The organism is Roseivivax sp. CAU 1761 (genome assembly GCF_054482755.1).
In genome coordinates, this window is the sequence record NZ_JBTLRM010000030.1 from 1 (window position 1) to 47,078 (window position 47,078).

Sequence of the window (47,078 nt, forward strand, 5' to 3'; positions counted from 1 at the left end):
CCAGATCGAGGGTCGGATCGGGCCAGGACGCCGCCAGCACCAATTCGTCCTCCATGACCTTCTCGGCGGTCAAGCCAGGGCGCAGTTGCGGCGTATACATGAGCCCGGCCTGCATGCTGCCCTCGATCAGGAAGCGCATCAGCCGTTCGGGCATCCCGAGTTCGAGCCGCAGGCTGAGCTCGGGCATGTTGGCCCGAAGCCCGTCGACCCAGCGGAACCCGAGTCGAGGCCACAGCGAGAACTGGGCACCGATCGTCATGCTCTTCTGGAAGCCCTCGGGGATGCCGACCTGTTGACGCGCCTCTTCCCAGACTTTTAGGAGCGAAAGCGCGTATTTCTCGAACTCGCGTCCGGCATGGGTCAGTTCCGCGCCCGCCTTGGACCGTTCGAAGAGCCGCTTGCCGAGCGCCTGTTCGAGGCGTTGGATGCGCAGCGAAACTGCCGATTGCGTGACGTAGAGGCGGTCGGACGCGGACACGAAGGAGCCGGTTGCGGCAACTTCAAGGAAGGTCTTCACCAAGGTCGTGTCCATGCCACAGGTATAAGCGATACTCGTGACAGGACCGAATCTTATTCGTTTTTCGCATGTGTCCACGTTGGCTACCCTTCTCGGACGCCGGGATGCAACGCGCAGACATATCGATCGCGCCGCATCCTCACAGCACAGTGGCCATCGCGCCGTTCGAACCGAGGAGATTCGAATGATCATTTCGCGGAAAGCTCTGACCACCCTCTGCGCCACCGCTGTTGTGGCACTGACCGCCTGCACCGCCGAGAAGGCCGTGGACAACACCGTCGATGCCTCGCTGTTCGCAACCCGCACCGTGGTTAAGGGCGCAGTGGGCGCGGGCAAGCTCGTCGCGAAAGGCACCAATGCCGCGGTGCGCGGCGCCTCCGACGAAGACTGACCGAGGGCTCGTTTGACGTTCCCCCGATCTTGGGGATGGCGACAGGCCTCGGCTTGATCTTGATCAAGGTGTTGGCGTCGCCGTCCACTTTAGGCTGACCCGAGCCAAGAAGGGACCGAACGCCATGAAGTTATCATTCGCCGTGATCGCGCTGCTCATCGCGGCCGGATGCGTTCGCGAGGGGCCGACAGCCGGCCGCATGCTTTACGCGGAGCACTGCGCCGCCTGCCATGGACCGCGCGCCAAAGGCGATGGGCATGCTGCGTCGGGATTGGCTACTTTGCCGCCTGACCTGACGCGCATCGCTGAACGCCGCAACGGAGTCTGGCCGATGCTCGAAGTCATGAGCATCGTCGACGGCTATGCGAAACGCACCAACCCACGCGAGGACATGCCGGTCATCCGCGCGTTCCGGGAAGGAAGGCTTGTCAAATTCGAAACCGGAAACGGCCAGGCCTCGCGCGCTCCAGAAAACCTTCTTGCAGTGGTGCGATATCTGGAGACCATCCAGTCGCCTGAGCCGACCAGTTACGTGCCATGAGACGCTTGAAAGCGACCAGCACCAAAGCCTACTCACCAGCAGTCCTGAAGCAGCAAACGCTATGGCGACGCCAAATTCGGGGTGGTGTCCCACCGCTTGGTGTAGGAGGCCGCGCGCGGAGCCCCCGGCGTAGCGCAGCGCGCGGCCGGGTGTGACGCTGGCGGCCATCGTCGATCTTCGTGAAGGTTTGGGTTGCGAGACCTTGAACCGATACGGAGATGACGATGACCGACGACAGAATGGCGCTGATCGAGTTGGTTGAGAAGCAGGCGGATGGCGACCTCGTCCGCGCGATGCTGGCCTTCGCCGCTGAGCGGATTATGGAAGCAGAGGTCGAAGAGCGAACCGGTGCCGCCAAGGGCGTCCGAACGCCCCTGCGCGAGGTCCAGCGCAACGGCTACCGCGACCGCGACTGGGACACCCGGGCTGGACGGATCGCGCTAGAGATCCCGAAGCTGAGGAAGGGTAGCTATCTTCCCAGCTTCCTGGAGCCGCGCCGCACGGCCGAGAAGGCGCTCGTGGCGGTGATCCAGGAGGCTTACGTCCACGGCGTCTCTACCCGCTCCGTGGACGACCTGGTGAAGGCGATGGGCGCGGGCGGCATGTCGAAGAGCCAGGTCAGCCGCCTCTGCGTCGAGATCGATGAGCGGGTGAATGCCTTCCTCTCTCGACCGCTCGAAGGAGCCTGGCCCTACCTCTGGCTCGATGCGACCTACGTGAAGGTGCGTGAGGGCGGACGGATCGTCAGGTGTGCCGTGATAATCGCCGTGGCGGTCAACGAGGACGGCAAGCGCGAGGTTCTCGGTGTCGCCACCGGGCCCTCCGAGGCGGAGACGTTCTGGACGGACTTCCTCCGGTCTCTCGCCGACCGGGGCCTGCGCGGCGTGAAGCTGGTTGTGGCTGACGATCACAAGGGCCTGCGGGCCGCTGCGCGGCGGGTGTTCAACGCCACGCACCAGCGCTGTCGCGTTCACTGGATGAGGAACGCGCTTGCCCATGCCCCGACTAAGCAACGCACGGCTGTGGCGGCAATGCTGAAGACGATCTTCGCCCAGGAAAACAGGGCGGATGCCGAAGCCCAGTGGGAGGTAGTTGCGAACGCGCTGCGCGAGAAACAGGCACGGCTCGGCACCCTCATGGACGCCTCGCGCGATGACGTCCTCGCCTACATGGATTTTCCCCGGGAGCATTGGACCCAGATCGCGTCGACGAACCCACTTGAGCGGGTGAACCGCGAGATCAAGCGCAGGTCCGACGTCATTGGCATCTTCCCCAACGACGAGGCCATCGTCCGGCTCGTCGGCGCGCTGATGCTCGAGACCAATGACGAATGGACGGTCGCGCGCCGCTACATAAGCCTTGAAACGCTCGCGCGTGTCACCGACACTGCCACCGTCAGGTTGTCCGCCGTGGCGACCTGATCAGCCTTGGACCTCTCCGAAGGTCGGCGCTCTTACACCATCTCCCGGGGCACTACCGGCGCGAGGCTGCACGCTGGTGCGAATGACCGCTTCAGGGAGCCGGAAATCACGAAAGCAATCCGGTCGAACGGCGGCTAAGGGCCGGCCGCTACCGACCGGCCCGACTCCTCAGAGCTCCATCGCTTCCGCAATGGCGGGCGCGTCTTCGAACTCGGTGCCAAGGTAGGGCACTGTGCTATCCGTCTTCGTATGGCCGAGCAGGGTGGTGTCAGAGAAATGCGAACCAGTCCCCGCCTAGGTAAGGAGCTCTGCGCTTACCCCGCGCACAGTCCGCGCCACTCGGCGAGAGCGGCGGCGCGGTTCAGCTTGAAGTTGGCGCGGGATGAGAGGCTGCGCTCTGAGTTGCAATGGTTCGAGATGGAGGCATGAACGGCTGCGAACATCTGAAGGCTTCGCATTCGCCTGAACCGAAGCATCGCGCGCTCGCGTCGTCGGAACGGCAAATGGGAGTTCTCTGCACGATTGTTCGCCCGGCGGCCAGTCTCATGGCGGGCGCCGGCCCCCATTGTTTTTGAGCGCCGCGCCGTAGGATCTCAGCTTGTCAGTCACGATTGCCGCCGGTTTGCCATGCCGACGCATCGCTCGCCTGAGGAAGTGCAACGCGGCCTTCCTGTCACGGCGCCTGGTCACGTAGCTTTCCAGGACCTCGCCCTCGTGATCCACAGCCCGCCAAAGATAATGCAGCTCGCCGATTATCTTCACGAACATCTCGTCAAGGTGCCACCGCCATCGGCTCGACCGCATACCGGCAACCCGGCGTTTCCGGATCTCGGCCGCGAATACCGGACCAAAACGGCGCCACCAGTAGCGGACGGTTTCGTGGCTCACATCGATGCCGCGCTCGTGCAGCAGGACCTCGACATTCCGAAGCGACAGCTGGAACCGCACGTATCGCTTAACCGCCAACCGGATGATCTCTGGCTGATCTTGAAGTACTTGAATGGGTCGCGTTTGGGCATCCCGCCAAGCTAGATGACCGCCCTGCCCCGGCTACAGCAAAGTTTTTCTGTCAGCGCCTCCGCAACGCTTCGCAGCGACAGCGGGAAGCGGATGTGAAGCGTGACCGCGAGGCGGATGATCTCGGGGGACGTCTTGATGTAGCGGAATGGGCGGCGTTTGGTCATCCCGCGGCGCGAGGTGCCCGCCGTGCCCCGGCTTAAGCGGAGTTTTCTGACTGCGCCCTCGCGAAGCATTAAGAGCGAGAGATGCAGAACTGGCCGCCATCGCTAATGCCGCCGCTGCGGGCGGGATGGCGCCGTGCACGGCGAGCGTCAGGGCCAGCGCGTTGTAGAGCACCGCGAAGACGAGGTTCTGGTGGAAGATGCGCCGGGTCCGCTCCGCGATGTCGCGCGCCGTGAGGATCGATGTGAGGCCTCCCCCGACTGCCACGATGTCGGCGCAATGGACCGCCGGGGGCGCGGCGTCGCTGCCGGTGATCGCGACGTCGGCGGCCGCCAGCGCGGGGCAATCGTTGACGCCGTCGCCGACGAAGCCGACGGGGCCGACGGATCGGGTCACGAGATCGACCTTGTCCTCCGGACTCATCCCGGAATGGACATCGGCGGGGTCGAAGCCTAGCGCCTCGGCGGTGGCGAGGGCAGCTGCGCGGTTGTCGCCGGTCGCCATGAGGACGCGGATGCCCTGGGTCCTGAGCGCGTCCAGAGTCGAACGCGCATCGGCGCGCGGGGCGTCCTCGAACAGGATGGTACCCACATGCCGCCCGTTCCACGCAACCTCCACCCTCGGGCCGGCCCAAACCGGCGGGTTCGCGGCCAGGGCCACTCCGTGCCGCGCCAGGAAGCCGAGGTTGCCCACCAGAATTTGCCCATACCGAAGCTGCGCCGAGACGCCGTCGGGGGCGCGGGCATGCGCCCAGGCCTCGGGAAGAGCACCTTTTGGTGCAACGCGCCGGAGCGCCTCCGCCAAGGGGTGGCGAAGATCGCCCTCGGCCGCTGCCGCCCAAGCCAGCACGTCGGTGTCCGCCACGCCCTCCCGCGCCACCACCCGGCGCACGGCGGGTTGGCCTGCCGTCAGCGTCCCGGTCTTGTCGAAGACCAGCGTCCGTAGGCGCGCCAGCTCGACGGTCGCGTCCTGGCGGCGCATGTGAATGCCGTCCTTGGCCGCCGCCGATTGCCCGGCGAGATGGCTCAGGGGGGCGGCCAGGGAGAGGGCGCAGGGGCATGCGACGACGAGGACCGACAAGGCCCGGAAAAGGGCGTCCTCGCCGTCGCCGCCCGACCAGATCACCGCGCCGAAGGTCGCGAGCGCAACCGCCACGGCGCCGGGCGCCAGTTGGCCGGCCAACCTCTCCGAGAGCCGCGCAGATTCCTGCCGGTTGTGACGCATGACATCGATGCTGGCGCCGATAAGGTCGATGCGCCGAGCCCCGACCTCCCGGGTGACCCTGACATCCACCAGGCCGAGCAGGTTCACGAAGCCGGCCTCGACCCGTTCGCCCTCCTGCAGGGGGCGGGGCATCGCCTCGCCGGTCAGGATCGCCGTGTCGAAGAGACTTCTTCCTTGGCAAAGGATCCCGTCGAGGCTGCAGCGCTCGCCCGCCGGCACCCGGACCACGTCGCCTTCCCGGACCTCCTCAGCGGCGACCTCGCAGGCAGTGCCCCCTGCTTCGAGGATGAGGGCGGTTTCCGGCAATTGCGCCTTCATCTGCGCGATGGAGTGCAGGGTGCGGCGCAGCATCCGCATCTCCACCACCCGCGCGAGCAGCAGGAACGTGATCAGCATCACGGCAGTGTCGAACCAGACTTCCGCATGCCCCAGGCCCAGCGAGGCGACCGAGGCGATGACCGAGCCGGCAACCCCCAGGGCAACCAGCGTATCCATTCCGGGCGCGGCGGCCCGGAGGGTCCTGTAGCCCGCCAGGAAGATCGGCAGGCCCGAGACCGTCAGGACCGGCAGAGAGGCCGCGCCGGACGCGATCCCGAAAGCGCGCTCGACCCCGAAGCCCAGATCCGGCGAGAGGTAGACCACGAGCGCAAAGGCCATGGTCCAGGCGCCGAAGACCGTCGCGACAGCAAGGCGGATCGCGAAGCGGCGGGTTTCGGCGTCGATGGCCGCGATCAGGTCCTGCTCGCTGGCCTTCTGCCGGATACCGAAGCCAAGCCGCGAGACGCGCGCGGCGAGTTCCTCGAGATCCGTTCCCGGCCGCCAGACCACCGCCGCGGAAGCCGTCGCGAACGAGACCCGCGCCCGCCGCACTCCCGGAACCGAATGCAGGGTCTTCTCCACCGCCCGGGCGCAGCTTGGGCAGTAGAGACCGTCGAGAGAGAACACCGCGCGGTCGAGCCCGGCATAGAGAGAAACGTCGAGCCCGGGGCCAGGCGCCGTCACTTCTCCTCGGCCTCCGGCACCGCCTTGGCGGGTTCCGGCACCACGATGCCCGTGGCGCCCGCCTGGCCCCGGGGGTCCCGATCGACGCCGGTGCCGAGCAGCCATCCGTCGATCTCCACGCCGTAATAGTCCGGGTCATCGGCGTGGAACTCCGCCTTCGCCTCCGCCACCGACATCTTGCCCTTCTGCCGCGGATCGGGGGGACGTTTCTGGCTGTTGATCCAGGCCGCCACATCCCATGCCTCCTGCGCGGTCAGGGAAAACGGTTTTCCGAGCGGCATGTTGGCATAGATGAAGCCCGCCGCCGTGTTCACCCGGTGCATCCCCGCGCCCCAATTGTAGGCCCCGGGGCCCCAGAGCGGCGGGAAGACGTAACGCCCGTTCCGGTCCTTGCGGCCCTCGCCGTTGTCGCCGTGGCAAATGCTGCAATTCTCCTCGAACACCACCCGTCCCCGGTCGCGGTCATAGCCGTCCTCCGGCTCGTCCGGCGTAGGGTAGCTCTGACCCGGCAGGACGACGCCGTTCGGGGCGCCGGTCGACAGCCAGAAGAAGTAGCTCTGGAGGTCGGAATAGACCTGGTGTCCCCAGGGAGGCGGTCCGCCGGACGGGGAGTTCGGGGCGTTCATGGAGTAGGTGAAACAGCCGTTGATCCGCATCTCCATGTCGTTGATCTTGTCGTTCTTGCCGCGATGCTTGGGATAGAGCACGGCGGCCGCCCACATCGGCGCGGCATTCGGCTTGCGGCCGGCATCGAGGTGACAATTGGCACAGGCAAGGTCGTTGCCGACAAACTCGGCGGCGTTGGTGGCCGGGTTCAGGAAGATCTCCCGCCCGCGCCTGACAGCTTCACCGAACGGCCCGTCGGGGATGTCGGCGGGATCGGGCGGAGCGAAGTAGCCGTCCGGACCGACCGGGATCCTGGGCATCTCGAGCCCGTTCGTCCGGACCGCCAAATCCTCCCTGTCGGCCTCGAAATTGCGCCGCGCCTCCCCTGCCCCGGTCTCCGCCGCGGCGATGGCGCTGGGACCTTCGTAGATGCCGAGCACCCTGCTCAGGACCTCGGCGCGGTAGAGCAGCGTTCCGAAGAGCGACAGGACCAGCGCCCCAAGCCCGGCATACCCGACATTTCGGGCCGTCATCAGGGATTGCCGGTTCTTGTCAGCCATCGCTTTCCCTCCCCGTCAGCGTGAGCGGCTTGCCGTCAACGGGTTGCGGCGGCGGCAGGCTTGCGAGGTAATCCGCCACCGCAGCGATTTCCTCGTCCGACAGCAGATCCGCCACCGCCTTCATTAGGCCTATGGGCGAATTGCGGCGCGCCCCCGATTTCCAGCTCTGGATCTGCGCGGCGAGATAGGCGGCGTGCTGTCCCGCAATGGCCGGGAACGCCGCACCCGCGCCCCACCCCGAAGGCCCGTGGCAGGAGAAACACGCGGGAAGTCCCACCTGCCAGGCGCCTTCCTGCGCGAGCTCGCGTCCGCGCTGAAGGTCACCGGCCAGATCGGGGGATGACGAGGGCCGCGCCCATTGCCGCTCGTAGAACGCCGCGACGCCGAGGATCTGCTCGGGGCTGAGTTGCCGGGAGACGTATGCCATGTTCGCGTTCTGCCGCAGGCCCTGACGAAAGTCGTACAATTGCTTGGCGATATAGCCAGCCTGGAGCCCCGCAAGCCGGGGGGCCAGCCCGGTGCCCTCGCCCTCCGCCCCGTGGCAGCTGGCGCAGGACCAGACGGTCTCCTCCCCGTCCTCGCCAGACACCAGGTCCGCGATACCTGCGAGATCCGCCGCCGCGGCCTGGTCCTGGTAATGATCGGCCGCGCGGGTGAGCGGAGGACCCTGTGGCTCCCCCGTCTCGTGGGCCTGGGCCTGGGCCTGGGCCGCGATCGACCCCGTCAGAACCGCCAAGGAAAGCGCACGAACGGTCCTCATCTCGTTTCCTCCGGGCGCTGGTCCGCATCCTCGCCCGCGGCGGCGGCGAAGAGCGTGTCGATCTCGGCCCCGCCGGCGAGGGGGGAGACGGCGTCGCCAATCGCCGCGGCGCGAATGCCCCTCACCCGCTCCGGGGTGATGTCGCCGGCCGCGTTCCCCCAGGCCGAGCGGGCATAGGTCAGGATGGCGGCGATCTCTTCATCGGACAAGGTGGCGGCAAAGCTTGGCATCCGGCCGTCATAGACCTCTCCCCGCACCTCGATCGGGCCGGAAATGCCGCGCAGCACGATCGTCACCGGAACCTCCGGCTCGGCCACGACGTAGCGCGATCCGGCAAGGGGCGGGATCGCGCCGCGCACGCCCGAGCCGTTGGCCTGGTGACAGGTGGCGCAGTAATCCCCGAACAGGTCGTTCCCCGCCAGCCCGGCTCTCTCCCGGGTCTCCGTTTGGCCGGTTGCATCGTCCTGCGGCGCCGCGCCGCTGCCCTCCCGCGCCGCCACGTCCCGGTCGCCAGGCGCGGCCTGGCGTTCTCCGACATTGCGCGCCAGCAGCTGGAGGGTGGCGGAATCGGCCCAGCGCGAATCCTGGTACAGCGTGAGGCCTCCCCAGCCCAGCACCGCGATGATGAAGGCGAGGAATGGCCAGGGAAAGCGGCGGGACGGCTCGTAGGGCGTAAATTCGGGATCGTTCACATCGGCGCGGGTGCTGAACCGCCGCTTCGAGAACCGGGTCATGGCTCCGCCATCGCTTCCGCCTGATCGGCATAGCCGTTGTCGCGCAGGCGCTGATGCGCGGCGGGGTATGTCCGGTCGAGCGATTGCAGATAGGCCACCAGATCGAGCGCCTCCTGCCGAGCCACCACGACCCCTGATGCGGGTCGGGCCTCGTGCGGCAAGCTCACCGCCACATCCTCCGGCCCCGCCTCCTGCTTGATCTCGAACAGGAAGGGAAAGGACGGCATGTTGGAGGCGGGCTCGATCAGCCGAGGCTGGTAAAGATGCGTGAGGTGCCACGACCGGCTCGGCAGGCGGGCCCCGACATTCAGCAGATCGGGTCCGGTGCGCATCGTCCCCAGGAGATGCGGCGTGTCGTAGACATAATCGGCGGCGGTCGGTGGGCGGCCCCAGCCGCGCTGCACGTCGGGCGCCTGTTCGGGGGTGCGGGGCTGCTGCGAATGGCAATAGACGCATCCCAGGCTAACATAGATCTCGCGGCCCCGCGCCTCTTCCGCGCTGTAGGGCGACAGCCCCGCGGGGGCGTCCGCGGCGCGGATCTCCTCCGCCGGCAACAGCACGAGAAAGACCGTCGCAAAGGCCAGCATGGCAGCGGCAAGCAGCAGCAGGGGCAGGAGGCGATTCATCATCGGACGTCACCTCCGCCACCCGCCGGGGCGGCCGCGTCCGGGGCGGGTGCCCGCTCGCGGGCCGCCGAATATCCGGCCAGCATCAGAGCAAAGTTCAGCGCGAACACGAAATGGCCCAGGGTCATCATGCCGCCGCCAACCGACCGGGCCACCAGATAGGGCTTGGTGACGATCACGCTTTCCATGAAGGGCCGCGAGGCGTCGAGCATCGCCGAGCCCTGCAACCATCCCCCGATGGTCAGCGCGACGAAGTAGATGGTGAAGCCGAGCACGACGAGCCAGAAATGCAGGACGATCAGCCGGTGGCTGGGCCAGACCCGACCGACCAGCCGGGGTATGACGTAGTACATGCCCCCGAACAGGATCAGGGAGGAGAACGCGTAGACCCCGTGATGCGCGTGGCCGACCGTGTAATGGGTGAAATGCACCACCGTGTTGAAGCCCCGCAGGGCCTGCAGGGATCCCTGGAAGGAGGCCAGCGTATAGGCGAGTGCGCCGAGGGCCACGAACCGCAGCGGCAGCGAGGCCTTGAACACGTCGAGATTTCCGATCCAGAGCGGATGCTGATTGATCGCCACCGCGATCACGGGAATGAACATCATCACCGATTGCACCACCGACAGCGTGACCGCCCAGGTCGGAACCGGTCCGCCGATCAGATGGTGGATGCCGACCTGGCTGTAGAACAGCGCGAGCCCCCAGAACCCCAGCAAGGAGATTGCGTAGGAATAGACCGGCTTGCCGATGATCCGCGGCAGAAGGTAATACGCCGCGCCCACGCCGAGGGGGGTCAGCCAGAGCCCCAGCACATTGTGGGCAAACCACCAATTCACCGTCGCCTGTTGCGCGCCGCTGTGCAGACCCGGAACGTTGGCCACAACGAACAGGATGGGAAACCAGAGAAACGCGGCGAGGTAATACCAGCCGGTGACGTAGATGTGGTGCACGCTGCGACGCAGGACCGTGACCATCAGCGAGGCCGCGATGAGGCCCACCCCGACCGCCATGATGAAATCCCATTGCCAGGGAATCTCGAGCCATTCCAGGCCCTCGGTCTTCCCGTATCCGATCTGGACGACGCCCGATATGGTGCCCGCACTCCAGAGGATCATACCGGCAATGGCAAACCATGGCAGCCGCAGCCGGGTGCCGAAGATCACCGGAATGAGCCAAAGCGCCATTCCAATAAAGCCGACCGACAGCCACCCGTAGACCACCGCATTCAGATGGACCGGCCGCACCCGTCCGAAGCTCCCCGGCGCCGATCCGTTCAGCCAATCCGGTGCATGCAACTTGATCGAGGCGACCATTCCGAACACCGAGCCGCCGAGGAGAAACAGGACCGCAATGACGAATGCCAGCAGCACCGCCCTGGAGGCGGCGCCGGTTCCGGTCGGGCGCCCGTCGGGCCCGGTCGGAGGGGTTGCATGATGTTCGGAAATGGACGGGTCGTCGGGCTCTCTTGTCCGGCCGCCTTCCGCCTCGAATATCGTCAGGGAATCGCTGGCCTTGAACCCCATCTGGGAACGCGAGATCGCCCAGACCAGCATGCCCAACGCAAGCACCGAGACGATGAAGCTGACGACGATCAACGATCCGATCGTGAGACCCATACGGCCCTCCTCGCCGGCCGGGATCCCGACGGGAGGACCCGGAAAAGGTGAGTTCAACGGGCAAACGTGCCCGAGCCGTTGGGGTTCCTAGGTTTCTTTCCAAAAAACCGTCGAGCGCAGGGAAATTCTTACGAGCGCCGATTCCACAGCTTCTTGCCGACAGGTATCTTCAGATAACGATGTCCGTCGGCCTCGGGGTCCGGCATCCGACCGCCGCGCAGGTTGCAGTGCATGGCGACAAGGCTCCGCCGAGGGCATGCCATACCGGAATCCTTCTCGGCGCGGCGGGCGAGAAACTCCTCCCGCGTCGTTCCGTCGGCGATATCGGGGTTCATTGCCCGGTGGTCGGCGACGCTCCATTCCCAGGTCGGAACATGGAAATGAGAGAATCCGACGACATGGCCGGCAAAGACCCGGGTCTCAGGCGGCATCGCCAATACCGAACGCAAGGAGTTCCAGAGATCGGCCAATGATCCGCCCGGGGCGTCTGCGCGCGCGGTCCCGGCCTCCCCCGCCACCAGGGTATCGCCGGCAAAGAGGGCATCTCCGCACCGGAATACCGCGGAGGACGGGCTGTGACCGGGGGCGAGGATCACCGTGAGGTCGAGATCGCCGACGGCGAGGATCTGGCCATCCTTCAGGAGCATATCGAAATGCTGCTGCGGGTCGATTTCACCCGGCTGGTTGTAGACTCTTTCCCACGATTCCCCGACCTCACGACAGCGCTCGGCCACGGCGTGCGGCGCGGCCGTCGTCTGCCTGAGCCGATTGCCGTTGCTGATGTGATCGGCATGGATGTGGGTTTCCAGGATCCATGCGACGTCCAGACTTTCCGCATGGAGAAGATCCCGCAACGCCTCCAGGCTTTCCTCGGAGGTCCGCGACGCGCTCGGATCGTAGTCGAGGATCGGGTCGATCACCGCGGCTTTTCGCGTCGCCGGGTCGGCGCAGACATATTGCACCGACCCGGTCTCCCACTCGAATATCCCCCAGACGTCGGGCGAATGCGCGCCCCGGGACGCGGAGGCGCGCAGGAGGCGGGTGGCGGAGGTCGGGGCGCGCTGCATGATGCCTTACTCGCCGCCGCCCTCCACCGGCAGATCCGCGGCGGTCCAGGCCTTCCAGCTGCCGGGGACGTTGCGCAGGTTCCGGAAGCCGTTCCGCAGCAGGATGCTGGAGGCGATGCTGGCGCGAAAGCCGCTGGCGCAATAGGTGGCGTAGGTCCTGTCCTTGTCGAACTCGCCCATCTTGTCGCTGAGCTCTCCCAGGAAGGCATGGACCGCGCCCGGGGCATGGCCCTCCTCCCATTCGTCGGGCTTGCGCACGTCGAGCGGGGTGACGCTGTCGGACCGGGCCAGGTCGTGCACCGAGATCTGGGGGATCTGCGCGAAACTGCGGCCCGCCTCGCGCCAGGCCTCCATGCCGCCGGCGAGGTAGCCGCCGAACCTCGTGAAGCCGGTGCGCCAGAGCAGCCGCAGGATGCCATCGATCTCGCGGTCGTCCTCGGCGACGATGTAGATCGGCTTCTCCGGATCAAGCAGCCAGCCGGCCCAGACCGAGAGCTCCGGTCGCGCGCCGATATTGAGGCTGCCCGCGACGTGGCCGGCGCCGAAGGCCATCATGTCGCGGGTGTCGAGGATCTGCGCGCCGGTCTCGGCGCATTCGGCGAAGTCCTCGACCGGCATCGGCGGGATCCGCGGCAGGTTGCCCTGGATCTCGGGACCGGCGGCGTTGACCTTCTTCATCCGCGGGTAATGCGTCGGCACCGGCGGCGCATCGCCGAGGATCGCCTCCTTGAACTCCTCCAGATCGGTGATCCCGGCATACGGGTTGAAGCGCCGCTCGTAGCCGATCGTGGAAGACATGCGGTCGCCGATATCCGGGCCGCAGGCCGAACCGGCACCGTGGCAGGGATAGATGATGACGTCGTCGTCGAGCGCCATGAAGACGTCGCGCACGGTGTGGAAGAGCTTCTCCGCCAGTTCCTCGGTCTCGTCCTCGCCGAGAAGGTCCGGCCGGCCTACCGAATCCACGAAGAACGCGTCGCCCGACAGGACGCCCCAGGGGGTCTCCGTATCGCCGTCATAGAGCATGTAGGAGACGTGCTCGGGGGTGTGGCCGGGGGTGAAGACGGCGCGCATTCGAATGCCGCCGAAGTGGTATTCGTCGCCATCGCGGACCGGGATGTGGTCGAAGCCGTATTCCGCGCCGCCCTCGACACTGACAGAGAGCTTGGGACGGCCGCCGAGCCGGGCCACCAGTTCGCGCGCGCCGGAGAGGAAATCGGCGTGGATATGGGTCTCGAAGACATGGGTGATCGCCATCCCGTAACGCCGGGCGAGGTCGATGTAGATGTCGACATCGGGCCGCGGGTCGATGATGGCGCAGACATGGGCGGAATCGTCTCCGACCAGGTAGGAGCATTCCGCCACCCCGTCGGCGAGGATCTGTTCGAAGCGGAGTGTCATCTAAGTCTCCTTTCTGATGGCAAGTGGTGATCAGGCGCCGCCGCTCCGGCGCGCATTCGGTGCATCGTCCGGGGCCGCCCCGGCATCGAGGTCGGCATGCGGTCCCACGGTCGGGGTCGAGACGTCCACCCGGCCGCCGTTGCGCAGCGCGTCCCAGGCCTCCTGCTGCGACAGGAAGACCCGCCCGGTGAGCGCGTCGAGGAAATGGCTGCGGCGCAGGCGGTCCATCACCGGGCCCTTCACCTCGCTCAGATGCAGGCGGATGCCGGCCTCGTGGAGCCGCGCATTGATCGCCTCCAGCGAATGCAGCGCCGAGAGGTCGATCTCGTTGACCGCGGAGAATTGCAGCACCACTTCGCGGAGCTCGGGCCGGTCGGCGATGTATTCGGACAGCCGGTCCTCGAGGAACCGGGCATTGGGGAAGTAGAGGCTTTCGTCCATCCGCAGCATCAGCATGTGGGGCTGGGTCTCGACCCGGTGGCGCAGCACGTTGCGGAAATGCTCGGTGCCGGGCACCCGGCCCACCACCGCGATATGCGGCCGCGAGGTCTTGTAGAGATGCAAAAGGATCGAGGTCGCGACGCCGGCGGCCACCCCGGCCTCGACGCCGATCAGGAGGGTGAGCAGGATGGTGAGGCTGACCGCGGCGAAATCGGTGCGCGAGATCCGCCAGGCATGGCGCAGCACCGTGAGGTCGACGAGGCTCAGCACCGCGACGATGATGGTCGCCGCCAGCGTGGCGGTGGGCAGGAAATAGAGCAGCGGCGTGAGGAACAAAGCCGCCAGCGCCAGCCCCAGCGCGGTGAAGGCGCCCGCCGCCTGGGTTTCGGCCCCGGCATCGTGGTTGACCACCGAGCGGGCGAAGCCGCCGGTGACCGGGAAGCCCCCGGTGAAGGCGGCGCCGAGATTGGCGGTGCCGAGGCCGATCAGCTCCTGGTCGGGGTCGATGCGCTGGCGCTTCTTGGCGGCCAGCGTCTGCGCCACCGAGATCGACTCGACGAAGCCGATGATCGAGATCAGGAAGGCCGGCAGGGCCAGCGCGCCCAAGGTGGCGGGCGAGAGATCCGGCAGGGTCAGGGGCGGCAGCTGGCCCGGCACGGCGCCGACGATGGCCACGCCCCGGGCCTCCAGGTCGAGGGCCCAGACCGCCAGCGTGGTCACCACCACGGCGAGGATCGGCCCGGCCTTGGCGCCGGCCTCGGCGGCACGCTCCCCGAGCCCGATCCGACGCAGGGCCGGCTTCAGGCCGCGCCGCACCCAGAACAGGAAGGCCAGCGCGGCGACGCCGATCACGACGGTGACGAGGTGGATGTCGCCCAGCCCCTCGTAGAGGTTCGCGCCGATCTCGATCAGGTCGTGCCCGCCGCCTTCGATGCCCAGGATGTGACGCAGCTGGCTGGCCGCGATCAGGATGCCGGAGGCGGCGATGAAGCCGGCGATCACCGGGTGCGACAGGAAATTGGCGAGGAAGCCGAGCTTCAGCAGCCCGAGCGCCAGCAGCATCGCGCCAGAGAGGAGCGCCAGCGACAGCGCCGCGGTGACCGGATCGACGCCCGCGCCACCGAGCTTGCCGATCGCCGCCGCGGTCATCAGCGACAGCACCGCCACCGGCCCCACCGCGAGGCTGCGGCTGGTGCCGAAGGCGGCGTAGAGGATGATCGGCAGGATCGAGGCGTAGATCCCCGCCTCGGGCGGCAGGCCCGCCAGCATCGCGTAGGCCAGCGATTGCGGCACCAGCATGATCGTCACGATCCCCGCGGCGAGCAGGTCGCCGGAGAGACAGGCGCGGTTGTAGCGCCGGCCCCAGTCGAGGATCGGAAGATAGCGCTTCAGCATGACGGACCCCCTGCCCGGTGCGGATCAGGAGACCGGCAGCCCGGCCTCCGTCCAGCCCTTCAGACCGCCCTCGATCACGCTGGCGCGGTAGCCCATGCGGGTCAGCGTGTGGGCGGCCATGGCGGCCCGGGCACCGGAGGCGCAGAGCACGTGCACCCTGGCCTTGTCGCCGATCCCGGCGAGCCGCGCCTCGGTCGCGCCGCTGTCGGGATCGGCCTTGGCCTCCAGCACGCCGCGCGGGACGTGCAGCGCCCCGTCGATGCGGCCGTCGCTGTCCAGCTCGCCGGGTTCGCGGACATCGAGGATCAGGTCGCCCGACGCTTGCGCCTTCTGCGCCTCTTCCGGGGTGACCGAGGTGATGTTGGCCTTCGCCTCGGCCACCAGGTCCTTCACGCTCATCGGCATCGCAACGCTCCTTTCAGAGTTCTCGGGGGGTCTCGGAAGTCTGGGGGGCTCTCACAGGTCCTTGTCGACCGGGATCTTCAGGTAGGAATGGCCGTCGCTCTCGGGCTCCGGCAGGCGCCCGACGATGGACGATGTGCCCGAGGTGGCGGCCCTCGGCATGTAATCAGGACGGTGCGGGGACTTCGCTCCAAACGAGCCGGTCCCCGCGTTTCCGAGACGCACGCGAGAAACCGTCTTTCCTGGAGATGGACCACCAACTACGCGGGGGGCTTGGGATCATTTTCAGAGTTTCTGCGCCCTCCCCCGTTTCCACGGAGTACCGCTCCGTCTGGAGCATCAGGAGAGTGGCAAACATGAAGAGCGCCTCGGCAGATGCCTCCCGCCTGGCCGATCCCGCCATCGTCGAGATATCCGGGCCCTTTTCACGAAGATCGCTGAGGACTTCCATCTCTTCGACATACCCGCCGGGGACGTGCGTATAGATGAGCGACATCATCCTTGCCCACGATTCAGCGGGGACCTGGCTGTACCGGTGGCGAGCTTTCGCGGAGAGGTCCGCCAGGGCGGTTTCGCTCCATGAGAAGAAAGCCGGGGCATGGTCCACGCGACCGTCCCGGAAGCGCCAAGCCACGGTGCCGACCACATCGCCCACATCATCATTGGCGTAGGCGACCAGCACGCCCACCCTTTCCGGGTGCTCAACGTCGTGCATCAGAAGCTCGATGTCCGTGCGCCGGGCGGCTTCCGACCATTCGAACCAGGACACCCCCGCCGGAAGGGTCAGGAAATCGAGGTTTCTCTCAACTGTGTGGGGCCTGGAATTCAGAGTATCCGCCACCGCCGTTGCGAAACCATCGTCGAGATCGAACCTCCGCGCGGAGGGCAGCAGCGACAGCAGCCGCTCACGTTCCGGGGCGCCAGGTACGGAGGCCAGCCTTGACTGCAGGTCCTCGAGGAGCGGTTTTTTTCGTGTCTTCGCCTTGGGTCATCTGCAGAGAAATACCCGCCCCGTCTTAAAGGGCTGCGAACGAACGGGCGTAGTGGATGGTCCATTGTAAGATCAAGCCGCGTAGTAGGTGGTCCGTCACGCGCTAGAAAAGGGAGAACGGACCGCCTACTACGCGGTGCCCGGTAGCCAAGGTTCCCCAGACGTCGCGGAATAACCCCTCAGGTACGCAAACTGGCGTCTTGGAGGACTGGAACACTGTCGCTTGCGGACAAGCACGTAGTTAGTGGTCCATTCTCCGCGTCATAGATGGTCCATCGAACTTGCTTCTGCCTTGGATACCGGTGCCGACGGAGGAAAACGGACCGCCTACTACGCGGTGCCCGTTGCCAAGGTTCCCCGGTCACCGTGAAATGACCCCTCTGGCACGCAAGCGCGTGGCATTTTCGTCTCAGTTCCCGCTTACGGGGAAAACGGATCACTTTATTTCACCCCCGGGTTTGGGCCATCACCCCGGCAAGGCGGTAGTTGCCGCTCCTTACAGTCAATCAGGGGGACTTAGTCCCTCCCAGGTGAGGTGTTGCCCGGCGATACCTTACCCAATGCACCCGTCCTGACGGGTCAAAAGAGGTGTCTTTTGGTCGGATGACATACTTCCGGTTCCGGAATACGTGTGCCTAAGGTTCCGTCACGGCCGCACGGTGGCCCCCTCGTAGGGGTCTGCGTACCTGACGGGTCATCTCGAACGGCGTCCAGGCGAAATGAGGGAGCCAAAGTTCCCCACGCGCCGCGAGTTGGCGATCCGTGCTCTGTCAGTGCGTACTTGAGGGGTCATCCGCGAAGTTGGGGGAACCTTGGGCAAGGTGCCACGCGCGAAGTTGGGTGAACCTTAGGAACCCTGCGCCCGCGGCACGCTGGGAACCTTAGCGCTCCCAAGTCGGGTTTGGGGGCCCTGAAGGAACTTTAGTGACCTGGGGCCGCGGCGCTTGGGGAACCTTGGAGCCGTACGAGCGGGCGCCGCGGCGGCGATGGAACCTTAGAACCGCTTGGGTAGGTGTCCTCTGGCGGGTTTGGAGATATCGAAGTCGCCATCGCGGCACAGCTGGAACCTAGAGACCCTCGCGCCCCCGGCGTTAGCAGAACCTCAGTGCCGTTTGGCCGCTTTTGCGGCGCTGGTGGAACCTTAGGAACCCTGCGCCCGCGACGCTCAGGGAACCTTGGTAGCGTTGGGGGCCCGTGCGGCGTAGCTGAAACCTTAGAAACCCTTTGCCCCGCGGCGCTCAGGGAACTTTAGAGGGGTCAAAGCCGCACTTGCGGCGTCGGCGGAACCTTGAACGCCCCGGCGCCACGGCGCTCAGGGAACTTTAGGGGCATCAAAGCCGCACTTGCGGCGTCGGCGGAACCTTGAACGTCCCGACGCCGCGGCCCTCAGGGAACTTTAGGGGCATCAGAGCCGCACTTGCGGCGTCGGCGGAACCTTGAACGTCCCGACGCCGCGGCGCTCAGGGAACTTTAGGGGCATCAAAGCCGCACTTGCGGCGTCGGCGGAACCTTAGAGTTCGCGGCGCTCAGGGAACTTTGGCGTTTGAACGAGGGGACGTATGGCGCCGGAGGCGGCCGGGCGGCGGAGCCAATCTGGGGCAGCGATGGACAATTTTTACGAACTACCCCAATTACTTGGGTAGTGAGAGAACCCCTCGGAACAAGTTCCATGTGAGTGTAGCTCCGAGGAGCTTGCGCCGCCTTCGGTTGGCGTGATCTCGAGCTAGGGTAGTGAGATGCAGCGAACGTCCATTGTTGTGCACCGAGCGCTGAACAAAATCAGAAGGCTCGGAGCCGATTCGGAGTCCTCTTATCGGTCGGCCGCCCGGCGTACGAATTTTCGTTTATTATCAGTCTGCTAAGCCTAAGGCTCCCCAGGTGCCGCAAATGAAAGAGGATTCCGAGTGGCAAAGCTTCTTACTCGGCCAAGGTTCCCTGAGCGCCGCGGACGTGCTCTAAGGTTCCCTGAACGCCGCGGAAAAAATTCCCAAGGTTCCCTGAGCGCCGCGCGAAAGCGTTTGCGTGGTTTGGACGCACATGGGAAATTGACCACAACCAGTAGAACGCTGACAAAAACGGGCAGGCAGATGTTGAGCGAGCAGAACCAACCCCAAAGCAAGGGGCGGGGCGGAGCGAAGCCTCAGGCGAACAGTCTTCCTGCTCAGATGACGATGAGTCTCTTCGGCGCAGATGCGGCAACGGATAATCCGAACCAAGACCTGGATGTGGGCAACAACCCCATACTCATGGTTCATAAGTTTTTCGCGCTCTCCGAGAAGGAAGTCGACTTCCTGACGACCGTTCCCCATGGCAACGCCCATGTTTCCCTGCGGGTCGAGGGGCGCTCCAAGTATGGCCCGGCGACCCAGAACGACAAGCCGTTTTTGATGTTCCTCCTGACTAAGATGGCCGAAATGAAGGCGCGGGGAGAAGACTTTCGGACTGTGAAGGTTACCTCCTCCGAGTACCACAAGAAGCTCGGCATCCGATCATCTGGACGTGTCTACAAGCAAGTTCGGAGAACCATAGATCGGCTGGCTCACACATGGGTCTACGCCGGGGTCGACATCGAGGGGAACGGCGGCTTCGGCGGCTTCAACTGGATCTCGAAGTACAACGTTGCCTACACGACCCGGATGATCGCGGGAAAGCCGAAGCAATGCATGACTTCATTCACGATCCAACCGTGCGATTGGCTCGTGAATGCCGTCAGCCGTGGCAGCCAGATCATCGAGTATGACAAGGCATACTTCGATCTCGAAAGCCAGTTGATGCAGCGCATCTACGAAGTTGTCCGGACGGATACTGATCGCGAAATGTTCCGCATCCGCATGCTCGACCTGATGGAGCTGACAGGAGCCGAAACCGAGACCAAGACGTTTAAGAAGAACCTAAAGCGTCAAATTCTTGGAGATGGCGGCAAGGCACCTACTTTGTTGCCCCGGCATGCCATCTATCCTTACTCCGAAGCCAAGCCTGACAAGTCGTGCACCTGGGCGGATCGCGTTCTCGCTAAAAAGCAGTGGTTTGTCTTTGTTCGAGGCGGCGTCCAAACGGACTTCCTGGATGTCCCGCTGAGCGACATCCCGGAATGGATGCCCTCGATGGACGAAGAGGATCTCGAGGCTTTGAGTGAAGCAGTCACAATTAAGGAGGGGGCGATGGACAGCCTGAAATGAATAAAGGGTGACCAGAGCTCCAACTCTGATCACCCTTTGAAGCAAACCCGAAGGTCATGCTCCCATTCCAACCCTGAGCATATGCACCTTCGGACATCGACACAAGACCAAACGACCGGAACATGAGATTCCGGCGCAGGAGCAGTCATGTCTACAGGTACGACGCAGCCCTTCATTGGGGCTCCGCGTTGGTGGCTTTCGCATGCCGAGATGAACGCAGCCCGCCTGGCTGTGCTCGTCGCGTTGGCAAGCTACGCGGATAACGAAACGAAGACGTGCTTCCCCGCCCAGGGCACGCTCGGGAAGATGCTCGGCGCCTCGCGCGCCTGGGTGAACAAGATCATCCGCGAGCTTGCAGAGATCGGTCTCATCGAGAAGGTCAGCCGTTTGCGCTCCGATCAGGGCACCTCGAGCTGCATCTACCGCATCCGGTTCGAGCCCGACGCGCCGGCCGAGCCACACGGAGAAGACTCTGAAAAACATTCTGATTTTTCGGCTGTCACGCCCGTGACAGGGGGTGTCACCATCGTCGACACGAACAAGACTCAAACTAAAAATCAAACTCTCTCTGAAATCGGGATCGATGATTGGATGCCCAGGTCCGCCACCGTGGACTCAATGGCGGCGACCGTCGGGCCGAAGGCTGCAGAGAGGTTCGTGGCCCGCTTCCGCGGCAAGGTCGCTGCGAAGGGCTACCAGTACGCTGACTGGGACGCTGCAGTCCTGGAGTGGTTCGAAGCTGACCGGCAGCGTGGGCTCGTCGCCGCAGCAGCGGCCCTTGGTGCGGGGTCCCCTGCCCGCAAGCGCGGTGCCGACGGACCGGCGACTACGCGGCCGGCGCCGGATACGGACCTGGACGGCTATCTCGCCAGGGCGGAACATGTCGACCATGAGGTCGCGGCAACCGTCCGCTGCTTGCTCGCAGGGGCCGCGGTCCCCGGGACTGTCGACCAGCCGGCACGGTTCAAAGCGGCGTGCCTTCTCATCGCCAAGACCAAGGGCATCGGCTTCTATGATGCGTGGCTCTCCAGGCTCGAGGCCGGTGAAATGTCCGGAGGCGTACTGAGCGTCGTGGGAGGGACATCTCTACAGCGCCGTCACGTGGGAATGCACTGTGAGAGCGCCCTCCTCGCCGCGTGCCGACATGCGGGCCTGCCTGTCGAGCGGTTGCGGTTCGAATGACGGCCTTTGTCCCTTGCGGCTCGGCGTCCAATCTGGAGAGGACAATCAAATGAGGATCTGATCCCGTGGAACGGACAAATGAAGCCAGCGTCATGGAGCAGCGCGCACGGAAGGCCGTGCTAGCGTTCGGGTTCGTCAACAAGCTCACCATCGGCGCCGAAGGCGTGGTCGGGCCGTCGATCCCGGGGTTCGATCTTCCGCAAGTCGACGGAACGCTCTACCGACTGAAGGGAGAAGCCGGCATCAGCCAAGACGGTCAGACACCGATCACGAACTTCGTGCTCGAGGTCTCGGAGAATGGCGCCGACTTCGAGCCAAAGGCCCGGGGCATCGATGTCTGCCCGAAACGCTACGAGCGCACGCTCAAGCTTTCGGAAGAGGCGAACGCATCCCCCTCCATGTGAGGGAGATGCCACCCGCTTCAGAAGAGGTCGGAAGTGAAGTAGTGGGCCGCCAGGGCGTTCTCCAGAGCGAGAAGGTCCCCAGCACGGTAGGTGAACTGCATCAGAATGCTCGATCCGTGGTCCTCGACCCGAGAAAGCGCGAGACCAGGCACCCCTTCCATGCGGCTCCGCACGCTGGCGTCACTTTGAGACCCGTCCTTGATGACCTGCAGGAAGCCCTTCATGTGCCGACCGCTCCGGAGGGCCTACCCACCAGGCGGTAGCGCGTCAGGCCGGCATTTTCGGAGTTTCCGGCCGAGCTGGATGCGTGGACATTCTGGTATGTCGACCAGAAGCCATCGAGCACCGCGGCTCGCTGGTTCGTATAGTTCGAGGTATCGATTCCGTCGCCTGCGCTGAGGGTGCCCATCCACGACCCCTCGACTGACCAGTACGACAGGAGGACCTCCCCGCTTTCGGAGCGGGTCGCGTAGAGGATGTGCTCGGCATTGTACCGTTCCGCCAGGTGCTCGGACATCTCGTCGAAGCTTTCGGCCTTCTCGCTCACGGACCGGTCATCGGCGTCAAAGGTCGCCGGCACGAACTGGGTTACACCAACGCGGAACGGGATCTTCTACTTCGACGCCCACGTCGAGTTGCGCTGAGAGATGTCCCAGCTCCCATCTGCGGCCACGTCCGAAGGAACGATGAGAACCCATTCGGGGCGATCTTCTTCGGCCACGGTGTTGCTTTCGAACTCGGTATCCCTGCGCTGCTGGGTCGCGAACTTCGGGTCGTCTTTCGAACTGAGGACGCGGATCATCGCAGAATAGCCGGCATCCTCCATGGCCTCATCGATGATCAGGAGCTTCTCGAGGTACTCCTCCTGGGGAGCCCCGTCGCCGGCGCCCAGCAGGCCCGCGACATGGGCGACACTGGAGTTCAGCGCTTGCAGCCGCGCGGCCGCCATGCCTTCGCCGGGGATGGAAACTCTGAAAATCCACTCCCTGGGTCCAATCTGCTCGACATTGTCGAAGTCCCCGCCCCCAGCTGGAGCGGCGACCTCGGATTCAGGGGCGTCATTGACCTGAGCCAATGCGCCCGGTCCCGCGTGCAGCACCAGGGCTGCGGACAGGATGCATGAAGAAAAGCGTGTCATTCCTTTGCCATACTCGAGGGCGGTTTTCCGGGGATTAAACCTTGCCGCGTATGGTCATTTGTGCGACTTTCACCGTCCCTGGAGGCGATCATGGCGAAGAAGACAAAGAAGTACGTCCACTTCTCCGTGCCTGGCGGCAACAAGGCATTCGCGGAATGGGAGGCCGGCGAGCTTCTCGAAGGGGCAAACAGCGCGTTCCTGGATGGGCATTCGAAGCCTGGCAAGGAGGCGGACACCCTGGAAGAACTCGAGGCATCGAAACTCGTTCTCGACACCACGACCGGCAATCTCAGAGTTCGCGGATCGGCCGGCGACAAGTGGTTCCGCCCCGGCCGGAAGTGCCCCGATTGCACAGGCCGTCTCGAGCTCAAGAAGAAGTTCTTCGCTTGCGGCAATCCGAAATCCCCGTGGTTCTTTCTCTGCTCGAACCGCGAGGAAGCGGAGGCCTGCAAGACGGTCATTCCCGCGAATGTGGGGGGGAGCTTCGCCGCTGATGTGGCCGATGCCGAGACCCGGCGGGCCAGGAAGCTCACCTCGGAGCAGTTCGACCGCCTCTGGCAGGAAGCACCGGACATCCTCGAATGGGCGGGCAATCCAGATGACCGTCACAAGGTGATGAACACCGCCAAGGCCAGGGCCTACCGCTACCTGGCGCACAAGGCCGAGGAAGAGGGCCTTACTGAAAAGAACATCGCGACCATGGACATCCCTGCCCTACGGGTCGCTTACCGGATCTGCAGGGACGCCGACATCAGCGAGGTGATGACCTTCGGCAAGTAGACGAGGTCACTCCTCCTCCTCTTCCACTTCCTCCTCAGGCGCACCTTCGTCGTCCGTGGGCGCTGCGGTCGGGTCAACCGGCTCGAGGACTTCCACCTCGTTGGTCTTCAGCCAGGCACCGATGGCCGCCTGCTCTTCGTCGGTGATGAATTTGGCCGTCGGGCTGAGCTTACGGCGGGCACCGCGGCGGATCGGGTTTCTTTTCGATTTGGTCATGGCGGCCTTTCCTGCCCTCCCTGTCTGGTCGGGATATGGCGCCAACCTCTCAAGGAGGTGTTAATCCCCTTGAACCTTTGCTTCCTACATGCCGCCCCGAGGGATTTCCGAGAGACGGCGCATGAAAGAGAAGAAGACAAGGGGTCTGACACAAGATCAGGAACTCAATGAGGAGTTTCTGTTCCGAGACACCAGGAGCTCTTTCAAGAAGTTCGTCGACTGGATCACGGTCCCGAACAACATGCTCACCCTGCTCCTCATGCTGGGTGCGCTTGCAATCGCGATGCCGGCAATTTCAGAGTTTGTCTTCCTCGCATCGCTGGGCTTCTATCGGTGGGGCATGAAGCGCGAGGAGAACGCGCCGATCAAGATGCCGATCCAGAGCGAGTTCCTGGATCCGCACCAGCCGCACCCCGGCAACGGGAAGCCCACCAGCGCCAAAGGCATCTTCTTTCTCGGAAACGAGATGAAAACCGGCAAGGAGGTCTGGCTGACCAATGATGACGCCCGCCAGCACTTCCTCGTCGTCGGCACAACCTTGGCGGGTAAAATAGAGTCGCTACTCTTCTTTGCCGCGAACGCCCTGATGTGGGGGTCGGGTTTCCTGTTCTGCGACGGTAAGGGCGACGTCGCGCTCTTTGCCAAGGTCTATGCCCTCGCCCGGCGCTTCGGCCGCGAGGACGACCTTCTCGTCCTGAACTTCATGACCGGCAACCAGGACCTCGGCGCGATGGGCGGCAAGATCATGTCGAACACGCTGAACCCGTTCTCCACGGGCTCGTCTGACTCGCTGACCCAGATGGTCGTCTCTCTCATGGACGATGCCGGCGGCGACGGTGCGATGTGGAAGGGCCGCGCAACGGCAATGCTCACCGGTGTCATGCGCGCGCTCTCCTGGCTCCGTGATGAGGGGCATGTTGACCTGAACGTCGGGGAGATCCGGGAGTTCATGTCGCTGAGAAAGATCGTCGACCTGGCCGATGTCGAGCAGTACCGCGACATGCCGCAGCCGATCCGGAAGACGATTAAGTCGTACCTGACCTCGCTGCCGGGCTTCCAGCCGGAGAAGGGCTACAAGCAGGCTCAGACGACGCTCGATCAGCACGGCTACCTTGAGATGCAGTTTACGAAGATTCTCGGCAGCCTCGCGGACGTCTACGGGCACATCTTCCATACGCCGAGCGGCGAGGTCGACATGTTCGACGTCGTCCTCAACCGGCGCATTCTCGTGATTATGCTGCCGGCTCTCGAGAAGTCTGGCGACGAGATCGCGAACCTCGGCAAGATCGTGGTCGCAACGCTGAAGGGCATGATGGGCGCCACGCTGGGGTCTTCGCTCGAGGGCAACTGGGCCCAGGTCGTGGAGAACCGGCCGACAAACTCGCCGTCACCGTTCATCTGCGTGCTCGACGAGGTGGGCTACTACACGGTGGAAGGGATGGCCCTGATGGCCGCCCAGGCGCGATCCCTGGGCTTCACAATGGTCTACGCGTCCCGGGACATTCCGGCGATGAAGCGTCTCAACGAAAAGGAGGCGGCGTCCATCATCGCGAACACGAACACGAAGATCTTCATGCGCTCGGAGGAAGCCGAGACCACGGGCAAGCTCGCAGTGGAGGCCGGCGGCAAGGGTCTCAAGGCCCAGACGGGCGGGTTCCAGGGCAAGGCCGGCGAGCTTGGTGTCGGGTACTCGGACCAGATGGATGCGCGCATCGAGGCGACAGACCGCGTCAACTGGACCGAGCTGAAAGCCCAGACCGAGGGCATGATGCACGTCATGTTCCAGGACAAGGTCGTCCGCGCGAAGTCGTTCTACGCGAACCCCGAGGGCGCGGTCGACAACAAGAAACTCAAGCTGCGTGCGAACCACTTCATCAAGGTGCCGAAGCCCGATCACGAGGACCTAGAGCGCGCGCGCAGACTTCCTGAAATTGCCGCGAAGATGATGTCGGACGAGTTCATCCAGAAGAACCGGGAATCCGCCGAAGCATCGATAAAGGAAGCCCGCCTCAGCAAGGACCGCATCGCCAGCGCGGTGAAGGAGTTCGACTACATGATCAAGGAGCGCAACAAGCCCGCCGATGCCGGGGCCTGCGCTGTTGCCGCGATCATCCACGAGCAGTCGGAAGCCCTGCAGGATTTCCACAACCGGATCCTAGCCGCCAACACCCCGGCACCCGGCACGGCAGAAGGTGACAAGGCGGCTGGCGCCGAGGCAGATGCCACCGACGCCCCGAAAGCGCCCGAGAAGCCGCGCGGGAACCCGATCAAGCGTGGTATCTCGCACCAGGTCCTGATCGGCGCCGACGAGGATCACGAGGAACGCGAGATCGACATGGCGGGCGGCTTCGTTGCAACCGACGACGTGATGAGCGCGCTCGCAGCCGTGGACTACGATTCAGACACGTCGCGCGACCAGGTCGAGAAGCAGATAATCGATGCCCTCGATCCAAGCGAGCTGATGGACGATGACGACATGCCGAAGCCCGAGGACATCATGACTTCCGACATCGACGACAACGTCACGCGCGCTGCCGGTTCCCTGTTCGACGAACTCGACGGGCTGGGCATCGAGGAGGACGAAAACGGTGCGGACGACGATGAAGATGATGAGGGAGCCGAGGATGCGTCGTCAGCGCCCAACTCGGATGACATCACTACGCAGCTGCTCGCGCAGTTCATCGTCGACGATGACGAGAATGAGTGATCGACGGCGGGGCGCCTAAACTCATGCGTAACCGGGCGCATGTACTGGGCGAGGCATGGATACGCGGAACCCCGGAATGCAGCAGCTGATCATGTTCAACGGCCCCCCTCGCGCAGGGAAGGACACGGCAGGCGAGATTTGTCGTGAACTCCTCGATGGCGAGGCCTCGGCATCGTTCGTGAAGTTCACGACGCCCATCAAGGAGGCCGGGCACGCGGAGCTGGGCCTCGATGTGGGGCCGCATGCCTACGAGGAGCTGAAGGATGCGGTGCTGCCCGAATCCCGGAACATGACGCCGCGGGAGTTCTACATCGACAAGTCCGAACGGATGCGGATGGGGCGGGGCTACGACATCGTTGCCCGCCTGCTCGTCGACAGCGTGAAGTCCCTGGATTCGGAGGTCGTGGTGAACACCGATCTCGGGATGGATTACGAGGTCGAGCACCTGATCCGGCACTTCGGGGCGGAGAACACCGTCCTGGTTCGACTGCATCGCACCGGGCACAGCTTCGCGAACGATTGCCGACAGTTCGTCTACCGCGACGACGTGCCGAGCGTCGACATCCACAACACTTCGTTCGAGGCCTTCCGAGAGCGGCTCAGCCCGATCATCGCGGAGGTGATGGAACGGCGCCAGGGTCTCGTCTTCCAGCCAGGCTGAAGCTTCAAGGTCCTCGCGGCGGCGCCCGGCCTGTTGAACTTCATGATCTGATGTGCCCAGCCGGTACATACGCGACAGTTGGCCGTCCGTGATTCGTTTGCTTCGATAATTTCTCTTGTTTCGATTGTTCGGAGTGTTACATAGGGACCATACGAGAAGCGCGGACAACGCGTCCTCAGACCGAAATCGCACGACGGCAGAGCCAAGATTCAAGAGAGACGGAGGGCCCCATGCAACAGACACTTGAGAAGAGGTTGCCAACAAACGAAGAAATTCGGAACGCGGCTGAAGCCGCGACCGCACTTGCGATTGCGATGGAGATGGATGGAGGTATCGTCATTAACGGACAAGATGGCAGCCCGGTCACAATCGCGCCGTCAATTGGACGTCAGTTTATCGAGCTGCTGGGTCACATCAGCAACGGTGAGATGGTCACCCTTGTGCCCACCGGAGCGATGCTGACGACCCAGCAAGCCGCCGACATGCTGAACGTTTCTCGTCCTTTCCTGATCAAGCTAATCAAGCGGGGCGAAATCGCATGCGAAACCGTCGGCTCTCACCGGCGTATTAAAACGACTGACCTGATGAACTATCGGGAACGGCGCAGCCGAGCGCAGCAAGACGCAATGGCGCAGCTCGTTCAGATGGGACAGGAGGCGGAGGCAAAAGGAAGCTAACCCTTGAGGCACATAGCGAACCCATTCGTCGCAGTCCTCGACGCTTGCGTCCTGTATCCATACAGGATGCGGGACGTCCTACTCGAATTTGCCATACAGGGCATCTTTAGGGCCCGTTTCACTGACGAGATAATGAATGAATGGTCGCGGAACGTGATCAAGGACATGCCGGATACCGTAGAGAGCGTTACGGATCAGTTGGAGATCATTAACACTGTCTTCGAGGAATGCTTCGTTACCGGATACAAGCCGTTGATCCCCGGGTTACAACTGCCAGACCCGGACGACCGCCACGTTCTGGCGGCGGGTATTAAGTCTTCGGCTCAGGTGATCGTCACGAAGAACCATAGGGACTTTCCCGAGGACGTGCTTGAGGAGTTCGACATCATTACCGTGGACCCGGACGTGTTCTTGGCCGATGTATTCGAGTTGTTCCCGATGGAAGCCACTGGCGCATTACGCACCCTCAGAACCAGGCTGAAAAGACCTCCTATGGATGTCTCGGACTTCCTGTTGGACCTAACCCGTGCAGGGATGCCTCGCCTCGCAACGAAGGCACGGGAACACATTGAGTTCCTGTAGGCGAGCTGGCTCGACAACATTGGTGAGGCGGTCAGCGGCGGGCGGCCATCACCACCCCTTCGGCTCGTCATCGGCATCGCCGGAGCCGAGTGACGTCGGGTGCTCCACCTTGCCGTCAGGTGGGCGCTTTGCGTGTCGCCTCGCGACACGCAGCGGCAGGGCTTTCCGGCTCGGGGAAAGCCCGAGAGGGTCAGCGGCCGGATCAACCAGATCGGCGAGGCGGTCGAAGAGCCCAAGAACGGAGAGCGCCATGGCGAGCGTGTTGAGCGACACGCCCGGACGCTTGGACGTCAGGTGGGCGTAATCGACCGCGATGAGAACGGCACCGTCCCCTGCTATGCGGATGTCCGCGTAGGCCAGGGGCGCCTTCGTACCCTTTGCATTGCCCTTCTATCCTTCATCGTGTGCGAGACTGTTCTTATTTAGAGGGCCACTGTAAGGATAGCGTTAAACCGCATGCAGCTGCATTTGTTTCAGACGCCGTCTGGGCCGCGATACCGGAACATGAGCGGTCGAAAATCCTGTGCGACGCGTCTTCCATTGTGCGAAGGGGCGAGCCGCTGAGGCGGGCATTCTGGAGCGCAGTTCGCCGCAGCCTTGAACAGCAATTGTTTGACGGCTTTGAGGTGGAGCGCACCCACAGAGGGTTTGCCTGGCCCCTGGTCTTCTCTCGGTGCGATGATGTTCTTAACCGGGTGACCGAGGTGCTCCTTACTGCGAAAGCATCCTTCACTGATGAAACGGTCGTTTCATCGAAAAGTGCTTCGGAGTTCTGGCTCGACCTTGGGTGTGATCCGCCCCGAGAAAGCTGCGTGTTTTGTGGTCATTCGCTTCAGTACGGCGGCAGCGCGGAGGACGAGCTCTCCGTCCATCCAGGCTGCGTGGATGGTTTGAGGCAGCTGAAGCAGTTTCTCCATGAAACGGCCGTTTCACGCGTGTCTTCGTCCTCGAGTAGCAGGACGGTGGGAGAAGCCGATGAAGGGGCTGCGTCTGAAACTGCTGCACATGAGGCAGGCGGTTTTCGGGAGCGGGGTGTTAAGCCGCATTCGAATCCGTCGGCAGCCGACCTGCTGTCCATTTTCGATGGCGAGGAGATCGCGGCGCACTTGGAGGGTGCTCAGGTCGATGCGCCCGCTTTGAAAGGCTGAGACGGGCAGGTGGACTCGACCCCTTCCCCCCTTTTCATCAGGGGGCCAAAAACAGGGGGTAAGGCGAGGCCGAGTGCTCGTTTGCCACGAAACCTTCCCATCGCGCTGTCAAAACACGTCGCTGCGTACCTAGCTTCGGCGGCATGCCCTGAAACGACGTCGGCAAAAGAAAAAGGGCCCGAAGGCCCTTTAAGCACGTGATGGAGAAGGTCGGGTCAATCGTTGCCGTCTTCCCGCATGATCTGTTCGATGGCCTCCGCGATGCGGTCCATGGTTTCCGGTCTTACAGCCCCACCGCGGAGGGTGATGTTCGCTCCAGACCTGATGGTCTCCAATTTGCAGGTGTAGCCGGTGAAACGTACGGTGCGCGTAGGAGGCGTTCGCCTGGATCCTGTGTGAGCGGTGGGTGATGTCGGGCGCGCCTCCTGCTGGCGACCGATCTCGAATTCGTCCGTTTGCGGGTTTCTGGAGGAGGGTGATGAAACGGCCGTTTCACCGCTCTCCGGGCTTCCCTCCGCTAAGGGCTGAGGCTTCTCAAGCTCGGCGAGGATGTTGCGAAGAGCTTCATGTGTCAGTGAATGCCCGCCATCTTCGGGATACATCTCCGCTACGGTCTTGGCATGTCGTTCGGCCCGCTCCCCAATTGTGACGTAGGTGCGGTTTACCCCGAGCTGCTCGCCGATTTGGATGTTCGTGATCTCCGGGGTGCGGCGACGCATTTCAGCAGCCAGCTGTCCGATTGAACGGTAGTAGTCGAGCGCCGACAGGTCTTTTCGCTGCGTGTTCTCGAAAAACCGTACCCTCAGGTCCGCATACGGATCACCGTGGGAAAGGAAGGCTTTGACCTTAATCCCGAGCAGGCGGCATGCCTCAATGCGGCGGCGCCCTGCCTGGACGGCGAAGCGGACGTTGTCAGCTTCGTCGATGTCCTGAAGATCCCGGCCAGACGGCACCCAGTCTTCGTCCAGCACCCGCAAATCGACCGGAGTTTTCTGGCCCTCCTGCTCGATGTTTCGCATCAGCGACTTGAGGTCTTCGTGGTCGCGCCATTTGTCCGAACGGTCGGAGCCGACTGCATCTTCGATGAGTTCGACGGGGACCTCAACGACCAGTTGCCGTGCGAAAATCTGCTGAATCGTACGGGCCCGTACCGCGTTGAAGCGTGATTGCTGATGCGGGCTCGAAGGCGCGCGGGTCACGTCCGACGTGTCCATATGCAGGATTTCGGCTGCGGTCGGCCGCGGCTCTTCAGGAGCCGATGAAACGGCCGTTTCACGCTGCACGGTCGGCTTTCTCATGCTCAGCTTCTTGGTCATGCTGCCTGCTCCTGGGCGTCCGCCGGCTCGTCCTCGTAGAGGTCGGCTTCGACGATCTCCTGGTAGTTTCTGCCTTCTTCATCCGGGAAGATTGTCCTGAAAAGCGCGTCATTCACTGCGTTGCAGTACTTGAGGAAGCGCTCTTGGGCCCGCTTCTTGCTCGAGCTGTCCGGTATCCACTCGTAGTTACTCTTGTACTCTTTCGCGGCATTCGGGACCGCCACGCTGTGGATGGCGTAGACTGGAAGGATGTCGAGAGGAGCCCGCTCGAACAGTTCAGCGAACTGCTCACGGTCGGTGCTGTTCGCGTCGTCAACGTTCGTGACAATGACGGTGTGGTTCCCTGGTCCGATCTCGAGGTTCGGGTCGGCATCCATGTGCGCTTCGATCACGCTGTTGACGCTGTCTACATACGTGCTCAGGGAATTGAGATCGAAGCCCCGAGCTCCGATGACGACGGCCAGGTTCGACGCGGCCATGATGCCGTTCATCTGAATGAGCGTAAGCGCCGGCTGTTGGTCAATGACGATGATGTCGACCGTTTCGTTCAAGGCGTCCTTGAATCGCTCGTCGTTGAAACGGCCGTCACGCTTTCTCATGTCGGCCGGCCGCGTCTTTGGACAGAACTTGGTGCTCCAGCGCTCGATGGCGTCCTTGAGCAAAAACTCGAGGCGAGGCTGTCCCTTCCGCTGCATATTGTAGAGGTTTAGATCGCCCAGGAAGATGTCCGAGCCGCCGGGGATGATGCGAATGCCCGGCCACGGCGTCTCCTGCCACAGGGTGTCGAGCTCGTCCGCTGAAACGACCGTCGGAGCCTCGGGGTTCTGATCGCCGACCCCCATAAAGCTGGCGATGGTGTGCTCTGTGCGGTCGAAAGCTTCCAGTTGTTGGTTGGAATAATATACCGTCGCCGTCGCTTGCGGGTCAGTGTCCATGATCCCAACCCGCATTCCGTAGTGCAGGCTGAGATACTGTGCGAAGTGAGACGCAGTGATCGATTTCCCCGACCCGCCTTTCAGGCTGCTAAAGCAGACAACCGGGATCGGAGACGGATCGTCCGGGGCCCTCCAGAGGAGGTGGTTCTTCCGCGCACGGGGTGTGCTCGAAAGCAGCGCTCGAATTTTCATGAGTTCTTCGATGCTGAAACGACGTTCTCGCCCGCCTTTCGTGCCGGCCGGAAAGTCCGGGTCGTCCTTCAAGTGGCGATCCAGCGTTTCGGGCTTGATGTTCAGCAGGTGGGCAATCTCGGTTCGAGAGAACAATCTCTCCACCCGTCGGTTGACCGTGTCGTCGCGTCTCATGACGCTGTCGATGCTCTTCAGCATCGCCTGTAGACGTCGAAAGAAACTCGGCATTTGCCCTACCGGACCGCCTCTGGCTTTCATGATCTTGTCCTCTGGTGCTGCTCAATTTTGGGTCTGGACGCCCTTTCTGCCATCGGTGGCAAAGTTCTCAGGCCAAAATCAAGGAAATTCGCGGTTTGCCCTTCCGATAGCCAACATTCGGAAATTTTGTGACGCGGCCACCACAGGAAAAGCGCATGAAACGGCCGTATCATGGCTGACGCCAGGACCGAGGAAGCACGTAGTCAAGGCGTGAAACGACCGTTTCACCGACGGCAGAATGTGCGGGGAACTACCATGGCGATGGTGTGAAACGGCCGTTTCACCGGAGTCAGCAGAGGGCCTAGTGTTCGAGCGCCGCGCCGTGATCGGAAGCCAACATGGTTTCGACGCCATCCACGCGGTGGATTACACGCTCGGACGGTTCCGGTTGGAGTTCGGCCGTTGCTTCAAGGTCGCCTAGGCTCAGGACCCATTGATCAGCACGGCTTTGCGTGATTCAGCCTCCGCTCGAAGGAGGCTGACGATGAGCGATCTTTTTCTGGCTGAGCGACGCGCAGATGGAACGGCTGCGGCCCTACTTTCCAAAGTCGCATGGCAAACCGCGGGTCGATGACAAGCGTGTTCTGAGCGGGATTATTTTCATCAATCGCAACGGCTTGCGCTGACGTGATGCCCCGCGTGAATACGGCCCGCATAAGACACTCTACAACCGCTGGATCAGGTGGAGCCGCATGGGTGTGTTCGCCCGGATCATGGAAGGGCTCGCCGCCGAGCAGGCCGATTACCGGACCATCATGATCGACGCGACATATCTGAAGGCACACCGCACGGCCTCAAGCCTGAGCCTTCAAAAGGGGGGCGTGGCCGCCTGATCGGCAGGACCAAGGGCGGCATGAACACCAAGCTGCATGCCGTGATCGACCGGCAGGGCCGCCCCGTCCGCCTCTTGCTGACCGCCGGCTAGGTCAGCGACTACAAAGGCGCGCTCGCGCTAAAGAGCCAGTTGCCGCAGGCGAACTGGCTGATCGCCGACCGCGGCTACGATGCCGACTGGCTCCGTAACGCTTTGTCAGACAGCGAAATTCGCGTCTGCATTCCGCCGCGCAAGTCGCGCACGGCCCCGATCAGATACGACAAGCGCCGATACCGCGCCGCCATCGCATCGAGATCATGTTCGGCCGCATCAAGGACTGGCGCCGGGTTGCTACCCGCTATGATCGGTGTCCGAAAGTCTTCCTCTCGGCAATCGCGCTCGCTGCGACCGTCATCTATTGGCTATGAGTCCTGACCCTAGGCTTCGGAGAAGCAGATTTGGTTGAGTCGCTGCTCCATGGAGCCACTCTTTCAGGACACGCTCGGCGCCGTGGAATTGCAGTAAACTCCGTAAGGACACAGTTGCCCCGAATTTTCAGCAAAACGGGCACCACCCGGCAGCAGGATCTGGTCCGCGGTTCCGCAGTTTGGTTTTCCTGAAAGAGGCACTCCGCCAGTTGCCGTAGCCCCTCGAGATCGATGGTCTCGGGTCCGGACTTGCCGTGTCCCCGCGGCGCGGCCTCGTTGTGGGGGCGAGGTGCCGCTTCCGGGTGCGCATCGTCTTCCTTGGCTTCGCCATTGAGGGCGGCGTCGATTTCGTCGGGGGAAGGAGCCTTGCTGTACCCCAGGACAACACTGATGCGCCGGTTTGTCGGCGACCTCGGGTCCTCCGCATCGAAGGGATCGGTGTCGGCCAGACCGGAGACCCGGACGACGCGTTCGGCGGTGATGCCAGAGTTGATGAAGACACGGCGGGTCGCGTTCGCCCGGTCGGCCGAGAGCTCCCAGTTGCCGTAGCCAGTCTCCTGGCGCTCGTTCCCGAAGGGCACGGCATCGGTATGACCGGAGATCAGCACATCGTTCGGCAGCTTCGAGATCGCCTCGCCGATCAGCCGGAGGAGCGCTTTCGTGCGTTCACCCACCACGGCGCTGCCGCTGTCGAACATCGACTGGCCTTCCTGATCGATGATCTGGACCCGCAGCCCCTCTTCGGTCTGGTCGAAGATGACGTGCGGGATGAGGGGTTTCAGGTCGGGGACCTCGTTCATCGCCTGGACGATCTGCTCCTCGAGCTCCGCGAAGCTCTGGCCGTCCTTCTTCTTCAGCGCTTCCTGAAGCTCGCCCTGCAGCTGCCGCGCCTCCTCAGAAGGCTCGGGGCGCTCCTCGTACTCGACCACGGCTTCAGCTTCACCGGCGGAGGACGCCCCCATCGGGTCCTGCTGCCCGAACTGCGGCATGGCCACCGCGCTCATCGGCGAGTTCGAGAAATTCAGTGTCCCCGGGGGACCGATGGTGTCGCCATCCAGAGGTCCGTTGCCCCCGGGGCCGTCGGCCGTGCTGATCGTTGGGGTGAATTAGTCCGCGAGACCGTTCAGCTCCTCCTCCTCCAACGAGGCGAGGATCCACAGCAGCAGGAAGAAGGCCATCATGGCGGTCACGAAGTCGGGGTAGGCCACCTTCCAGGCACCGCCATGGTGCCCGTGGTGGCCATCGTCGATGACCTTCTTGACGATGATCGGTCGCTTGTTGTTGTCCGCCATGAGCTCAACCTTTGCGGTGGAGATGGCAGTGACTGTTTTCCGGCCCGTTAACTGAAGAGTGCCGTGGCCTTCGACTGCATGGCTTCCTCGGTGGTCTTGATCTTCTTCGGGCGGGCGCGGGTCGGCAGACCCGTCTCAATGCGAATGGGCTTCTGCCGGCAGACATTGAAGTGCGTGCAGATCGGTCGCTCGTAATTCCGCGAGTAGTCGAGCACCACGTTCGCGTGCCCGAACTCGGGTCCCTGCGGCGCGCCGTCCTGCTGCGCCATATACGAGTACCGCTTTGCCAGAGACACCATCCGGTGGCCTTCGCTGGTGCTCACATTGACGATGTGGAGGGGAATGATCTCCCAGGGATTGTCGGCCGACATGTACGGCGCAAAAACCTGGCTTTTCATTTTCAGCAAGTTCAGAATGACGGCCTCATCGGTAAGGCGGTTCTCGTCGTCCTGCAGGGTGCGGTAGCAGGCTGCGCCGTGAAGCTTCTTCTTCCCCGATGCATGGGGACCCCGGATAATGAACCCGTTACAGGGGCCCATCTTGTAGCCGAGGAACTTCTTCAACCGCGCCAGGTCGGCCAGCACGTCGGTGATTTCCTCGGCCTCAGCGGGGGAGGCAATCGCGATGCGGTAATCTTTTTTGGTTTCGTCCTTTTTGCTCGTCGAGTGCAGGACAGTGCAGAGCACTTCCGGCAGCGGCAAAAGGGACGGCGTTTTTTCGAAGGGAGCGATGGCCCGGAATGTCCACGGATAAAGGGTATCGGTACCCAGCGGATCGACCAAAACGGCCTGCAATTCAATCAAGTCGCCTGGATTGAGCTGATCCCCGAGTTTCGGGACCTCGCCATGCCGGGCGGGTTTGATCGCAAAGCTGGAATAGACGTTTTCGTCCACCTTCGTCTTTTTCGCGGCTTCCTCGCTGCGGAACTTGACGACATGCTCACCACTGGAATTTCCGAACGCATCGGAGCGTATCCGGACGACGGGTTCGTCCCCGCCCCGTACGACGTGAGCGAGAAGGTGCGCCTGGGTGGGCTCGGTCGTGTCGAAGACGCTGTTTTGGTCGAAGGACTGGAACCCTTCTTGGATGCTCTTGCCGCGCTTTCGTTGGACCGTAAACTGACCGGTGGTCTTGAACTGGCTTCTCATCCGCTGCCTTCGTACCTTCGGTTTAACCCGCATGAAACAGCATTGCGGGTACTAGTTGACACACACTGGCATATTCCTCAAGCTGAACCGAGATCTCGAGGTCGTCAACTCGATCAACCTCAAGATTTCGCGAAACCCCTACGCGGTACCTGGACCGAAGGCGCTCGAAGTCACGGGCCTCCGGCCAGGCGATCTCCAGACACCTGACCGGGTGACGGAGTTCGAAGCCGCGTGCCAGATCGCCGCACTCGTCGGCCGTCGCTCGGCTGCAGATCGCGTTCGGAAGGCCCTGATCTTCGGATACAATATCCTTTCGTACGACGAGAAGATGTTGCGCTACTTTCTGTTCCGGAATCTCCAGGACACCTACCTGACGACCGGCAAGAACGGCCGTCGCCTCGATCTCTATCCCGCCTTCCAGTACCTTCATTTCGTGCGGCCGGGCATCGTTCTGCCCGGCAAGAAGGCGGATGGCTCGATCAGCTGGCGGCTTTCTGACGTCATGGTCGCGAACGGCATGGTGAGCGACAACGCGCACGACGCCGAGGCCGACACGCACATGACCAAGGACCTCCTGGTGATGTTCGTCACAGGCGCGCAGAAGATCTTCCTCCAGTTCGTTGACCTCTCCGACAAGCGCCACGTGTCCAAACTGCTCGGAGAAAATATGGCCGGCTCCAACTTCGTGTTCGAGTTCTCGCATTTCGGGATGCCCGAAGTGACGCCCCTGGCGCCGATGGCGAAGGTCGGGCACTCGGGCTACAAGACCCTGGGCGTTGACCTGTCTGTTCACCCCCGCGAGTGGATGCACATGTCGGCGAGGGAGATCGCGGACAACCTCTACCGCGGGGACAGCCCCTTCCGGATCGCGAAGCACAACGCCTGCCCGCTGGTGTTCAGTCGACATGATCCCGTTTTGAAGGCACGTCTCGAGGAGCTGGAATGCCGCTCCAATTTCGCTGGCTGCGAACGGCGGGCCGAGTACATCCGTCGTCCGGACGTCGTGGCGAAGTTCGAGGAGGTCACCGCACTCATGGAGTCTGATGCCCGGGCGAAGTTCAGCGGCAGGAAGGTCTCGCGTGAGGCGGAGCTCTACAACGGGTTCACCGCGAACGAGGACCGAAACCTCTGCCGCATCATTGCCGAGGAGCCAGAATGGGAAAAGCGGGCGATCCAGATCGCTAAGCTCAAGGACCCGCGGCTGAAAGATTTTGCCGGCCGGCTGCTGGCGCTCCATGCTCCCGCTCACCTGGTCGGCGAGGATCACCTCCTGGCGCTCCGTGAGCAGTATGTCCTGAGGCTGGATGACGATTATGACGGCAGGGAAGTGCAAACCATCGCGATTGCCGAGAGGGAGCTTGAGAATGTCGAGAACCCGGAACTGCGGGAAGAATGCGCTGCGATGCTGCGTGATCTGAGAGCCGACTTCATCCGCCGCATCCAGGAGATCGATGAGCGCGTGGCGGAACTCCGGGCCTTCGAGATCGCCGGCAAGGAAGCCGCTGAGATCGACTTGGACCTCTTCGTTTGATGCCCCGTTAGCCGGAACCCCAGGGAGGGAAGGACCGTTGGGCGCCCATCACAGCACGAAGGAGACGAATGATGCTCGCTACAACGAAGCTCTTCGCCACCACCGCGATTGTGCTGACCGCGACAGCGGGGTGGGCCGACAATCACTCTGGACAAACTGGCAGCAACGCTGCCGCGGATACAGAAAACGCCGCGACGACTGAGAACGCGAATGCTGGCGAACAGCAGTTCAACGCGGACGCACGGGTCGCGACGGTCGGTGATACCGAGATCACGCAAGGCGATGTCGCCGCGATGGCTGCCGCTTTCCCGGACTACGTTCGCGCGCAGCCGCCTGAGGTCATCCTGAGCATGGCGGTCGAGCAAGCCATCATGCAGGAGCTCTTGCTGCAAGCCGCACAGAAGAGAACCTGCAGGACGACGAAGACGTCGCTAAGGCGCAGTCCGACAACGAGGGCATGACGCAGGACATGGCAATGGTGCGCGTCTTCCTCGAACGGGAAACCGGCAACGCAGTCAGTGATGACCGCGTCCAGCAGACATACGACAAGATCAAAGAGAACGCTGAGACGGAGATCCCGCCTCTTGAAGACGTCCGCCCGCAGATCGAGCAGCACCTCCGGCAAGAGGCCTACGCCGACCTGTCGAAACGGCTGCAGAATGAAACGCAGATCGTCTTCTACGAGCCGGATGGTGAGCCCCAGCGCGTCACGGCAGGTACCGCCGAAAAGGCTTCCGGCGAAATGGAGGGATCGGAACCTTCGGAGGGAACCGGTTCGTCCAAATGACGGTGCTCAACATCTGAGGTAGATGCTTTCGATGATCCATTGGGGGCCGACGCAACGCCCCGCGTCGGCCCCCTTTCAGTATGGCACTGATGTTTTCGAAAGTGCGCCGATTCCAAGTGCCCTTCGAAAGGCAGGAACAACTTCGCCACCGAGGTGTTTGCCCCCTACATGAGGGGCCGATCCCGAGTGTCTCCACGAAGGCTGGTGCTTCCCGTCGGCATGGGGGAAGCACCAGCCGACGGGAAGCGCGCCACGACCCGCCCGCTTCGAATACCCAACGGTCTCTCGGAACTACTACCTGGCTTTGAGGTTTCACCTTCTCATGGTCACCTTCTCCAACGGCCGGTGCCTCCCGTTGCAGCATGGGGGAGGCACCGGCCGATTTCGTTGGAGCTCACCCGAGCCGGGCGCGCAGCCGTGCGAAAGCGTCGTATCCCGCGGTCACGGTGATTGCTGCGAACATGCCCGCCAAAGTGGCCGTTCCCCACGCTTTCAGGATGAGCATACCGTTCCCCGCGAAGAAGGTGGCCTGGAGCCAAAGAAGCACGGCCTCGTAATCGGCCCAGTCGGCGACCGGGAAGGCGAGCTGGCGCCACCCCTCCCGGGCCATGGCCCGAGTGTAGACCGCCAGATTGAGTGACACGAAAGCGACCCCCGCGGCGAAGGACGCCTCAAAGGCATCGGCGGCCACCCCGAAGATTCTGAAAATCTTCCGGATCGTTCTCATGGCGCCGGGGTCTCCGGTGCCGGAACATCCAGGTCGACCGCTTCTTCGGGCTCGCAGGTCGCCGCGGCTTCCCGGCCATAGACATCGTCGTAGACCACGATCTCGCCCTCGGCCGTGGGCCAGGCGGTGAAGTAGTCCATGATGATCGGCACCTCTTCGGGGCAGCGCGACATCGCGGGTCTCGCCGTAGCGACCCATTTCGGTGACCTCGTCGGGCTTCCGGTCGAGCAGCCAAGGCCGCAAACTCCAGCGGTTTCTCCAGGCGGACGCACCCGTGCGACAGTGTGATGGGGCTGCCGTCGTAGAAGTTTTCGCGGTTGCGCGTGTCGTGCAGGTAGATCGCTCGCGAGCTGCCGATGTCGAAGCGGAACTCCCCAAGGGCGTTGTACCGCCCGGGCATCTGGATAAACCGGCGAACCTTCTTGGGGTTCTCCGCCGCTTCTTCAATGGTCAACAAGTCGCCCTCCGAATCGCGGATTTCAAACTTGTTGCGCGTGAAGAACTCGGGCTCCGTCTTCAGCCGACCCAGCCAATCCTCTTCCTCGATAATCGACCACGGCACCGTCCACGTCGGGTTCAAGCGAATGGATGTCAGCTCGGTATCGTAGCTGGGGGTGGGGTGAGTGTCTTACCCGACGATGGTGTCCATCTCGAGGACTGGAATGCCCTTCTCGTAGGCCACAAGTTTGCCGGCCGCGATGTTCACGAGAACGAACTTTCCCGTATCGGGGAATTCCAGTCCAGCGAGGTTCTCGAGGGTCAGATCGATGGCCGTGCATCCCTGCTGCAGGACTGCACCAGGGGCTTTGCCTGGGAGATGAACTCATAAAGACGCTCCGCGCCGTCGGCGGAGGCCATGAGCGGGGCGCTGGCCGCGAATGCGAGCGCCCCGAGAGGTAGTGCTGGCCATGGCATCTCAGGACGACGCCTCGGAAGCCGCCAGCCATTCGGTCTACCACTTCTGCCCGGCCTTCACGTCAGCGGGCTCGAGATACGAGGTCACCCAGTCGCGCATTGCGCTCGCCCAGGCCGCCTCGCGGTATCCCTCTTCACTCGAGGCCGCAATGTTGAACCACACGTACGCCATCGTCGGGTTGCATGTGATGCCACGGCTCGAGGTAGAGCTTCCCGAGCAGGTACTGGGAGGGCACGTAGCCCATATCCGCGGACTGGAGCACAAGGCGTGCCCTTCCTCCAAGTTCCGCGGCACGCCGTCACCGGTGAGGTAAGCGAGCCCGAGGTTGAACATCGCCGACCGGTCGTTCTCGCCAGAGGACCCGCACTTCGGCGGGCGCGGGTCCTGAGATGGTCGTGGTTTACCCCAGATGCGAGGCGGATCAGGCCGCCTTGTTCTTCGGCTTCCGACCGCGGCGCTTCGGCGCGATGGGGGAGTCCTTCCGGCCGAAGCCGATGTTCTTGGCGAACTTAGATTTCGATTCCGAAAACTTGGGCGCGGCGATTGGGAAATCGTCCGGCAGGCCCCAGCGCTGCTTGTACTGCTCGACGCTGAATCCGTGGATCTCGCGAATGTGGCGCTTCAGCATCTTCATGCCGCGGCCGCATTCCAGGCAGAAGACCTCGTTGTCCTGAACGGCGTCTTCGATCTTCACCGCAGGCTCCTTGTTCGCTTTCGGGACAGGCTGCTCTTCCGGCTCGGTGCGGCCGAGATCACCTTCATCGGCGGTGGCATCCATGGCGGGTGCCTTGGACTTGTCGTCCAGCTCCGGTTGCTCCTGCTGAGCGTATTTGCGCGAGCGACCAGTCTTCTTGTGGGGGGGCTCGGCAAAGGCGGAAGTCGCCTGCTCCAGGATTTCGGAGGCGCGCGCTTGGTCGTCGGGAGTGGAAGTCTGTTCCGGGGGATAGGCTTGGGCCGCCGGGGCGGCCGGTGCCTGCGCCGCGGGCGTGGTCTGACCCTCGAGGACGTTCTTGATGCCGGCCACGAGCTGGATCACGTCTTCGGCAGTGGAGGAGTCCTTGGCAGCGAAAGCTTCGACTATGCGAAACCAGTCCGTTTTTTCTTGGGGGGCCATGGTTTGGTTACTCCGTTCGGTTGGGAGTGAGTGACTGCGATGGCCCATACTTCGCTTTTTAGGAGGTATCGTCAAGGAATGCAGGAATGATCGGCCCCCCATTTTAGAGTTTTTCAGTTCAGGACGCGCGCGCCAAGGGCAAAAGCGCGTGTTCACCTTTTATTCCATCTTGAGATAACTTATTGTAGGAAGCGGTGTCTTGCGTAGCGAAGCGAGGGGAGTAGGAAGAAGGATTTCAGATGCCCTTAAATATGAAGGATGCGGTAAGACCGTTCGATTTCGCGGCACATCAGGTGCTGAGGGACGTGTTCGGTTGCGAGTCCTTTCGGCTGAACTAGAAGGATGCCGTCTCTGCCGCGATTGAAAGGAAGGATGCCTTCTTCCTGATGCCGACAGGGGGGGGAATCCCTGTGTTTCCAGGTTCCGGGCCTTGCTTTGCCGGGCGTCACAGTCGTGGTCTCACCGTTGGTGGCGCTTGATGAAGGACCAGGTAGATGCCCTCCAGCGGAAAGGTGTGGCGGCGGAATACCTTTCGAGCGGGCAGCCGGCACAGAAGTGTGAAATCTTCCGCGGCCTCGAATAGAACTCTAAAATTCCTCTACGTCGCGCCCGAAAGCCTGACGCTGCCGCGCTTCCGGGAGACGAGGCGCACTGCGTCTCCCAGTGGGGGCATGACTTCAGGTCCTCGTACCGTGAGATCGGGGCCGTAATTTCAGATTTTTTTTTGGGGCATCCCGAAGATGGCGCTGCCCGCCACGGCTGACCCCGTCACGCAGGCAGACATTCTGAAATCCCTCGACATGGAGGAAGCGGTCCCCGTCCAGTCGAGCTTCAGTCGGGAAAACCTCTCGGTGGAGATCCAGCATGTCGAGGGAAATGCCTTCGCCGAGCTTCAGGATTTCCCGCGCAAAAAGAACCATGGCTGCGGGATCGTCTACTGCGGGAGCTGCCGGGATGTGGATGCGACCGTCTTGAAGCTCACGCGGGCAGGGGGGAACGCGGTGGGCTACAATGCCGGGATGAGCCAGGACGACCGGTCCCGCGCACAGGAGAGATTTCTCGAGGAGGAAGAAATCATCGTGGTGGCGACCATTGCCTTCCGCATGGGCATTGACCGCGGCGACGTCCGCTTCGTCGCCCATCTCGATCCGCCGGCCACGCTGGAAGGCTACTACCAGGAAATCGGCCGCGCCGGCCGCGACGGAAAGCCGTCCGACGCGATCATGCTGGTCACCCAGAAGGCGCTGGGCAAGCAGCGACAGAAGATCGAGAGCGTCACAGCCTTGGTGGAAACGCCTGGCTGCCGGATGAGCCCGCTCCTCGCGTATTTCGGTGAAACCAACTCGCCGCCCTGCGGGAAGTGCAACCATTGCCGCAAGCCGCCGCTCACGCAGGATGCCCGCAAGCAGGCCGAACTGATCTTCAAGGCAATCCACGAGACGAGCGAGCGGTACGGGACCAGTACGCTGTCCCGGGTCCTCTCCCCTGGTCCCGGGCAGGCGGACAGCTGCGAGACACGGAGCCTCGAATGCTACGGGTCGGGGCGGTCGCTATCCAAGAAAGTCGGTTAATCGCTCATCCGCCAGATGGTGGGGTACCGGGCACCTGGCCTTCCAGGGCGACCCCTTCGGGGCGCTCAAGGTAACGCCGGCGGGACGGCGACTGCTGCTTTCGCGGGACGCGGGTCTCCGGCTCGCGTGGGCCTGGTACGAGCTTGCGCCGCCGGTCGACGCGCCGGAATACATGCCGCTGTCCGAGAGGCAGAGAGACCGGCGGCCCGATGCGCTGAAGGAAGCGTTCACCGCGATCTGCGACACCCTGACCGAAGAGCTTGCAGCGGGCTAGGTCAAGGAACGGGAAATCCCCCGCATCGTGGAGGCCCGCCCCACGACGCTGGACGATATCAAGGCCGTATCCGAGAACCCGGTCTTCCTGGCGAACGCCGACTGGATCACCGGGTTGTTCGCTCCCCCCGTGGCGGAGGAGCTGTATTTCGGGAGCGAATTCTGATCACTTGGCCTTCATAGCTAGAACGAAGATCCGCGCCTTGGCGGCAGGCAGGGTGGCGTGATCCGACGCCTCGAGCAAGCCCGTGTCATTCGGAGAGACGTAATACCGCCCGGTCTCTTCGTGCCGGAACACCGTTCCCAGGTGATCCCCGGACGTCGCGACAATGTCGTAGAATTCGGTCTTGCTGTCGTTGCGCGGGACCATCTGGAAACCCATCCCATCGATAACCTTGAAGGCCTTATTCGGAGCCGCCTTCTTCGGCTTGGCCGCCTTGCTCTTGACCGTTCTGGGCTTCTTCGCCGCAGGCGCCTTCTTGGCTTCCTTCGCTAATGGCTTCTCGTCAGCAACTTTCTTCGGAGGACGTCCACGCCGGGGCTTCGGCGCCTCGGCCTGCTCGGGTTGCTTCACAGCCTCGACCGGGGCGGCCGGGTTGTTCTCCTCGACAGCAGGAGGGGCTTCTGGCTGGGAAGCCGTCTGCGCCTTCCGCGGACGGCCGCGTTTCTTGGGAGTCGGCTTCTCGGCCGCGACCGCGGGAGCTTCCTCTACCGCGGGGATCGCATCTGCAGCAGGTTCGCTCGAGAACAACGCCTCGGCCTCCGAGATTAGCTGAGTTTTGCGTGCACCCGTGTCGTCTGTGGGCTGCCTGGCCTCCGGCACCTCTTGCTCTCCAGACTTCGCTGCCTTCGGTTCGCTCTTCTCGGGGGCTTTGAGAGCGTTCGCGGCCTCTGCAGACGCTCCATCGAAAAGGTCGCCCAAACTCTTTGCCACTGCGCCGTAGTGGCTGAGTCCCACGTGGGTGGTCCGTCCGGTTCTGTTGTCGGTGATCGTGATCTTCGCGTCGGTGGGAGTACCCTCGGTTTTGAACCGGTCCGGAAGTGCGGCTGCTTCGTTCATGCGTGTCTCCACTGCGTCTGCCCGACAGGTGCCTGAAACCACGGGTAACGACTTCGTAAGCCCCACGGCTAACCTCTCAGGAAGGAGGCTTTCATGTCAAACGATGACATAGAGATCAAGGATCGCGAGGGCAACATCAAGCTTCGGGTCACCCCAAACCCGCCGACCGGGAAGCTTCCGACCTGGAACGACATCTTTCTCGACTTGCGCCAAAAGGCCGGTACCCACCTGCGCGACTACGATTTTTCGAGTGCCATTCGCGAGCAGGTCACCCTGCATGGACTCGTTTTCGAGGATTGCGTCCTGGATTTCGAGGATCTGAAGCGGTCGAACCTGCAGGATGGTCACGTTCCGGAACGTGACCATCCGTCAAACCAGCTTCCATCACCGCTCCGACCGCGCGGTCAGCCAGGGCGCGCTTTTCAGAATGTGCCGGTTCGAAGGCGTGACGCTGTTCAGATGCGACCTCGTGATGAGCAAGCTCTACGAATGCAACTTCGAGCGCTGCAAGATCACCGAGTGCGACCTGCGCAACGTCTTCTGGTTCGACCGCTTCGCCACGAAGGCGCGCATGTGGGAGAAACTCCCCCGGTTCAAGGACCCGTTCGCGACCTCGAACCTGAAGGACACGCGGTTCGGCCACCCAGTGGTCAACATGATGGGCGTGCCGCTCCAGATGATGATCCCAGAGAGCTACACCTCGGTCTGGGAGCATATGGGCCTCGTTCAGAGGCGCATGTTGAAGATCGCCTACGCGATGCGCGAGGAGCCCAAGGTGGCGTTCGGCTCAGCGATCTGAGCCGGCCAGCACGGCAGCCTTCCGGAGGGCCGTGCGGGCAGGGGCACCGAACTGTTTGCCCCGCTTGGCGTAGGCCTCCTCGTAGATTGCGCGCAGGCTGGATTTGCCGTTGAACTGTCGTCCTTCAGGAGCGTGGACTGCGCGTTTTCTAGGCGAAGCGCAATGATCTGAGCTTAAAGCCCCGCGAAATGCATCGATGCCTGGCAGAGCTGGTGTCGAAGGCCGTTGTAAGTAACAATAGCATACTATCCGGTGAGGAGTGACGTGGCCCTTGCCGGCTAACTGAAGCTGTATCTTCTCGATATCGCTGCGCATCCGCGAGAGCCTCTGCCCCGCACATTTCGTGAAATGAGCGGTCTCGGCGACCTCTGTTGGAAGAGCGCTGACAAAATAGGTCATCATCTTATGGGGCTGCCGTTTTTACTACTCAGATCGCTGCAATCACTGGCAATTGTAGGCTTGACGGTATCCGGCTTCCCGGGCTGATGAGGCCGTGGAGAATTCCCGGAGGTTTCGCGAGCGGGCCATGTCCGGGTAATTCGGGCATCCCGGCAGATGATAAATGCGCGAACTGCTGTTCCCCCGAACCATGAGCGCCGCATTTCCCTTACGGAACGCTGCCCCATGCGACGGGTTGAAATGCCCGATCCCCTCGTCAAGATCCGAGACCACTAGGTAGACCGGGGCGTGGTCCGAGATCTTCTCGCGAGAGTACCGGATAGTGAGTTCCAGGTATTCCGGGAAATAGAAGATGCCGGCTCTTAGCCGGGCGGACATTCCGCGCGGCCTCCAGATGTTGTCGTAGAGGTTGACGTACCGGCCCTCCCCGGTCGACAGCGTGGTGGCCCCCTTGGTGACGGCGGGCGCCGCGTAGGCCGCCAAGTGGGAGAACGACGTGTCGTCGGGCTGCATGTTGAAGTCGCCCATCAGGAAGAACTGCTCCCCAGGGAACGTTTCTCCCAACCACTCCCAATACTCGCCCAGAGCCTTGATCTCGGGTGTCCGGTCCGACTTGTCGTCCCCGTAGAGGACGTGGATGTTTGCCAGGATGAACGTGGCGCCTCCCTCGAGTTCCCGGAACCGCGCGCTCAGGGGCTCGCGTGCGAAGACATCGCTGTGATCGAGGTACACGATGGCACTATCGACGAACTCCACCCGGGATTTCCGCCACAGGAACCCGTAGTGCTCCTTGTAGCTTCCCCGGCCAATCGCATGAGAAGCCATGACGCCCCACTCTCCGCCGGTATGAGACTGCACTGTCTCGACAAGCTCGGTGAGCGCATCCTCGTTCATGATTTCCTGCAGCCCGATGACGTCGAAATGGCTGATCACCTTCGCGATGGCCGCCACGTCGCGGTCCCCGTCACCGAAGCGTTTCAGGTTCCACGACGCGATGCGGGTCTCCGCAAAGGCAATGCTGGCCCACAACGCCATGTAAAGGGCAGCAAGACCGGCGGCCAGTACCAGGCGGCGCGGAGAAAAGGCGGAATTGATTTCCTTTGTCATGGGGTCAATGTAAGACAACATTGCGCGAGGCGCAAGAATAGTCTGAGCAGATTTCCTGCAAGAATAGTGGCCTACCGGCATGTTTCGGGATTGCCGGCAGCGCCGTCGGTAACCAGTTCCACGGCGTGTGCGCGCTTCCGCACGTATGGAGAGTAAGACGCAGGAGCTGTTCCGATTAAACTGCGGCGCCGTGGGTGGCGCGAAACCCTTTGTCAGCCTCCCGACGAACCCGTCTCCTCGCGTTCTTGGCCGGGAACGCCTTGGATGGAGCGTCCGTCATGAAAAGCGGATCCAAAGTGGATGCTTGGAAGCTCAACGCAGTATTTATTCCGGGCCTTAGTGATTGTGCCCGCAAGATCGAGCTCTTCCTCATGAAGGCCGTCCCCGACGCCGAGAGCGAGCTGGGGCCATCCGAGACGCCCGACGAAGCCACCAAGTTCAACGTGATCGTGCGCGTCGACTACGAGGAAGGCACGTGGGAGCGCTCGGGAAGCTCGGATGTCATCGTGAACTGCCCCCCATTTCGACCGGACAGCCTGGCATGACCATGGAAGGCTCAAGCCTGTGCTTGGGGACATGCTTATGCCCAACGACAGACCCACCCGCATTGAGGTGATCACCGGCGTTGCCGGACGCCGCTATTGGCCGGCGCAGGAGAAGCTGCGCATTGTCGAAGAGAGCCTGGCACCCGGCGAGTCCGTCTCGGCCGTGGCCAGGCGCAACGGCGTCGCCCCGAACCTGCTGTTCCGCTGGCGGCGTCTGATGGCCGAAGGAGGCGCGATGGCGGTGGGCAAGAACGAGCCGGTGGTCGGTGCCTCGGAGCTTCGCAAGCTCGAGGACCGTGTTCGCGATCTCGAACG

Annotated in this window: 51 protein-coding genes and 2 pseudogenes; 22 read left to right on the forward strand and 31 right to left on the reverse strand. The window is 63.1% G+C overall.

Annotation, left to right across the window (positions count from 1 at the left end; genetic code table 11):
* Positions 1-532, reverse strand: a 532-nt coding sequence (locus ACXYMW_RS15590; protein ID WP_459036252.1) for a LysR family transcriptional regulator, incomplete at its 3' end; no start/stop codon positions are given.
* 169 nt (positions 533-701) lie between these two features.
* Between ACXYMW_RS15590 and ACXYMW_RS15595 the strand changes: the two genes are divergently transcribed.
* The 3 genes from ACXYMW_RS15595 (at position 702) to ACXYMW_RS15605 (ending at position 2,870) form a co-directional block, all read left to right on the forward strand.
* Positions 702-908, forward strand: coding sequence for a hypothetical protein (locus ACXYMW_RS15595; RefSeq protein WP_459036253.1), 207 nt, complete (start codon positions 702-704; stop codon positions 906-908).
* A gap of 124 nt (positions 909-1,032) precedes the next feature.
* On the forward strand, positions 1,033-1,449 hold the full coding sequence (locus tag ACXYMW_RS15600) for a c-type cytochrome (protein ID WP_459036254.1): 417 nt from the start codon (positions 1,033-1,035) through the stop codon (positions 1,447-1,449).
* Between the two features lie 224 nt (positions 1,450-1,673).
* Positions 1,674-2,870, forward strand: a complete 1,197-nt coding sequence (locus tag ACXYMW_RS15605; protein WP_459036255.1) for an IS256 family transposase — start codon at positions 1,674-1,676, stop codon at positions 2,868-2,870.
* Between the two features lie 314 nt (positions 2,871-3,184).
* On the opposite strand, the pseudogene ACXYMW_RS15610 reads toward ACXYMW_RS15605, so the two are convergent.
* From ACXYMW_RS15610 to ACXYMW_RS15665, 12 genes and pseudogenes are all read right to left on the reverse strand, one after another.
* Positions 3,185-3,889, reverse strand: a pseudogene (locus ACXYMW_RS15610) (IS6 family transposase).
* Positions 3,890-3,920: 31 nt separating this feature from the next.
* Positions 3,921-6,383, reverse strand: a complete 2,463-nt coding sequence (locus ACXYMW_RS15615; RefSeq protein WP_459036256.1) for a heavy metal translocating P-type ATPase — start codon at positions 6,381-6,383, stop codon at positions 3,921-3,923.
* Positions 6,275-7,444, reverse strand: a complete 1,170-nt coding sequence (locus ACXYMW_RS15620) for a c-type cytochrome (protein WP_459036257.1) — start codon at positions 7,442-7,444, stop codon at positions 6,275-6,277. Before ACXYMW_RS15620 ends, ACXYMW_RS15615 begins: the two co-directional genes overlap by 109 nt.
* Positions 7,437-8,204, reverse strand: a complete 768-nt coding sequence (locus ACXYMW_RS15625) for a c-type cytochrome (RefSeq protein WP_459036258.1) — start codon at positions 8,202-8,204, stop codon at positions 7,437-7,439. Before ACXYMW_RS15625 ends, ACXYMW_RS15620 begins: the two co-directional genes overlap by 8 nt.
* The gene (locus tag ACXYMW_RS15630; RefSeq protein WP_459036259.1) at positions 8,201-8,938 is read right to left on the reverse strand and encodes a c-type cytochrome; all 738 of its coding nucleotides are present in this window, start codon (positions 8,936-8,938) and stop codon (positions 8,201-8,203) included. Before ACXYMW_RS15630 ends, ACXYMW_RS15625 begins: the two co-directional genes overlap by 4 nt.
* Complete coding sequence (locus ACXYMW_RS15635; protein WP_459036260.1) at positions 8,935-9,567, reverse strand: cbb3-type cytochrome c oxidase subunit II; 633 nt, start codon at positions 9,565-9,567, stop codon at positions 8,935-8,937. Before ACXYMW_RS15635 ends, ACXYMW_RS15630 begins: the two co-directional genes overlap by 4 nt.
* Complete coding sequence (locus ACXYMW_RS15640) at positions 9,564-11,180, reverse strand: cbb3-type cytochrome c oxidase subunit I (protein ID WP_459036261.1); 1,617 nt, start codon at positions 11,178-11,180, stop codon at positions 9,564-9,566. The genes ACXYMW_RS15635 and ACXYMW_RS15640 overlap by 4 nt, the downstream gene beginning before the upstream one ends.
* A gap of 128 nt (positions 11,181-11,308) precedes the next feature.
* Positions 11,309-12,247, reverse strand: coding sequence for an MBL fold metallo-hydrolase (locus ACXYMW_RS15645; protein WP_459036262.1), 939 nt, complete (start codon positions 12,245-12,247; stop codon positions 11,309-11,311).
* 6 nt (positions 12,248-12,253) lie between these two features.
* Positions 12,254-13,648 carry an MBL fold metallo-hydrolase gene (locus tag ACXYMW_RS15650; protein ID WP_459036263.1) on the reverse strand — a complete coding sequence of 465 codons (1,395 nt, stop codon included), beginning with the start codon at positions 13,646-13,648 and terminating at the stop codon, positions 12,254-12,256.
* 30 nt (positions 13,649-13,678) lie between these two features.
* Positions 13,679-15,484, reverse strand: a complete 1,806-nt coding sequence (locus ACXYMW_RS15655) for a SulP family inorganic anion transporter (RefSeq protein ID WP_459036264.1) — start codon at positions 15,482-15,484, stop codon at positions 13,679-13,681.
* 24 nt (positions 15,485-15,508) lie between these two features.
* On the reverse strand, positions 15,509-15,889 hold the full coding sequence (locus ACXYMW_RS15660; RefSeq protein ID WP_459036265.1) for a rhodanese-like domain-containing protein: 381 nt from the start codon (positions 15,887-15,889) through the stop codon (positions 15,509-15,511).
* A 163-nt stretch (positions 15,890-16,052) separates the two neighbouring features.
* The gene (locus ACXYMW_RS15665) at positions 16,053-16,727 is read right to left on the reverse strand and encodes a hypothetical protein (protein ID WP_459036266.1); all 675 of its coding nucleotides are present in this window, start codon (positions 16,725-16,727) and stop codon (positions 16,053-16,055) included.
* Between the two features lie 2,237 nt (positions 16,728-18,964).
* Between ACXYMW_RS15665 and ACXYMW_RS15670 the strand changes: the two genes are divergently transcribed.
* From ACXYMW_RS15670 to ACXYMW_RS15680, 3 genes are all read left to right on the forward strand, one after another.
* Positions 18,965-20,056: a replication initiator protein A gene (locus ACXYMW_RS15670; RefSeq protein WP_459036267.1), complete on the forward strand. Its 1,092-nt coding sequence runs from the start codon at positions 18,965-18,967 to the stop codon at positions 20,054-20,056.
* 210 nt (positions 20,057-20,266) lie between these two features.
* A complete protein-coding gene (locus tag ACXYMW_RS15675) occupies positions 20,267-21,238 on the forward strand; it encodes a helix-turn-helix domain-containing protein (protein WP_459036268.1) in 972 nt (323 codons plus the stop codon).
* Positions 21,239-21,303: 65 nt separating this feature from the next.
* Positions 21,304-21,642, forward strand: coding sequence for a hypothetical protein (locus tag ACXYMW_RS15680; protein WP_459036269.1), 339 nt, complete (start codon positions 21,304-21,306; stop codon positions 21,640-21,642).
* Between the two features lie 17 nt (positions 21,643-21,659).
* On the opposite strand, the gene ACXYMW_RS15685 is transcribed toward ACXYMW_RS15680, so the two are convergent.
* From ACXYMW_RS15685 to ACXYMW_RS15695, 3 genes are all read right to left on the reverse strand, one after another.
* The gene (locus tag ACXYMW_RS15685) at positions 21,660-21,866 is read right to left on the reverse strand and encodes a hypothetical protein (protein WP_459036270.1); all 207 of its coding nucleotides are present in this window, start codon (positions 21,864-21,866) and stop codon (positions 21,660-21,662) included.
* Positions 21,863-22,189, reverse strand: coding sequence for a hypothetical protein (locus ACXYMW_RS15690; protein WP_459036271.1), 327 nt, complete (start codon positions 22,187-22,189; stop codon positions 21,863-21,865). The genes ACXYMW_RS15685 and ACXYMW_RS15690 overlap by 4 nt, the downstream gene beginning before the upstream one ends.
* 66 nt (positions 22,190-22,255) lie before the next feature.
* The gene (locus tag ACXYMW_RS15695; protein WP_459036272.1) at positions 22,256-22,780 is read right to left on the reverse strand and encodes a hypothetical protein; all 525 of its coding nucleotides are present in this window, start codon (positions 22,778-22,780) and stop codon (positions 22,256-22,258) included.
* Between the two features lie 90 nt (positions 22,781-22,870).
* Between ACXYMW_RS15695 and ACXYMW_RS15700 the strand changes: the two genes are divergently transcribed.
* On the forward strand, positions 22,871-23,560 hold the full coding sequence (locus ACXYMW_RS15700; RefSeq protein WP_459036273.1) for a hypothetical protein: 690 nt from the start codon (positions 22,871-22,873) through the stop codon (positions 23,558-23,560).
* A 6-nt stretch (positions 23,561-23,566) separates the two neighbouring features.
* Here the strand turns inward: ACXYMW_RS15700 and ACXYMW_RS15705 are convergent, their stop codons facing one another.
* A complete protein-coding gene (locus ACXYMW_RS15705) occupies positions 23,567-23,776 on the reverse strand; it encodes a hypothetical protein (RefSeq protein ID WP_459036274.1) in 210 nt (69 codons plus the stop codon).
* Positions 23,777-23,897: 121 nt separating this feature from the next.
* Here ACXYMW_RS15705 and ACXYMW_RS15710 point away from each other — a divergent pair, with 121 nt between their 5' ends.
* The 4 genes from ACXYMW_RS15710 (at position 23,898) to ACXYMW_RS15725 (ending at position 28,403) form a co-directional block, all read left to right on the forward strand.
* Positions 23,898-26,483 carry a TraM recognition domain-containing protein gene (locus ACXYMW_RS15710; protein ID WP_459036275.1) on the forward strand — a complete coding sequence of 862 codons (2,586 nt, stop codon included), beginning with the start codon at positions 23,898-23,900 and terminating at the stop codon, positions 26,481-26,483.
* Positions 26,484-26,661: 178 nt separating this feature from the next.
* The gene (locus ACXYMW_RS15715; protein ID WP_459036276.1) at positions 26,662-27,144 is read left to right on the forward strand and encodes a hypothetical protein; all 483 of its coding nucleotides are present in this window, start codon (positions 26,662-26,664) and stop codon (positions 27,142-27,144) included.
* 230 nt (positions 27,145-27,374) lie between these two features.
* Positions 27,375-27,821 (forward strand): helix-turn-helix domain-containing protein, encoded by a 447-nt coding sequence (locus ACXYMW_RS15720; RefSeq protein WP_459036277.1) that lies wholly within the window; start codon positions 27,375-27,377, stop codon positions 27,819-27,821.
* Positions 27,822-27,824: 3 nt separating this feature from the next.
* Entirely contained in the window at positions 27,825-28,403 is a 579-nt protein-coding gene (locus tag ACXYMW_RS15725) for a PIN domain-containing protein (protein ID WP_459036278.1), read from the forward strand.
* A gap of 48 nt (positions 28,404-28,451) precedes the next feature.
* On the opposite strand, the gene ACXYMW_RS15730 is transcribed toward ACXYMW_RS15725, so the two are convergent.
* Entirely contained in the window at positions 28,452-28,676 is a 225-nt protein-coding gene (locus tag ACXYMW_RS15730) for a hypothetical protein (protein WP_459036279.1), read from the reverse strand.
* A gap of 422 nt (positions 28,677-29,098) precedes the next feature.
* Here ACXYMW_RS15730 and ACXYMW_RS15735 point away from each other — a divergent pair, with 422 nt between their 5' ends.
* Complete coding sequence (locus ACXYMW_RS15735; RefSeq protein WP_459036280.1) at positions 29,099-29,551, forward strand: hypothetical protein; 453 nt, start codon at positions 29,099-29,101, stop codon at positions 29,549-29,551.
* A gap of 215 nt (positions 29,552-29,766) precedes the next feature.
* On the opposite strand, the gene ACXYMW_RS15740 is transcribed toward ACXYMW_RS15735, so the two are convergent.
* Both ACXYMW_RS15740 and ACXYMW_RS15745 read right to left on the reverse strand, forming a co-directional pair.
* A complete protein-coding gene (locus ACXYMW_RS15740) occupies positions 29,767-30,867 on the reverse strand; it encodes a ParB/RepB/Spo0J family partition protein (RefSeq protein ID WP_459036281.1) in 1,101 nt (366 codons plus the stop codon).
* A complete protein-coding gene (locus ACXYMW_RS15745; RefSeq protein ID WP_459036282.1) occupies positions 30,864-32,192 on the reverse strand; it encodes a ParA family protein in 1,329 nt (442 codons plus the stop codon). The genes ACXYMW_RS15740 and ACXYMW_RS15745 overlap by 4 nt, the downstream gene beginning before the upstream one ends.
* A gap of 752 nt (positions 32,193-32,944) precedes the next feature.
* On the opposite strand from ACXYMW_RS15745, the gene ACXYMW_RS15750 reads away from it, so the two are divergent.
* Together ACXYMW_RS15750 and ACXYMW_RS15755 are read left to right on the forward strand one after the other, a co-directional pair.
* A complete protein-coding gene (locus ACXYMW_RS15750) occupies positions 32,945-33,085 on the forward strand; it encodes a hypothetical protein (protein WP_459036283.1) in 141 nt (46 codons plus the stop codon).
* A 217-nt stretch (positions 33,086-33,302) separates the two neighbouring features.
* Entirely contained in the window at positions 33,303-33,494 is a 192-nt protein-coding gene (locus tag ACXYMW_RS15755) for a transposase (protein ID WP_459036299.1), read from the forward strand.
* On the opposite strand, the gene ACXYMW_RS15760 is transcribed toward ACXYMW_RS15755, so the two are convergent.
* The 3 genes from ACXYMW_RS15760 to ACXYMW_RS15770 form a co-directional block, all read right to left on the reverse strand.
* Positions 33,482-34,498: an OmpA family protein gene (locus ACXYMW_RS15760; RefSeq protein ID WP_459036284.1), complete on the reverse strand. Its 1,017-nt coding sequence runs from the start codon at positions 34,496-34,498 to the stop codon at positions 33,482-33,484. The genes ACXYMW_RS15755 and ACXYMW_RS15760 overlap by 13 nt on opposite strands.
* A gap of 102 nt (positions 34,499-34,600) precedes the next feature.
* The gene (locus ACXYMW_RS15765) at positions 34,601-34,786 is read right to left on the reverse strand and encodes a flagellar motor protein MotB (protein ID WP_459036285.1); all 186 of its coding nucleotides are present in this window, start codon (positions 34,784-34,786) and stop codon (positions 34,601-34,603) included.
* Positions 34,787-34,833: 47 nt separating this feature from the next.
* Complete coding sequence (locus ACXYMW_RS15770) at positions 34,834-35,934, reverse strand: hypothetical protein (RefSeq protein ID WP_459036286.1); 1,101 nt, start codon at positions 35,932-35,934, stop codon at positions 34,834-34,836.
* 55 nt (positions 35,935-35,989) lie between these two features.
* Here ACXYMW_RS15770 and ACXYMW_RS15775 point away from each other — a divergent pair, with 55 nt between their 5' ends.
* From ACXYMW_RS15775 to ACXYMW_RS15785, 3 genes are all read left to right on the forward strand, one after another.
* Complete coding sequence (locus ACXYMW_RS15775) at positions 35,990-37,465, forward strand: hypothetical protein (protein ID WP_459036287.1); 1,476 nt, start codon at positions 35,990-35,992, stop codon at positions 37,463-37,465.
* Between the two features lie 71 nt (positions 37,466-37,536).
* Positions 37,537-37,926 carry a hypothetical protein gene (locus ACXYMW_RS15780; protein WP_459036288.1) on the forward strand — a complete coding sequence of 130 codons (390 nt, stop codon included), beginning with the start codon at positions 37,537-37,539 and terminating at the stop codon, positions 37,924-37,926.
* Positions 37,923-38,252, forward strand: a complete 330-nt coding sequence (locus ACXYMW_RS15785; RefSeq protein ID WP_459036289.1) for a hypothetical protein — start codon at positions 37,923-37,925, stop codon at positions 38,250-38,252. The genes ACXYMW_RS15780 and ACXYMW_RS15785 overlap by 4 nt, the downstream gene beginning before the upstream one ends.
* A 394-nt stretch (positions 38,253-38,646) precedes the next feature.
* On the opposite strand, the gene ACXYMW_RS15790 is transcribed toward ACXYMW_RS15785, so the two are convergent.
* The 5 genes and pseudogenes from ACXYMW_RS15790 to ACXYMW_RS15810 form a co-directional block, all read right to left on the reverse strand.
* Positions 38,647-38,979, reverse strand: a complete 333-nt coding sequence (locus tag ACXYMW_RS15790) for a hypothetical protein (protein ID WP_459036301.1) — start codon at positions 38,977-38,979, stop codon at positions 38,647-38,649.
* Positions 38,976-39,152: a hypothetical protein gene (locus ACXYMW_RS15795; RefSeq protein ID WP_459036302.1), complete on the reverse strand. Its 177-nt coding sequence runs from the start codon at positions 39,150-39,152 to the stop codon at positions 38,976-38,978. The genes ACXYMW_RS15790 and ACXYMW_RS15795 overlap by 4 nt, the downstream gene beginning before the upstream one ends.
* Before the next feature lie 119 nt (positions 39,153-39,271).
* Positions 39,272-39,541: pseudogene (locus ACXYMW_RS15800) on the reverse strand (hypothetical protein); the annotation flags it as partial.
* Between the two features lie 390 nt (positions 39,542-39,931).
* Positions 39,932-40,057, reverse strand: a complete 126-nt coding sequence (locus ACXYMW_RS15805) for a hypothetical protein (protein WP_459036290.1) — start codon at positions 40,055-40,057, stop codon at positions 39,932-39,934.
* Positions 40,058-40,316: 259 nt separating this feature from the next.
* Complete coding sequence (locus ACXYMW_RS15810) at positions 40,317-41,009, reverse strand: MucR family transcriptional regulator (RefSeq protein ID WP_459036291.1); 693 nt, start codon at positions 41,007-41,009, stop codon at positions 40,317-40,319.
* A 740-nt stretch (positions 41,010-41,749) separates the two neighbouring features.
* Between ACXYMW_RS15810 and ACXYMW_RS15815 the strand changes: the two genes are divergently transcribed.
* The gene (locus ACXYMW_RS15815; RefSeq protein WP_459036292.1) at positions 41,750-42,580 is read left to right on the forward strand and encodes a helicase-related protein; all 831 of its coding nucleotides are present in this window, start codon (positions 41,750-41,752) and stop codon (positions 42,578-42,580) included.
* Positions 42,581-42,881: 301 nt separating this feature from the next.
* The gene (locus ACXYMW_RS15820) at positions 42,882-43,019 is read left to right on the forward strand and encodes a hypothetical protein (RefSeq protein WP_459036293.1); all 138 of its coding nucleotides are present in this window, start codon (positions 42,882-42,884) and stop codon (positions 43,017-43,019) included.
* On the opposite strand, the gene ACXYMW_RS15825 is transcribed toward ACXYMW_RS15820, so the two are convergent.
* Both ACXYMW_RS15825 and ACXYMW_RS15830 read right to left on the reverse strand, forming a co-directional pair.
* Positions 43,020-43,913 (reverse strand): hypothetical protein, encoded by an 894-nt coding sequence (locus ACXYMW_RS15825; protein WP_459036294.1) that lies wholly within the window; start codon positions 43,911-43,913, stop codon positions 43,020-43,022. It lies immediately after the preceding gene.
* A gap of 96 nt (positions 43,914-44,009) precedes the next feature.
* Positions 44,010-44,261, reverse strand: a complete 252-nt coding sequence (locus tag ACXYMW_RS15830) for a hypothetical protein (RefSeq protein ID WP_459036295.1) — start codon at positions 44,259-44,261, stop codon at positions 44,010-44,012.
* A 10-nt stretch (positions 44,262-44,271) separates the two neighbouring features.
* Between ACXYMW_RS15830 and ACXYMW_RS15835 the strand changes: the two genes are divergently transcribed.
* Complete coding sequence (locus tag ACXYMW_RS15835; protein ID WP_459036296.1) at positions 44,272-44,712, forward strand: pentapeptide repeat-containing protein; 441 nt, start codon at positions 44,272-44,274, stop codon at positions 44,710-44,712.
* 441 nt (positions 44,713-45,153) lie between these two features.
* On the opposite strand, the gene ACXYMW_RS15840 is transcribed toward ACXYMW_RS15835, so the two are convergent.
* On the reverse strand, positions 45,154-46,218 hold the full coding sequence (locus tag ACXYMW_RS15840) for an endonuclease/exonuclease/phosphatase family protein (protein ID WP_459036297.1): 1,065 nt from the start codon (positions 46,216-46,218) through the stop codon (positions 45,154-45,156).
* A 278-nt stretch (positions 46,219-46,496) separates the two neighbouring features.
* On the opposite strand from ACXYMW_RS15840, the gene ACXYMW_RS15845 reads away from it, so the two are divergent.
* On the forward strand, positions 46,497-46,763 hold the full coding sequence (locus ACXYMW_RS15845; protein ID WP_459036298.1) for a hypothetical protein: 267 nt from the start codon (positions 46,497-46,499) through the stop codon (positions 46,761-46,763).
* Positions 46,764-46,800: 37 nt separating this feature from the next.
* Positions 46,801-47,078, forward strand: a 278-nt coding sequence (locus tag ACXYMW_RS15850) for a transposase (RefSeq protein ID WP_459036300.1), incomplete at its 3' end; no start/stop codon positions are given.

What these genes read in the sequence shown, in the direction of transcription:
- ACXYMW_RS15790 (WP_459036301.1), bottom strand. Translation starts at nt 38,979, where the DNA reads ATGAGAACGATCCGGAAGATTTTCAGAATCTTCGGGGTGGCCGCCGAT.
- ACXYMW_RS15815 (WP_459036292.1), top strand. Translation starts at nt 41,750, where the DNA reads ATGGCGCTGCCCGCCACGGCTGACCCCGTCACGCAGGCAGACATTCTG.
- ACXYMW_RS15635 (WP_459036260.1), bottom strand. Translation starts at nt 9,567, where the DNA reads ATGATGAATCGCCTCCTGCCCCTGCTGCTGCTTGCCGCTGCCATGCTG.
- ACXYMW_RS15695 (WP_459036272.1), bottom strand. Translation starts at nt 22,780, where the DNA reads ATGACACGCTTTTCTTCATGCATCCTGTCCGCAGCCCTGGTGCTGCAC.
- ACXYMW_RS15630 (WP_459036259.1), bottom strand. Translation starts at nt 8,938, where the DNA reads ATGACCCGGTTCTCGAAGCGGCGGTTCAGCACCCGCGCCGATGTGAAC.
- ACXYMW_RS15760 (WP_459036284.1), bottom strand. Translation starts at nt 34,498, where the DNA reads ATGAGCGCGGTGGCCATGCCGCAGTTCGGGCAGCAGGACCCGATGGGG.
- ACXYMW_RS15605 (WP_459036255.1), top strand. Translation starts at nt 1,674, where the DNA reads ATGACCGACGACAGAATGGCGCTGATCGAGTTGGTTGAGAAGCAGGCG.
- ACXYMW_RS15710 (WP_459036275.1), top strand. Translation starts at nt 23,898, where the DNA reads ATGAAAGAGAAGAAGACAAGGGGTCTGACACAAGATCAGGAACTCAAT.
- ACXYMW_RS15700 (WP_459036273.1), top strand. Translation starts at nt 22,871, where the DNA reads ATGGCGAAGAAGACAAAGAAGTACGTCCACTTCTCCGTGCCTGGCGGC.
- ACXYMW_RS15750 (WP_459036283.1), top strand. Translation starts at nt 32,945, where the DNA reads ATGGGTGTGTTCGCCCGGATCATGGAAGGGCTCGCCGCCGAGCAGGCC.
- ACXYMW_RS15615 (WP_459036256.1), bottom strand. Translation starts at nt 6,383, where the DNA reads ATGGCTGCTCGGCACCGGCGTCGATCGGGACCCCCGGGGCCAGGCGGG.
- ACXYMW_RS15720 (WP_459036277.1), top strand. Translation starts at nt 27,375, where the DNA reads ATGCAACAGACACTTGAGAAGAGGTTGCCAACAAACGAAGAAATTCGG.
- ACXYMW_RS15660 (WP_459036265.1), bottom strand. Translation starts at nt 15,889, where the DNA reads ATGCCGATGAGCGTGAAGGACCTGGTGGCCGAGGCGAAGGCCAACATC.
- ACXYMW_RS15705 (WP_459036274.1), bottom strand. Translation starts at nt 23,776, where the DNA reads ATGACCAAATCGAAAAGAAACCCGATCCGCCGCGGTGCCCGCCGTAAG.
- ACXYMW_RS15655 (WP_459036264.1), bottom strand. Translation starts at nt 15,484, where the DNA reads ATGCTGAAGCGCTATCTTCCGATCCTCGACTGGGGCCGGCGCTACAAC.
- ACXYMW_RS15645 (WP_459036262.1), bottom strand. Translation starts at nt 12,247, where the DNA reads ATGCAGCGCGCCCCGACCTCCGCCACCCGCCTCCTGCGCGCCTCCGCG.
- ACXYMW_RS15810 (WP_459036291.1), bottom strand. Translation starts at nt 41,009, where the DNA reads ATGGCCCCCCAAGAAAAAACGGACTGGTTTCGCATAGTCGAAGCTTTC.
- ACXYMW_RS15670 (WP_459036267.1), top strand. Translation starts at nt 18,965, where the DNA reads ATGTTGAGCGAGCAGAACCAACCCCAAAGCAAGGGGCGGGGCGGAGCG.
- ACXYMW_RS15845 (WP_459036298.1), top strand. Translation starts at nt 46,497, where the DNA reads ATGAAAAGCGGATCCAAAGTGGATGCTTGGAAGCTCAACGCAGTATTT.
- ACXYMW_RS15795 (WP_459036302.1), bottom strand. Translation starts at nt 39,152, where the DNA reads ATGTCGCGCTGCCCCGAAGAGGTGCCGATCATCATGGACTACTTCACC.
- ACXYMW_RS15825 (WP_459036294.1), bottom strand. Translation starts at nt 43,913, where the DNA reads ATGAACGAAGCAGCCGCACTTCCGGACCGGTTCAAAACCGAGGGTACT.
- ACXYMW_RS15785 (WP_459036289.1), top strand. Translation starts at nt 37,923, where the DNA reads ATGACGCAGGACATGGCAATGGTGCGCGTCTTCCTCGAACGGGAAACC.
- ACXYMW_RS15840 (WP_459036297.1), bottom strand. Translation starts at nt 46,218, where the DNA reads ATGACAAAGGAAATCAATTCCGCCTTTTCTCCGCGCCGCCTGGTACTG.
- ACXYMW_RS15640 (WP_459036261.1), bottom strand. Translation starts at nt 11,180, where the DNA reads ATGGGTCTCACGATCGGATCGTTGATCGTCGTCAGCTTCATCGTCTCG.
- ACXYMW_RS15765 (WP_459036285.1), bottom strand. Translation starts at nt 34,786, where the DNA reads ATGGCGGACAACAACAAGCGACCGATCATCGTCAAGAAGGTCATCGAC.
- ACXYMW_RS15740 (WP_459036281.1), bottom strand. Translation starts at nt 30,867, where the DNA reads ATGACCAAGAAGCTGAGCATGAGAAAGCCGACCGTGCAGCGTGAAACG.
- ACXYMW_RS15770 (WP_459036286.1), bottom strand. Translation starts at nt 35,934, where the DNA reads ATGAGAAGCCAGTTCAAGACCACCGGTCAGTTTACGGTCCAACGAAAG.
- ACXYMW_RS15685 (WP_459036270.1), bottom strand. Translation starts at nt 21,866, where the DNA reads ATGAAGGGCTTCCTGCAGGTCATCAAGGACGGGTCTCAAAGTGACGCC.
- ACXYMW_RS15600 (WP_459036254.1), top strand. Translation starts at nt 1,033, where the DNA reads ATGAAGTTATCATTCGCCGTGATCGCGCTGCTCATCGCGGCCGGATGC.
- ACXYMW_RS15650 (WP_459036263.1), bottom strand. Translation starts at nt 13,648, where the DNA reads ATGACACTCCGCTTCGAACAGATCCTCGCCGACGGGGTGGCGGAATGC.
- ACXYMW_RS15595 (WP_459036253.1), top strand. Translation starts at nt 702, where the DNA reads ATGATCATTTCGCGGAAAGCTCTGACCACCCTCTGCGCCACCGCTGTT.
- ACXYMW_RS15625 (WP_459036258.1), bottom strand. Translation starts at nt 8,204, where the DNA reads ATGAGGACCGTTCGTGCGCTTTCCTTGGCGGTTCTGACGGGGTCGATC.
- ACXYMW_RS15780 (WP_459036288.1), top strand. Translation starts at nt 37,537, where the DNA reads ATGCTCGCTACAACGAAGCTCTTCGCCACCACCGCGATTGTGCTGACC.
- ACXYMW_RS15745 (WP_459036282.1), bottom strand. Translation starts at nt 32,192, where the DNA reads ATGCTGAAGAGCATCGACAGCGTCATGAGACGCGACGACACGGTCAAC.
- ACXYMW_RS15675 (WP_459036268.1), top strand. Translation starts at nt 20,267, where the DNA reads ATGAACGCAGCCCGCCTGGCTGTGCTCGTCGCGTTGGCAAGCTACGCG.
- ACXYMW_RS15620 (WP_459036257.1), bottom strand. Translation starts at nt 7,444, where the DNA reads ATGGCTGACAAGAACCGGCAATCCCTGATGACGGCCCGAAATGTCGGG.